Raw genomic sequence first — 54946 nt, 5'->3', positions numbered from 1 at the left:
CGCCCGGTAAAGCTGGTAACCCCTCGTGGGCAGCTCTTCCATATAGCCAACTACCGGCCACGCAGCGTCCATAACATTCACCTTGCCGCTAGCGCGGAAGGGCGGCTGCAGGCCATCATTTACGACGTTGTGCAAGAAAATATCCCGGACGGAGGCTTCCGTTCGACCGGCTACCACGAAGATATTGCGCGTCTGTATGCGATCGAGAATTTTCGGGCGACCGCAGGCGACATTCACATCGACCGCCAGATGCCGCGCCATACGCGAGGCACACATCCCTTTCCTGCAGGCTTTGCGCTGGAGAGCGTGATTGATGAAATGGCTTACAAGCTTGGTAAGGACCCAGTACAGCTCCGGCTGGCTCATGAAGCCAAAAACGACATTGTTGCCGGCCAACCGCTATCGCCACATTTTTTGAACGACTGCCTCAAAGAAGGTGCCAGACGTTTCGGCTGGGAAAGGCGTGTTCCCGAACCAGGAGCCATGCGTTTGGCCGACGGAACACTGGTCGGTTTCGGGGTCGCATGCGGTGTCTTCGGCGCGTCGATGTCGGCGAGCGAGGCGACACTAAGAGTTCAGGCCGATGGCGTGACACGCATAATCAGTTCCGGTCACGAGATGGGCCAGGGAATCCTGACGGCGATCGCCAACGTCGTTATCGAGGGACTGGATATCAACCCTGATCGTTTGGAAGTGCTGCTCGGAGACACAACACTGGGTCCACAGCTCGCCACCGTAGGGGAGCGCGGGACTGCTAGCTGTGTGCCCGCGGCAGCAAAGGCAGTGGAAGCTCTTCGCGCCAGATTTGCAGAGCTCGCCGGCCCCAATCCGCCAGCCGGTAATTTGCACCAGCAGCTAGCGCGCCTGAAGCGACCCTATATCGAAGTGAAGGTTGCAGAGCTGGCGCCAGGTCAAGACGCGTCCGCCATCGATGCCTATCGCATGGGCGGCCGAGCAGGGGCCGGACCTGATTACCCCGGCTTCACATCGATGAGCTACATCGCGCAATTCGTGGAGGTTCATATTGAACCGACGACGCGGCGGATCCGCATGCCCCGTGCGGTCAGCATCGCTGACGTTGGGCGGGTGGTTAGCCCCACAACGGCAAAGGGACAAATGTACGGTGGTATTGTCTGGGGATTCAGCACCGCGCTTCGGGAAGAGTCAGAAGTTGATCCCCGCTTTGCCGGTTACCTCAATGACGACCTCGCCGACTACGTGATGGCAGTGAACGCAGATATCGGTGAGATAGATGTAGGGCTGATCGACAAGCCTGATTCCAGGATCAACTCGGTCGGCGTGAAGGGGATGGGCGAGCTGGTAATGCTCGGCACCGCGCCGGCGATCGCCAATGCAATCTATCACGCGACAGGCAAACGCATTCGAAAGCTCCCCATACGCATAGACGACCTGCTCTAAGACAGAACGAGCCGTTGAACACGTAGTTTCACCCTAGTAGCCACCGATTTAATCACTCCGGAGATGAACATGGCCTCTTGGCAAATTCCCTATATCCGAAACTTCGCTCCTCACCTTCTGAGTGTCTTGCGCATCTTTGCGGCTGGGTCGTTCTTCACCCATGGCACCATGAAGTTGTTCGGCTGGCCTGCACCCTTTGAATATCCTCTCAACACGTTGCTTTACACAGCTGGAGTTCTCGAAGTGGTTGGTGGCCTCCTGTTGGTGGTCGGTCTCTTCGCGCGGCCGGTCGCCTTCCTGCTTTCGGGGCTGATGGCCTTCGCATATTTCTTGGCGCACGGGTCGGACGGTTTTTTCCCGGTACTCAATCACGGCGAAGCCGCGATGCTGTATTGCTTCCTGTTTCTCTATATTTCAGCAGCCGGACCGGGGGTCTGGAGCTTGGATGCCCTTCAAGGACGCGGGGATAGAGCAACTCAACCCGCATAGTCGGTCAGTCGCAAGATAAATAAGATCTCGTTTGCGCGGCAAAGCACGCGTCGTTCTGCCGGTGTCTTCGTCGCGCTTTGCTGTTACCTTCAATTCGGCGGCGTGAGGTGACGATGAGCTTGTGGGCAGCGTACCTCGCGGGATCCGGGACGGTGACCGGGATTCTCCGCCTCTCTTCGAGGGCCGGAGACCTGGCCATTAACTATCGTAGAGTTTGTCCAGAGCAGCAAGCAGGCGCCGCTGGACCGCAGCATCCTCCTGATTGATGATTGAAATGAGGTCCCGCATTGTCCTGCGTATGCCGTAGAGCTGATCGACGAGGTCCATGACAATGTCGATGCCAGCTTCATTGACACCCATGCGGCGCGTCAGGTCGAAAATCAGCGCAGCGCGGGCAAGATCGATATCCCGGAAGCGACGCTGCCCCTTCAGTGAGGCCGGCGATAGCCAACCCTGCTCGATCCAGAAGTCGAGCTCGGCCACCTCGATTTTGAGATGGAGACAGAACTCACGATCGTCCATGTTCATACCTCCATGTCCCTTCTCGGATTTTGCGTACTCCCCGGTGTCCATCCCCTCATGAAATCGGTGAGCTGCTCGTCAGGTTGGTCGGGCAACACGATCTTCAATGTCACATAGACATCACCAGCCGTGCCATTACGCTTTGGCACGCCCTTGCCCTTGAGACGTAGCACCTTGCCGCTGCTGGAATTCGGCGGCAGAGCCAAGTTTACGGGCCCGGAGGGCGTCGGTACGCGCACCTTGCCGCCGAGCACGGCTTCGACCAGCGTGACCGGCAGCTCGAGGCGGATATCGTCGCCGTCGCGGATGAAGAAGCGGTGCGGGCGGACCTTGATATCGATTAGCGCATCGCCGGCCGGGCCGCTGCCGTAGCCGGAACTGCCCTTGCCGCGCAGGCGCAGGGTCTGGCCATCACGTGTGCCAGGCGGAATTCGGATGTCGAGAGGCGGGCCATCGGGCAACTTCACTTGGGTCGTGGTACCGGTGATGGCGTCCAGGAAATCGATCTCCATCACAAAATGGCGGTCACGCCCGGCCGAACCGAACCCCGCGCTGCCACGGCGCGAGAAAAAACTTGCGAAAATGTCGTCGGCATCTCCGAAATCGGCAAAGCCACCTGCGTTGTGGTAAGGGTCCCCGGGACTGCTTGCCGAGGCATAGTCCCGATAGAAGCTGCGTGATGCTTGTTCAGCCCCCGTCATGTCGATCTCGCCACGGTCGAAGCGGTGACGCTTTTCCTCGTCGCTCAGAAGTTCGTAAGCGGCGGAAATCTCCTTGAATTTCGCCTCCGCCTCCTTATCGCCAGGATTGAGGTCGGGGTGCAATTTCTTGGCGGCTTTGCGAAATGCGCTCTGGATTTCCCTCTGCGTCGCACTCCGCTGCACGCCCAAAAGTTCGTATGGATCTTGGCTCATACATGTCTCCGTCGAGGGTACCGAATACCGCGAGTGAGATTTCATACTTATGTAGGTGGTCGGTCTTCGTCTTGGAGAGCGCATGCACGTCTCTAGGACAGCTCCGTCAGCCACAGAGCCCGGATGTTTTTTTCATGCGTAGTGTTCTGTCAACGCGCGGGCTTACCCACGCGTTGACGATGGCTAAGCTCTGATTTCCTGTCGCTGGAATAGCACATAAGCCAGCGTGAACAGGACGAGCATCGCGGCGATGAGGCCGGATATCTGCGGCCAGATGATCAGCAGGCTGTCGATCGTCGGCAAAGGCGCCCCTATCACCGCACCCTGTAGCTGATCCATGAACAGCGGCCCGACGGATCGAGCGGCAGGATCAAGGAGCAAGGCCGATATCTCCCCGTAGAGCGTCTGCGGCGACAGACGGCTGACTGCCTGCTGGGTCTCGAAGTTGGAGAGTAGCGTCATCGGATTGTAGGGATCGATCGGCGAGATGAAACCTGCGATCAGGGGTACGATTATGCTCCAGAAGAGGCTGAGGATCAGCCAGATAGCCAGTGCGACGAGAGCAGACGTGGCCGGGGAACGGATGAACGTCGAGAACGCCATAGCAAGCGCCAGCCAGACTCCCGCATAAAAGAGCGTCGCCGCCAGATAGAAGACACTGCGGACGATTTCTGGTCCAGAGGGCGGCAGGCCGAGCCGCAGCATCCCCATCCCCAGCATCAGCAGCCATAATACCAGCAGCGCAATGCCGATCACCAGGAGCCCGCCTAAGAATTTTCCGAACAGCAGAGCGTCACGGTAGATCGGCTGCGCCAGAAGCCGGCTCATGGTGCGCCGGCCGTATTCCCCGTTCACCGCGTCGAAGCCAAGGGCGATCGCCACGAGCGGCAACAGAAAGCCGAGGAAAGAGGCGAAGGAAGGCACCGGCTCCCTCGCGACCGTGAAAAGCTTCAGGAACAGGAAGGGATCTTCCGCCGTAGTGTCGCGGATGCGGTCGATCGCGCCGTAGACGGCCCCGATCGCGGTCAAAAGCACGAGCAGCATGATGATATGCATGCGCGCACTGGTCATATGATCGGCCGCTTCCTTGAGAGCGACCGTCATGGCACCCTGGAAGGGCGATCCTTCACGTTTCATGGTCATACTCCCTGAAATAGCGATTATAAGCTTCATCCAGCCGAGCCCGCCGCAGATCGAGATTGATGAGGCTGCCGCCAGCCTGGACGATCAGCCGTGCAAGGTCCGGCCGCACGTCACGGTCAGCTTCCACCTGCCAGCTGCTTTCGCCTGTTCTGGCGACATTTCGGATGCCCTGGGCGCTGACTATTGCCTTCTGAAGATCGATCCCAGCGGCTTCCACGTCGACGATAAAGGCACCACCGCCGATTTTGGCGGCAAGCTCTTCGACAGTGCCGATGAAACCGATCCGCCCTTTGTTGAACAGGGCGACGCGATGGCAGACCGACTGCACGACATCCAGCGCATGCGAGGAGATCAGAATAGTCATGTCCTCGCGGCTCAATTGTTGAATCAGTTCCAACAGTTCGTGTGTTGATTGCGGATCAAGGCCTGATGTTGGTTCATCGAGAATGGCGATCCGGCAATCACGCATCAGAAGTTCCGCTATGCCAAGCCTCTGCCGCATCCCGCGGGAGTAGGTGGAAACCCGTCGATCAGCGACGTCTGACAAACGCACCTTCTCGAACGCGGCAGCGATCCTCTCCCGGGCATGATCTCGGGAGAGGCCGGAAAGACGGGCGGTATAGGCCAGGTTTTCGCGACCGGTCATTGTGTCGTAAAAGCCGACGGAGTCGGGGAGATAGCCGACCTCGCGTTTTACCGCCAATGGTTGGCGCAACGGATCCTTCCCGAAAATGCTGACGCGGCCTTCGCTCGCTTCCGTCAGCCCCAGCAGCATCAGGATCGTGGTCGTCTTGCCTGCGCCGTTGGGGCCGAGCAGGCCAATGACCTCGCCCTGCCGAACCGAAAGGTCGATACCGGCGACCGCGACGGCCTCTGCGTATCGTTTCGTGAGGCCATGTGTTTCAATAACTGTCGTGCTCATCGCCGGCCATACCTCGTAACTGCGGTTCCCAGCACGCCGACAGCCACGGCGATCACGCCGAGGCCGGCCATTCCCCACAAGGTGGAGGCGCGCACCGTGGTGCGGAACTGGACAGATTGGGAAACCCCGCCGCCATTGGCGCGCAGGTTGACCATGTAATCACCCGTTACCGCTCGTTCGGAGGGCGTGATGGTGACATTCACGTCTCGGGTGGAATTAGGAGCGAGCATATCGATCTGCTCCGGCTCGAAAGCGACCTTCCATCCGGAAGGGGGCGTGGAGGAGAGTTCGAGTCCCTCGACCGGCGCGGTGCCGCTGTTGGTGAGCGTGAACGTGAAGCTCGATGCCTTGCCGGCCACCGCCTCGCCGCTCAGCCGCTCCTGAGGGCCGATGATGCTGAGCTGCGGTTCGCCGGTGATCTCGAGACTGAGATCGGTGCTGGCGCTCATGGCACCGCTCGAAGCCTGGAAGGTGATCGGATAGCGCCCGGCGGAGGCAGAGCGTGCGGGTACGACTTCCATCGTCACGTTCGCCGTCGACCCGGCCTCGACTGGAACACCGGTAATTTCCTCCGAACCATAGCCCTGCTTGAAACGTGTCTGAAAACCTTCCGGAACGGTCGCGGAAAGATTGAACAAGGCATCTTCCGCGCCTTCGTTTTTCACCTGAATCTTGTAGCTGAACGTTGAGCGGGAGGTGCCTTTGAGGCCGGGAAGTTCGGGATCCAGCGCCACACCTCCTGCGGTTGCCTCCGAGAGGCGAACCGTCATCGGCAGGGTCGTCACCTCGTTGTCATGGCGGGCACGGATTTCGATGGGAAGGCTCTGGCCGGTCGCATTGGCGGGTGGGGTGATTTCAAGCGTCAGCTTCTCGCTTTCATTCGGCGCCACGATTGCTGCAGAAACTTCTCTCGCTCCTCCCTTCAGCGACCAATTCCATTCCTTAGGAATTCCAGAAATCACGATCTCCGCACGCTGCGGCGGCAGATTGTAATTGCGCAGTGTCAGCGGAATACTTTCGGTTTTGCCCGCACCCAGTGACAGTTCGGGATAAGGAGTGGTTAGCCAGAAGCCGGTCGGCTCTGGTGATCGCACCTCCTGCGCCAGCGCGGGTGTTGCGGTAATCAACAGGGCAAGAGCGGATGTAGCTAGGAACATTTCAGGGCGTGTCATGTTTCTTCTCCATCTTCACACGCAAGTTTCGACGGGTTTTGAGCAGTCACGACGAAATCCGCCGGAGCACGCTCCGACGGAAAAGTGCAAGCAGGCATGGTCTCAAGGGAGAGCGTCATGGCCGATCGAGCCGCGTTCTCCGGTCAGGCAGGGGCAGCCGCCGATCGAGGCTTGGATTTCACGCTCTGCCATTTCGCCAGCAACGACAAAGGAGTTTTGGGTGGGGGAGCCCCATCTCCCTTGATCCTGCGGCGTCGCCTGATCTCCACGACAAAGGGTTTGGTCTGCCGACGCATGATCAGGCGGCCTTCTTGTCGGCGTCGATCTGCAGAGGGGCTTCTGGATCGGCCAATCCGGCGCCGATGGGGATGCGGCGGGGCTTTATGGCTTCCGGAAGCTCGCGCTTGAGCGTAATCGTCAGCAGGCCGTTTTTCAGTGCCGCGTTCTCCACCCTGACATGGTCGTCGAGTTCGAACCGGCGTTCGAACGGCTGGGACGCAATCCCGCGATGCAGATACTCGCCGTCCTGCGGCTGGTTTGCCGAGCCCCTCACGACAAGAACGTTACGCTCCTGCGCGATGTCGAGATCCCCCTCGACAAACCCCGCGACGGCCATGCTGATCCGGTAATCATCCTCGCCGGTCTTGACGATGTCATAGGGCGGCCAACTGTCGATCGCATGCATCCGCTGCGCGTTGTTGAGGAGATTGAAGACACGGTCGAAACCGATGCTCGACCGATAGAGCGGTGCGAAGTCGAATTCGTTTCTCATTGCCATATCCTCCGTAAAGCAACATGGAATGGAGACGCAGAGGAAACTTACGTCTCCCGGTCATCGGCTCCCGTCTGGGCCGCCGATATAATTGATCTGGTTTTGGGGATTTTCACTTTCAAGATCCTGGACATAAGTCAAAGGACCATCCCCCTTCAACGCTCCAGGTGCCGTGGTGTATTTTCAACCGAAGCCGCGGCGGCCTCGTTCGAGGGCCGGCATCGCGGGCTTGCCTTCCACCACTTCCCGCAAATCACCTGCCGGGCACGACGCTCTCTACCACAATACCGGCTGTTCCGATTTCCCGCGGGTCCTGATTGGAGCCCTCCTGGATTCCTAACGTTGGGCTAAAGTCCCAATCTGAATTGTGGCATCCAAGATGCTCCATTCCTCGTCCTCCTCGTCGGACGAACGGAGAATGGCGCCGGCGCCGCCGGAAGCGCGACGCCGGCGCTCCATCATCGTCAGCTCCTGATCGCGATGCGCTTGATCTGCGATTGCGCCTTGGCGCTCTTCGGTAGAACGACGGTCAAGACGCCATTCTTGAACCGGGCGTCGATTTTGTCGTCCTCGACTTCATAACCGAGCGGAATGCGCCGTTCGAAGCGGCCGTAGAAGCGTTCGGAGAACTGCTTTTCCTGGTCTTCCGTTTCCGAGCGCTTTTCCCCCCTGAGGGTGAGTACGCCCTGGTCGAATAGCACTTCAATCTCCTTTTCCTCCATGCCGGGGACTTCGGCCGTCACCTTGATTTCCTTGTCGGTCTCGGAGATCTCGATGGTCGGCCAGCCAGCGTTGAGGGAGGAGAGGGAGCCGAAGGCCGGAAGGCGGCTGTCGAAGGAGCGGAAGACGTCGTCGAACAGCCGGTTCACCTCACGGTGCAACGACAGGAACGGATCGCGATTGTCGTCGCGGTAAAGGGTCGGGGCCTGATTGCTGCCATTGCGGCCCCAAGGAATCAAATCACGGACGCTCATGACATTCTCCTTTCTTTGGTTTCTTGGCAAAGCTCGGCCGCAGGTGCCGAGCTTTGCTCGACACCTTGGTCGTGTTCGGCTGTAGCAAGCCTTAGGCGACCGCCTTGCCCGCTTCGATCTGCTTGGTTTCGGCTTTCGGTAGAGCCTGATCACGGGCAATCTCGATCCGGCGCGGCTTCATCGCTTCGGGGATTTCCCGCTTCAGATCGATGGTCATAAGGCCATTGGCGAGATGCGCGCTCAAGACCTTGACATGATCGGCAAGCTCGAACCGACGCTGGAAGGAACGGCCGGCAATACCGCGGTGCAGATACTCGCCGTCTTCGCCGTTCTGTTTCTGGCCCGACACGACGAGCATGTTCTGCTCCTGCGTGATCGTCATCTCGTCCTGCGAGAAGCCGGCAACCGCCATGGCGATGCGATAGTCGTTTTCGCCGGATTTGACGATGTCATAGGGGGGCCAGCTGTCGATCGACTCGACGCGGCTTGCGGCGTCAAGTGCGTTCAGCATTCGGTCGAAACCGATGCTCGATCGGAACAGGGGAGAAAAATCGAAAGTGGTGGTTCTCATAGCCACATCCTCCTTTGAAGCAACATGGGTACAAGACGGCGTCAAGTTCAGACGTCCTCGACGCCGGATTGACGAGCCGGCCCCGTTTCGGCAGCCGGCAACAAATAATTTAGTTTAACAGGATGACCGTTCAATAGGCCGCGCTCACTCGTGCTCTCAAGTGTTGACGATTTGATGACGGCAAGGTGGTGGTGCGATTGGCCTCAAAGGAGGGAGGACACATCGAAACGGTATCACGGGTTGGTCGGTCTTAGAGCTGGCCAGGGTAGCTTGACCTTCCGGCACGCCAATCACGCTTATTGGATCGGGCCGCGCATTCCTTAACGGCTTTGATCAAAACGTCTGGATGAGAGGGCTTGTCGATCCATTTGCATTTGCCGCTCATCAGAGGATGATCGCCATCACCATCCCTTTCCCCGGAATGCACGATGTAGGGAATGTCGCGCTCGGCAAGTAATGTGGCGACATCGTCACAAGCGCCATCCCTCAGCCGCGCTTCGATGATCGCGAGCTCCGGTGTATTTTCCCGAAGCCAACTGGTCGCGGCGACGCGTGATGAAAAGGTCATAACCGTCTCGAATCCGGCCTGAAGAAGAAGCTCTTCTACATAGATCGCGATCAGCGCCTGGTCCTCCAAAAGCAGAACAGGCTTTCCCCCGGGACGTGCCATCGGCCACTACCTTTCCTCCATTTACTGGGAGATTTCAGGATAGCACTTACACGGGAACGCGGGCTGAGCGTCTGCCAGCGTACGCAAAATCAACTCGACAGACACGATGCTATAGAATCGGCAACCGCCCAGAAAGCTTAAGGGCTCGGCGGTAGGGAGCTGAGCGCTCCCGCCCGACAGCGAGAGCCATGCACGTCTTGGAACATTCCTATTCACGAAACCGCCTTCTTGCGCTCTTGCCAGAGACCGAAACTCAAAAGATCAAGCCTGCATTCCAACCGATCGACCTACCGCGCGGAACCGTCATCGTCGGTGCGGATCGTCCAATCGACTATGTCTATTTTCTCTGTAGCGGCATCGGTTCTGTCGTGACTGTCTCGCAGGAGGGGCAAAGGGCAGAGGCGGGAATGTTCGGCCGCGAGGGTTTCTCACCCACGCCAGCTGGCGTCGGCGGCACGGTCAGCATTCATGAGGTGCTCATGCAAGTGGCAGGACACGGGTTCCGGATACCCATAAAGGCAACTCTCGAAGCTCTTCCGCAGAACCCGGTCTTTGCCAACCTGCTCGCAAGATTTATCCAGACCTTTGCGTCGCAGATTTCCTACACCGCCCTTTGCAATGCCAACTATCAGGTAGATGAGCGTTTGGCTCGCTGGCTGCTGATGTGTCATGACCGGGTGGATGGCGACGAGATCGCACTGACGCACGACTTCATTTCCCTGATGCTCGCTGTCCGGCGGCCGAGCGTGACCAATGCACTTCATGTGCTTGAGGGCAGGAAACTCGTCCGCACCGAAAGAGGCCGGATCACTATCCGGGACCGCAAGGGACTGGAGGAGTTTGCAGGCGGCGCCTACGGCAAGCCTGAAGAGGAATACCGCCGTCTCCTCGGCGTGTTCTGAGGCTTATTTCCTAAGTTGCTCCTGAACTACTTCGTGAAAAGAGATGATGAGCTGCAGCTGATCTCCCTTATCGCACACTTCCATATGCTCGTCGGGACGGTCTCGCCGCTCCTGCGGATACTCAAAAAATAGCCGGCTCATCGCGTCAGCGTCGGTTCCTCATAGGCATGTTCGGCACCAATCTAGCCGATATCTCAGAAAAGGTCTTTCATGAGACGTCGGTATTCTTGCTCCGGCTTGCCGTAGGCGTCATGTGCGAACTCTTCCAGAGCCGCTCGGTTCCGGATGGTGATGATGCCGCGCTCTGCCCTGATGAAACCATTGCCCTCCAGGATATGCAGCGATGTCGTGACGCTTGGCCGCCGGACAGCGAGCATCAGGGAAATGAAGTCGTGCGTCAGTGCGATTTCATTGCCGGTCACCCGGTCATGGCACATGAGCAACCATCGAGCTAATCGCTCGTTCACGTCGTGAATTGCGTTTGAGACGGCCGTATACGCCAACTGGACCGAGAAAGCTTCGATGGAGCGGATCATCACCTTTGAGAGATTCCTGTTTTGCTCCATCCAGCCTCGGAACGAAACGTAGTCCATCCGATAGCCATCCCCTTCCAACTGAATGCCGACGTCATGCGAACTTATCTCGGCCCCTGTCACGGCGGTGGTGGGGACGTAGCCATCAAACCCAAACACGCCCGCCTCCGCGCGATGACCTTCGGGCGTGGTGGCGACGATGGAGCCTATGCCTGATGTCAGGAAGTAGACATATTCGATTGGCTTTCCGGCCTCGGCAATAGAGGTGCCGCGTGGAAGGCCAACATACTTTAAATCCGCAGCGACCTGATCATAGTCAGCCGCCGGGAGCAGCGCCAGAAGCTTGTTCTGCATGGAGGATTGTTGAGGAGCAACCATATGTGCTTCCCTCCCAAAACGGGGCAAGAGCACATAAGAACCCTTAGCCGTCTGCGCCCTGTTCAGTCTGCAGACGATCCGCTTATGTTATCCGCAACATGCCCATAGAACAAGCTTGGTACGCTACCGTACAGAGCGCGGAAAATATTGGAAATCCAGGTGAAAAGCGCAGGATGGCACGGTTCGGTCCGGCATCTATGGTCATCAGATTTCAGAAATACGTGAATAGTCGGGTCGCGGATGATCGCGGGGTACAGATGGTGCCCTGGCGTGGAGGCGTGAACCGCAAGGCGGTGATGATATGTGGCGGCACTCTGCCAGTGGCCAGACGCCTATCGGGTTTGACGATCGTCCGTTTCGTCCGTTCGTCCGCAAAACTGCCAACCGAGCCCGACGGCTTAGACCTGGACATTAGAGTTCAATGCATTCAATAGCTGCTTCGCGCCTCCATATCGCCCGACTCTTAAAAGCGAACATCGCCTATGACCTGACTAGGCGCCCCGTCGGTAAACGGTCAAGCTGGTCCATTCCGTCTTCGTTTCGCGGCTGTGTCGCGCTCGGTGCCCATATGCCACAAACCATCGGATCGAACTGAAGCTCAACGCGATCGCCGCAGCATCGGGACGAGCGTCGGCGACGAGCCGACCTGGATCGCGCCGAGCGGTTCGAAGCCGTAGCGTCGGTAGAACGGAATATTGCGCGGGTTCGAGGACTCCAAATAGGCTGGCACGTGATCGCGATTGCACCGCGCGAGTGCGTACGCCATCAAGGCGTCGCCGTGACCTTCGCCTTGATGCGCCGGGTCGACGCCGATCAGGGGCAGGTACCAATGTGGTTCGGTCGGGTGGTACTCGGCCATCTGCTCGAATATTGCCGTTGTTTCGGGGGCAAGACTGCTCGCAACCGTGCTCTCGAGCACCGCACCAAGCCCTTCCTCGTCGGCATGTATTCCGGGCGGTAGCCACAGCGCCGTCCCGGCGTAGCCGTCGGTGCAAAAGGCGCTTCCGTTGGAGAATGCGCTGCTTCCGAACGCCCGGATCATTCGCGGCATCGCCGCAAGGTACTGGTGTGCATGCGGCCAGGTCCATCGCGCCATAGGATCCGCTGCAAACGCCAGCATGACCGTTTCGATCGCCAGATCTTCTTCGGCCGCGGCCATAACTCTCACCGTTGGCGATTTCACACTGCCCTCCTGACGTAGGTGGTCCGACAAGGCGTCCATGGTTCTCAGCTATACATCTTAACCCGAGTGGCGTTGGAGCGATACCGGGTGCTGCTGGCTCAGCGGTTCTGGAGTCGTTTCGGTCCATTCTGGCTTTCGGATAGGGACATCCAAACATATTACTCAGATGCAACTGGCGTCGACCCGCTCGGGAGTGAACTTCTTCCAGAGGCCGAGAGAAGTCACTGAAATACCGGTTCAAGGTCGATACGGAACGGCCGCTTCTCATCGATGTTATCCCCAAGCTGCCCGTCCGCTGCCGGCAGCAATGCCGGATCCGATTCGTCCAGATCACCATGATCACCGCGATGGAGAAGTTGATACCGGTCTTGACCGCATGCATGACGTCACCACACCTCCTTTGTCTCATGCTCCTCTTCGACGAATGCGCCGGATGACGCGAAGGCGATGCCCGCTGCGGCAGCAGCAAGCAGACGGTTGCGGGTAAGAGACAATCTCATCGCGTTCCTGATTGCGAGACCGGAGTGCTATTCGGCGGCCTGCCGAACCGCGCGGCACTTGGCGAAGCCGTCGCTGATGATGTCCTTGGGCAGATCGCGACCAATGAAGACAAGACGCGTGATCCGGTGTGTTTCGGCGTGGAATATTGAATGCCGATCCGTATGTGGCAGGTGAGGGCGGTGTTCCGGCGTATCTCATGGCAGAGCTCGGAATCCGGAATGTCGTTGACAGTAACGAGGAGTGGCCGACCGTCGGCTGGGAAACTATCGCCAAGGCCAACCCGACGATGATTGTCGCGGGCGACATGACGAGACGGCGCTTCGAGGGCGACGATATTGCCTGAAGCTCGATTCCCTCAAGAACGACCCGGTTGCCCGCGTCGCGGAGGCCGCACAGCAGGGACGGATCGTTGAAATGAACGTCCAGGTCATGGATCCAACAGTCAGAACCATCCGTGGACTCGAAGTTCTTGCAGATGCTTGAGAGATTCGAGCTTGTTCGGTAAGCGGCCACCCCATTTTCATGCATTGGTTCATAAGAGTGCTCAGTGATGCGCATGAATAGATGGAGTGTTGCCGCTTTATCCACCGGAAGTCACACGGCGTCGCTCGTTCGATTGGCGGCGGAAATTGTCGAGCGTGTCGTGATTGGTACCTCGCCAGTCTCGCAAAGCGACCGTCTGATGCCGCAGTTCTTCGCAGGAGGGACATTGTCGTCCTCCCGCTTGATATGGGTACGCTAACTGCATACGGGTGGCGTGTCATGTCACCCGATCACGGCAATTACTCAATCAGCTTGCAGCCCCATTCTTGAAGCGTGGTGCTTCTTCTGCCTGATCCTGACCTTGTCGATGTTGCGCCCGTCGAGGCTGACGACCTCATATGTCAAGTCCTGGAACTCGATCGTCTCGCCCTCACGCGGCAGGTGTCCTAGCCTCCAGAGAAGCAGCCCCGCAAGCGTGGAGTAGCGATCGGCGTCATCGACAAGGTCGGTATCGAGAAGCCGTGAGATATGGCGAATGTCAATCCATCCGTCGACTAGCAACGATCCGTCGTCCGCCCGCTCGACGGTGAGCTGGTCGTCGCCATCGTCGGCGAAATCACCGGCGATCGCTTCCAACAGGTCCGTCGGTGTCACCATGCCCTCCACCGACCCGAACTCGTCGAGAATGATGGCGACCTGGAGCGGGGATTTGCGGAGCTGTTCCAGCAGGCGCAATGCACTGACGCTTTCGTGCACCACAAGCGGCTGGCGCAATGATTTCTGGAAGTCGATCTTTCCGTCTTCGAGAAAGTCCCGGAGTAGGTCCTTGGCGAGTGCAACGCCGAGGAACTCGTCAAGGCTGCCGCGGGCGATCGGAAAGCGGGAATGACCGGTTTCGATGATCTTGCGGCGAAGCTCATCGTCGGTGTCCTCGATATCCAGCCATTCGATATCGAGACGGGGCGTCATGACGGATTTCGCCGGGCGATCGGCAAGCGTCAGCACGCTTTCGATCATCTCGTGCTCGACGGGCGTGAACAGTTCGCTCTCCGATGTCCTTTCCGCAATCACGTTGGCCGCCTCTCCAAGGGGGGCTTCGCTTTGCCGCCTGCCGAGCAAAGACAGAACGGCACTCGCCGTCCGTTCGCGTAGGTCACCGGTCGTCATGAAACGCTCGCGATTGCGGCGGCCGATCTGGTTGAAGGCCTCGATCAGCACCGAAAAGCCGATCGCCGCATAGAGGTAGCCCTTAGGTATGTGGAAGCCCAGGCCTTCCACGATGAGCGAAAAGCCGATCATCATCAGGAAGCCGAGGCAGAGGATTACCACCGTCGGATGCTTCGACACGAAGGCCATAAGCGGCTTCGAGGCTAGCAGCATAACTGCGACTGCGATGATCACGGCGATCATCATGACGGAGAGGTGCTGAACCATCCCAACGGCGGTGATGACGCTGTCCAGCGAGAACACTGCGTCAAGGACGACGATTTGCACCAGCACATGCCAGAAGATGGCATGCTCGATCTTGCCCTCCTTAGCGCCGGAGTGTCCTTCGAGCCGCTCGTGAAGCTCCATTGTCCCCTTAAAAAGAAGGAAGAGTCCGCCAAACAGAAGGATGAGATCTCTTCCCGATATCTCAAGACCTGCCACGGTGAACAACGGCGCCGTCAGCGTCACGATCCAAGCGACCGAAGCAAGCAGTATGAGTCGCATGCCGAGCGCAAGACTGAGGCCGATTAGCCGGGCCTTCTCGCGCTGGTGCTCCGGGAGTTTGTCGGCCAGGATCGCGATGAAGACAAGGTTATCGATGCCAAGCACGACCTCCAGCACGATCAAGGTGGCGAGACCCGCCCACGCTGCCGGGTCGGACATCCATTCGAAAATCATTGAGCTTAAAGGCCGCCTTTCGGGCTAGCCAATCCTTCTGTTGTTGAACGGGAAAACGCAAAGAGTGGCCCGGATAACCGGGGCGGCGGACGTGTAGCTGGAGACCGGGATGGGATGACGCAACGCCGGATCAGGACCGTCGCGGTTGTTTCGGCAACTCTCCGAACTCTCATCGGTTTCGGAACCGTCAGGCATCCTGAGGTATCTTCCTCGCCAAAAGCCACGAAAGGCGAGACCACGCCTTTGATCGAGGGCCTTGGCCGTTTCGGCTTAGCGGCAGCTTCGGAGGTATTCGAGTGGTCATGGGTGGGTAAATACCATCTTCCGTTCGATCGACCTACCCAACGAGGCAGCCAAGACAATCTGACAACTTGGTCGATCGGATCCCGCGTTTGTGGTCGCGCTGGATGCTCCGCCGACCGACGAGAAATGGAGGTTCGCCATCTGGATAAGCATGCCGGAAGGCGGGACGCCAAGTCGTCTGGTCCAGCTGGGCCGGAAAAGCAACGACATTTCTGGCAAGGTATTGAGCCGCCGGGGGGCTTGGGAGGATCGGGTGCGCACCCGGCGGCTCAACTGCAGCGGGACGGAACTCAGATGTCCTCGTCGCCGCCGAGGTCCATGTCGTCGGCAGGTGCTTCGTCATTCGGCGCTGTCGCATCCGGTTCCGCGGCCTGCGCCTCGTCTCCCGTGAACATTCCTGCGATCGCGTTTCCTAAAAGGACGCCGCCCGCTACACCCATTGCCGTTTGTGCGGCACCCGCTAGGAAGCCACCACCCGAGCGCTGCTGCGCTGTCTGCTGGCCATAGCCCTGTTGCTGGTTACCCCATGGGGAGGCAGGAGCGGGGCGCCCATAGGCTGCCGGTTGTGGCGACGTGCTTCGGGGAGCTGTGCTGTTCCCGAACATCGATGAAAAGAAGCCACCCCGCTGCTGGCCCTGGGAAGCCTGGTACTCGAGTTCCTCGATGCGGCGCTGCGCGGCTTCGAGAGCCTGTTCCTGCACGACGATCGTCTGCGCCATGTAATACGGCGCGCCCGGATGTTGGTTGATGCGCTGCTGGATGAAACGGTCCGATTCCGCATCGCGCTGTCCGGATTGCTGCTCAACGAGGGCGAGCTTGGAGAACAGGCTCTCGATGGCCTGCTGGTCGTTGCGATCCATGAAATGACTCCTTGGGTGTCTGCTTTTGGCTACTCTTCACGCTGCCCGGTAAAATTCAGCAGAAGCTGGAAGATATTGACGAAGTTCAGGTAGAGAGACAGCGCGCCGAACACGGCGAGCTTCTGTTGGGATTCCTGGTCGTAATTTTCGGCGTAGCGCTCCTTGATGCTCTGCGTGTCCCAGGCCGTCAACCCGACGAAGACGATGATGCCGATCACCGAGATCGCGAACTGCAGCGCGCTCGAACCAAGGAAGATGTTGACGATTGAGGCGATGACCACGCCGATCAGACCCATGATCAGAAAGGAGCCGAACTTCGACAGGTCGCGCTTGGTGACGTAGCCGTAGAGACTGGTCGCGCCGAACATGGTGGCGGCGATGAAGAAGGTCCTGGCGATGCTGGCGCCTGTGAAGACGAGAAAGACCGAGGCGAGCGACAGGCCCATGACGGCACAAAAGGCCCAGAAGGTCAGCTGGGCGGTCGATGCCGACATCGTCTGGATGCGGAACGAAAAGAAAAACACGAAGGCGAGCGGCGCCAGCATCACCACCCATTTCAGTGGGGTGGAGAAGATCGGCACATAAAGCGCCGGCGTCGTGCCGACGATGAAGGCGACGAAACCCGTCACCACTAGACCGAGACCCATGTAATTGTAGACGCGCAGCATGTGCTTGCGCAGGCCTTCGTCGAAGGCGGCAGCAGATGCCTGACTGTAGCCGCCGAAGCGGTTCTGGTTCTGATACATGAAAGTCTCCTTGACGATCAGTAGAGTGAATTCATGAGAAGATCCGCCTCGTCTGAGAGGCCGGTACCGGGCTTGCTTGAGATCACCGCATAAGCGACTTCGCCGAGCTGCCACCATGCGGCCTCGGCCTCGGCGAGAGTGAGGTTCTTTACCTGCTCGACGGCGAAGTGGCCGGGCCTCACCGCGAACAAGGAAATTTGCGTGCCGTCTTTCGTCCGGATACTTACCTCGACACTCGGACCGTAACTGGACGGAAAGACCTGAACATCCGATATCTGCCAATCCGTCGGCAGGTCCGGCATGACGATCGCGGTAGCGGCGCGGATGTCTTCACGGTCGTAGGTATTCACTTCCGGCTGCGAGGGCATGGCTTCCCGCACGAGCGATGTTTGATGGGCGCGCACTGCCTGTTCGATAAAGACCGGCGGAGGAACGGAGGCCACGACCTCGCGGGTTCCCAAAGACGAATTGGCAAACCATCCGGCGGAGACTAAAACCGCCACCGCCGCTACGCGTTGGAGGGCGGCCCACATGCGTCTGCCCGAAAGAACGGATGAAAGGCGGCGTGCTGCCTCGCGCGTGTCTGGACGACACGCCTCAGGCTGCGGGACAAGTATAAGCTTCAGCATCGTTCGCGTTCCGAGATCGGACATGACGCGCGCTGCCGCGGCGGGATGTTGGGCAAGATAGGACTCGACCCGAAGACGACCCGCTGCATCGAGCTGATTGTCGACATAGGCATCGAGATCGGTATCGAGAATGGTTTCGACGTCAGTCATCGCCGCCTCCCACAACTCTCAGGTGACTCGCGTGCTTTCCTTCGGCTTCAAGGGCTCGCAGGGTTGCGCGCGCACGCGAGACACGTGACATCAGGGTGCCGACAGGAACGCCGAGTGCGTCGGCTGCCTCCTGATAGGAGAGATCCTCCACGGCGATAAGATGCAGAGCTTCACGCTGATCCTCCGGCAGGGCCATGAAGGCTTGCTGGACCTGCCGAAGCCTGACCGCGTGCTCCTGGTTCCCCGAATAAGATAGCTCCGCCTCCAGAACGGCTCCGTCATCGCGACGTCGGCGCGCGAGCGCACCTCTGATCCTGTCGATATGGGTGTTGTGAACGATCGAGAGCAACCACGTGCGCAGATTCGCGCCCTTTTTGAATGTGATGCGACGGTCATACGCTCGAACAAGAGCGTCGTGGACAAGATCCTCCGCCTCTGCCGAATCCCGGACGAGGGAACGCGCGTAGCGCCTCAGCGCTCCAAGCTGCCCGATGACGTCGAAAGATCGATTTTCAGGATCCATACCCGCATATACGGATCAGATGTGACTTCTCTTCCCCCGGGTGATTTTTTTATCATCTCTCCCACGATTGTCTCCGGAGCAAAGATCGTGAAAGCGGAGCCGCTTTCGGTCTCTGCGGCAAGGCGAGCCATTCTTAAGCCCCTGCGCTATAGCCTTCGATACGTTCCCGGCGGCACCGCCCCATTGTTGCTCATCGTACCCCGATTTCGAGCAAAGTTTACTTGCGAGGATATGTAAGGGAGGATATTATAATATCCTTAAAAGGATATGCCGCTATGCCGCTCTATATCAAAGATCCCGAGGTGGACAAACTCACCGAAGAGCTGGTCGGACTGACAAAATCCACGAAAGTCGAGGCTGTCAAACTCGCGCTCATTCATGAGATTGCACAGCGCAGAGGCAGTCTGCCAATGCGCCAGAGGCTCGCCAAGTCTCTCGAAATGGCGCGGGTTGTCGGTCCTTTTGCACCGGGAGATCATAAGGTTGAAACCGATGAAATGTGGGGCGAAGACTGATGCTGTTTGTTGATGCGTCAGTCGTCGTCGCCATTCTTGCCCAAGAGCCGGATAGTGCCGAGCTGATGGACCGGCTAGAGCGGGACGGAGGCCCTTTTTATATGTCGGCCATCGTTCGCATGGAGGCTACACTTTCTCTAGCAAGGCGACTGGCCGAGGCCACCGGTAAGGACAAGCCAGCCACGCCGAAAATGTTCGAGCAGGCCCGCCGCTTAGTTGATCAGTTCGCCACTGACCTTGCAGCCCGCGAAGCCATGATCAGCGGTGACGTGGGCAACAAGGCCCTCGATGCCGCGCAGCGATATGGCAAGATCGTCAATCATCCTGCCAAGCTCAACATGGGTGACTGCTTCGCCTATGCCTGTGCCAAGGCTTATCGCTTGCAACTCGCCTATAAGGGAGATGACTTCACCGAGACCGATCTGGCTTGGTAACGACGAAGTCCCCTTTCCCGCGGATCAGCTAACAGTAGAGACAATGAGTTATGTTTCTTCGATAATTCCCATGATCGGCGCATACTCACAAGCTTGGCGGATACGCGCACACCTGTTTCTTTCAACAAGGTGGCGGTGTGTCTCCTCTTCTTTATCTCAAGCCAGCAGCAGGCGGAGCTCTGGAAAGCCGGTGGCCTAGGACTCTTTTCGGCGTACCAGGGCAGGTTCACGAGGGCCGGGCGAGGATCCCGGAGCAATGCTAGCCCCCCCTCGCACTAAATTCATCTTCGAGATTCGATGCCTCCGAAGCCAATTCGTGCCAGAAAGCGGCCCAATTTTCCCCGTGAATAGGCAAGGCCGTGATAGCTTGCCAATACAGCGCGGGCCCAGGCGAGATAGAGTACGGGCTGGTTTAATCGACGCGCCAGCCAGAAGACCCTGTGGCTCCAATGGCTGATCGCATAGCGCATGAGGTAGATCGTCTTGCGTTGCGCGCTCAAGTGATGGCTGCCAGCCGCGACCCGCTTGCGCGGGCGGATGCCCAGTCGAGGCCAGGTGAGCCGGAAGGACAGGCCCTCGCGCCGCTGGCGGAAACCGGCTGCCTGCGTTGCGATGACGAAGTCCGGTTCGACAGGTGACAGCGATAGCCGCTTTTCGGCAATACCGACTTGAATGAGATTAAGAAGGTGAGGGGAGCGGACGATAACCACATTGGTTCCCCTTCCGTCGGAAGAATAGGGTTCATGCCAAGCATCGCCGAATGCTATATCGGCGGTCTCGGCCACCACGTCGTCGCAGAAATTGCAGGCCGAATTCTGAAAGAAACCGGCCCCCCAGTCGCCATCGGCCATATGCCACCAATCGAGCGCGGAGGTGCTTCCATCCATAAGCGTCATCTGCGCCCGATACCAGTTGGCGGGGCGGTCGGGGGACTTCATCCGATAATCGAAGTGTTTCGCCTCACGGAGATCGCGATGCATCTGCCATGCGAAACTTTCGGCCATGCGGGCGCTTTTCATGTGCCCGCAGAAGAGGCCGAGCGTGAAGGGGATCCGCTCCTTCAACAGGGGATCTGCGGCGCAGGAAAGCCGAACGGCCTTGATGAAGCAGGGTACGCCGATGACCGCATATCGGCCGGGAATTTTGCGGATTTCATCGAGCACGCCCGACAGCTCCACGGGATAGTAGCGGGACTTCGCGCCGGCGCGAAGATCCGCAAGCGTCCGCGAAAGCGAGTAGCGGAACAAGGGCTCGTTTCCCTGTGGGTTCGCGTTTTCGGTTACATGCGCCACCCCATCGATCATGCCGCGGGTGAGAAGTTCCTTGGCGACCCAGGTCACGAGCCCGCCCGAACTTCCATTTGCCCGATAGTCCGCTTCCTCGGCATAACCGACGAAGGCTACCTCGAACCGGCCAAGCAGCGGATCCTTATGCGCCGCTGCGGGAAAATGCCGGAGCGCCAGTTCGTCCTCATCGCCGGCGGCCGGAGAGAACGGACAAATAGCAGAAAATTCAGCGCTCGGCTCTCTAAGCCACGCTGCAGCGCCTGTCGGCTTCAATTGGCCGTAGCGGTCGAAGGCCATCTCCCGCTCGGACCCGGCGAGGCAGGCGCCGCAGCCGATGCAGAGCCCGGAGCGCAGGATATCCCGCGGTGCGCATAGGTCTTCCGACGTGGGTTTCCGAAGAGCTCTACCGGACGACATGGCGGAGATAGTCATTCGAATTGCGCCTGAGTGCTGCGATTCGCTCCGAAATCACCAGTTCCGGTGGATGATCGAGCGCCTGGGGCAAATCCATGGAGGCGCTTTCCTCTCCTATGAGACGGCGATCAGCGCCGATAAGGGTGGTCAGGTCGCGAATCTTGTTGGAGCGGTAGTCGGAAAGCACGCAGGCGAAAGGCTTCCCATTCACCAGGGCGAAGATGCAGCCGTGGAAGAAGTTTGTGACGACGGCGCGCGCTCCGGCTATGAAGCCGGCGTAATCCTCCGGTCCGGCATCGATCCATTGGCTATCGGCCCAATCGTTCCTGTAGCCGATGCTGACGAGAGGATATCCCTTCTCTCGTGCCCAAGTCCGCACGGACTTTTGGAACCAGGCCGGAAAACCATGCCCGTAAAGGGCTATATAGTCGTGTCCGGGATCGACTTTTTCGCGCGCGGTGATCACCCGCGGGAACTGGAGGCATGGGTCCAAAACGAGTTCGGGCTCGTAGCCTAAAAGATCGCGGATGAGCCGGGCGGAGTTGAGGTCGCGGACAGATATGTCGGCAAAGTTCAAAAGCTTGTCGGTCCAGAAGCCGTTCATGCCATCGGGAGAGATCTGGTTGCCGAAGCTTGCGGCATAGGAGGCGAGTCGCGAGGAGCGAAAACCGTCGCCGTAAAAGAGCAGAGAGCCTCCATACCAGGGGTGCTTGAGGTTCCAGACTTCGTCGCTGCCGACGATGACGAGATCGAAATCCTCCGTTCGGGCAGGCTCTTCGAGAGGAAAGGGCGCAGACAGCGGCAAGGTCGCGATCGAGTGGAAGAATTTCCGGATCTTGGCCCTATAGAGCGCATGATCGCCATTCTCGTTCGGAACCGGCCGAAGGGCGCATTTCCACTCCGCCCGATCGACGCGGCGGGACCTGTGCTCCAAAAGCACGGCATCGAGGCCCATGGAGCTGAGCCCTTCGACCAGGCAGCGCGCCTGCCAATAGGAGCCGTAGTTTATGCATCGATGAAAGGTAAGAACCCCGACCTTGCGCACGGAAATACCCAGACGACAACGTGTCGAGAAGTAACCGAATAGAAGCGACAGAGTTCCATGGGTTTTTCGCTTGCAGGACTCATGCCGGCTGCCGGCATAGGGTCCGATTCAATGGCTCAGAGCGCTACGCTGTGCAGGTATCGGCGACGTTTGCGCCGCTGACGGCAGCCATCCGGACGCTCCGCCCAACGCCTCGGCGCGGTGAAAGCCTTTCTCCTGCCACGGGAAAGCCCCACGCGCCCTGATCGAATGAATCCGCTCAACCTATCAGGATCAGCACCAGGGTCTTTACATGGGTATCGATGCGTTCCAGCACGGCATCACGCTCCGGCAGCCCCACCCGGGCGTCGATGCCCTGTGCGGTCTCAGCGATAGCGTTCAGAAGAGCCGGCTCCGAGAGCCTGGCCGTTGGCGAATGCCTTCCAGCGAGCGAGCATCGGCGCCTTGAACACCCGCCCGCCCCCTGGCGACAAAGCCAAGTCATCGGCAGCCGTATGGGCGCCAGGGCGGGCGCGTCGCCATCCCCCGGGTAGATCAGCGACCAGTTTTTGAGTGCATATCGCCCTTCCCCTTCCCCTTCCCCTTCCCCATGACCATTGACCGCGCGAGCCGCCCGACGAACTCCAGTGCCGCTGTTGAGGCGAACTGACAACGGAGAACGTGTGGTTTTCATATCAGCTTTGCTTCGGCCAAAAGCTCTTCGATATAGGTGCCCTTGACCTTGGATAGTACCGCTTTTCCGATCAAACGGGTGACAATGGGCATCTCCACCTCATGTAGAGGCTTGCGATCGTTGAGGTGATAGAGTGCACTCAGCAGCACCCGGATGTCGAATGAGGATGCAAAAACCTCCGGCACGCCGCGATCGACGCCCGTCAACGTATAAACCGCCTCCATTGCGGTACGTACCGAATATTCGGTGGTGAATACCGTATCCCGCTCGGTTTCGGCGAAATTGCCGATAAAGGCCAGGTTCTTCGATCTCTCCGGCACGACTAACGGCCGGTCGCCGGCGGCGCGCGGCATGAAGTAGGAAGAAATGTAGGGCATGTTGCAAGGGATCGTGCGCGCCGAATTATGCGCGAAATCGTCGATTTCCTCCTCAGGCACACCCAGATGATAAAGCCACTCAGCACATAGTTCGGCACCGGTGCATTCGCGGATCGGCTTTTTGACGTAATCCCCCGGCTTGTCTGAAAACAGGCCATAGAGCCAAACGACGAGATCCTTCTGCGGATCCTGCGCGGCGAAATGGGGCTGCCGGCTCATCGAAAAACCGTATAGCCAGCTCGAGTCCTTGATGCTGCACGGCCCTCCGGTTACGATCCTTCCCGAGCGCGGATCGCGGCCGGTAATCCGCTCGATGTAAGGGGCGATACGGTCGTCGGTCAGAGTGACAGTCGCCGAGATCGTCCAATTCGCCTCTGGGATGTTCTCGCAGAACTTTTCGGGACGGCCGAATGAGCGGTCGCGCGCCGCCATGTTCTTCCACAGCGACCAAGCGCCGCCGCGGTCTGTGACGATCGGTGCCGGCGTTTCATTGTCACCGTAGGTCGAGCTTTCGGTGATCGAGCCGTTGGTGACGAATACCAGGTCTTTAGGCGCGACGTCGATTTGGCGGGCTTGTCCGCTTACCGTAAGATTGATGGTGGTCGCCACCTTCTCTCCTGCGGCGTCGGTGACCAGGATATCATCGACCTGCGTGTCGTACTGGAATGTTACGCCGTGTCCCTCAAGATAACTAACGAGCGGCCGGATAAGCGATTCATATTGGTTATAATAGGTGAAGCGCAGCGAACTGAGGTCGGCGAGCGTCGACACATGATGAACGAAGCGCAGGATATAGCGCCGCATCTCAAGTGCGCTGGCCCAAGGCTCAAACGCGAACATCGTTGCCCAGTAGAGCCAGAAGTTGGAAGCAAAGAACTCCTCGGTAAAGACCTCGTCGATGCGCTTGTCATCGAGATCCTGCTCCCGCATCAGGGCGAGCGCGACAAGCTCCTCGACCGCTTTCGGCGTCAGCGTCAGGTCCGGCATCTGCTCGATGGGCTCACCCCGCTTGTGGATAGCCCGGCGCGGGTTGGTGGCGGGGTCCGTCTTGTGCAGCCAGTACATCTCGTCCAGAACGGAAGCGTCTGGCGTCCGGAGCGAGGGGATCGAACGGAACAGGTCCCATAGCGTCTCGAAATGCGCCTCCATTTCGCGCCCGCCGCGGATGATGAAGCCTTTATGTTCGTCGAGTATGCCGTCCATGCTACCGCCCGGCAAAGCGAGTTCCTCGAAGATCGTGATGGCAGAACCCGGCATTTGCGCGTCCCGGATCAGGAACGCGGCACCTGACAGCGAGGCAAGCCCCGCACCGACGAAATAAGCGCGGCGACCGTCGATCCCTTCCGGCTTGAGAGGGCGGGCAAACGCCTCGAAGTTACCGTTTGTTCTGTACATCTCGAACTCCATTGGTTGTATCGGACGTGCCTGTGTTTTCCAGGAATGCCATATGGATCTTGGAGTGGCAGTTCGCGAAGCATTCAAGCGTATAGTCACGCCAGGATCAAATGACACTGGCAGCGTAAGGAATGGAACGACTTTGGACGGCTCGAAATCCGACGCAGCAAGGTTGTCGTGCAGATCAGGAAGGACAGGACCATGCGAAAGGGCGACAGTGTTGCCGTTTTCTATACCCCTCAAATCCAGAGGGCAGCGTCACCGTCTCGATCACGAGCGAGACCGACGCGGAGACGGTCAAGGCCAAAGAGATCGCCGCCCAATGGAGTGATAATGATGGCTGAGAAATTCTATGATTTTGACGTAGCAGAAATGCTGACGAGCGACGAGGCTATCGAAGCCTTTCTCGCAGAGGCTATGGAGGCAGGAGATCCCAAACTGATTGCGTCTGCCCTTGGCACGATCGCGCGTGCAAAAGGCATGACTCAAATTTCTCGTGACACTGGGCTGAGCCGTGAACACCTGTATCGCTCCCTGAGCCCAAACGGAAATCCGACGCTTGAAACAACCATCGCGGTTCTGAAGGCCATCGGTTTCCATCTAACGCCGAAGCACAATGCTGCCTGACGGGAGGCGAATGGGCCGGTCATCTCAGGCATGAAACCTTCCATGTCGGATATCGAATCCCGCAATTTCTTGCGGGGCCTTAATCGCGACACCGCCGCACCGGAAGCGGTCGATGCCTTGGCACGGATGAACTCCACTCATCCTTTCCGCGAAGGCAACGGCCGGACCCTGGTTGAATTCTTCGTACCCTGGCCGAAAGGGCTAGGTATTCGTTCGAATTCGGCGTGATTTCCGACGAGAGCATGGCGTTCGTCTCAGTCGCCGCCCACCGGTGCAGCGATCTGGCGTCCATGCGTCGCATGTTCGCGGAAATCCCCCGGCATGGATGGTGCGAAAGGCGCCACCCGTTACCATCGATATTCCATAGCCGAAAGGGAAGCGGTTAGACGACGCTGAGCTCAAGCCAGGAGCAATGGGACGCATGAAGGTGCCGCGCAAGGAAGCTGGTGGCTAGACGGCCCGAACCTGCGCCAGCCGCTTGACGGCGTATTCGTCCCTCCAGCAGACAGCGGCCTCCCAGGCCGCCGATGCCTGTTCGGCGATGTCCCATGCGTGTGCATCGAGATCAGCTGCATTGTGGGGCAGTTCTAGGTCAAGATCAGGAACGTCGACATGTGATTCGTCCCAGTCGATGAGCGCGACCCGGCCGGCACTCAGGAGTATGTTGCGTGGATTAGCGTCACCGTGGACGACGCATGTCTGACGGCCTGCAAGCCGCGCCCAGGCCGCCCGGCATCGAGCAACGCCCTCGGGTGGCATTGCGGTGAGATCGATGCGCGTCCCCCGGTCAACTTGCAGCAGGTCGGTAGAGGATTTCCAGCCCGGACGCTGCGGCCAAACCTGCGTCAGTCGATGCAGTTGACGCAGCGTGTCGGCCACGCGGCGCCAGTCGTCCGCTGTCTCAGGCGGCCCGCCCTCTAGGTATTGCATCACCAACAGGCCATCGACGAACATCCGGCCATCCATCGTCGGGATAGGTAACGGGACCGTCATGCCGTTTCGGTCAAGGTGCTGGAGGAGCTCTGTCTCCCAACCCAGATCAGCGTTGCTGCGAGTGCCAAGGCGGGCGACTGCAAGCTGCCCACCAATTTGCACGCTCCAAACATCATTGGCGACACCGCCAGTCAGTGGTTGCAGGCGGCGAGCGTCTTTCCCCCAATATTCGAGTGCATTCCATCCCATTGGCAACACTTTCAAGGCTTCAGGTCAATTGATGGATATCGCCGACACGCTCGAAACGGTGCCGGCCGTGTCGGTAATGATCCCAACGGATAGGTGTTCGCGGTTATCCTCCCTCGTTCTCCGGACCACTGTGATCGATTGTCTGGAGCGGACGGAACATAACAGCTCTGCAGCCGAGCTGCCCATGCTGCCTTTACAGTCATTCGTCAGCCATTTGAGCGCGTTGCCAATTTGGCAATCGATTGAACTAAAAATTATTCTTTATACGAACGCTCCGTTAGGTGATGATCAATTCAATCAAACGTCTTTTGCAAAAAAGAGGGGAATAAAATGTCAGACCTTAGCATCAACAGACGTGGTTTCATGAAGACGGCAGCGGCCATTGGTGGTCTTGCCGCCGCGCAGACTCTCCTGTCGGTTCGACCCGGTTCCGCCGGTGAACCCGCTAAAATCCGCATGCAGCTCGGCTGGCTCGCCTCCAACGGTCTCCTTGGCGAGATCGTTGCGATCAAGAAAGGCTACTATTCCGAACATGGGCTCGATCTGGAGATCGTCCCTGGCGGACCGAATGTCGACGGCGTTGCCGGCGTCGCGGCCGGTCAAGCGTCGATCGGACAGATCTCTTCGAGCCCCTCCGTCATGCTGGCGCGTGGCGCCGGCGTTCCGATCAAAGCGATTGCAGTCGGCTATCAGCAACACCCCTATGCCTACTTCTCCAGAAAGGCCAAGCCGGTTCGAAGCGCTCAGGATATGATCGGCAAGACGGTTGCAATCCAGCCGACCGGCGCGGTTCTGCTGCGCGCGCTCCTGACCAAGAACGGTGTCCCCGAAGACCAGGTCAACGTCGTCAACATGGGTGCAGACATGAACCAGCTCGTGACCGGCCAGGCCGATGTCGTGGTGGGCTGGATCACCAACACGAATGCACTCAAGGTTCTCGGCGATGACAGAATCGATCTGATGCTGTGGGACGCGGGCATACAGCTTTACGCCAACGTCTATTACACGACCGACCAAGAACTTGCGGATCATTCCGAAGAACTAGCCGGCTTCATTTCGGCGACCGCCAAGGGGTGGGGCTATGCACGCGATAACCAAAGCGAGGCTGTCGATCTCCTGATCGACGCCTATCCCAACCTCGACAAGACAAGCGAACTCGAGACGATCGGACCGCTGATGAAGTTCGCTTTCAACGAGACGACGAAGGTGGATGGTTGGGGAACCATGACTGAGGAAAATTGGGCAGCGCAGATCAAGACCTACGCTGATCTCGACCAGTTCAAAGAGACGGCTCCGACTGTCGAGGATGTCATGACCCTTTCGATCCTCGAGGCGACTGCCGATATCCGCAAGCAGGTCGGGTGATCGCCATGCCGATCACTCTGAAGCAGAATTACGCCGCCCCGCCCACTGACGGGACACCGCCGGCTGTTTCCGTAAGCAACCTTCACATCCGCTTCGGCAATGAAGGCTCCGAATTCACTGCCCTGCAGGATGTTTCCATGCAGATCCAGGAAGGAGCGCTGGTGACGATGCTCGGCCCCTCCGGGTGCGGAAAATCGACTCTGCTCCGGTGCATCGCCGATCTGGTGCACATCAGCGACGGCTCGGTCTCGGTGCTTGGCCAAATGCCGCGCAAGGCGCGGGAAGGGCGCGATTTCGCCTTCGTCTTTCAAGACGCAACCCTATTGCCCTGGCGCTCGGCCATCGAGAATGTGCGCCTGCCAATGGAGGTTGGAAGGCGGGATTCCGACACAACCTTCGCCGATCCGGAGCAGCTTCTGGCTCTTGTCGGATTGAAGGGCCGCGAAAACGCCCTGCCGCACGAGTTGTCGGGTGGGCAGCGCCAGCGGGTGGCGATTGCACGCGCCCTTGTGACGCGACCGCGCATCCTCCTGATGGACGAGCCGTTCGGCGCTCTGGACGAGATCACGCGCGACAAGCTTAACGAGGAGCTCCTGCGGCTCTGGCAGGAAACGGGTACGACGATCCTCTTCGTCACCCACTCGATTCCCGAGGCCGTCTTTCTTGGCCAATACGTTCTCATGCTCGCCTCTCATCCCGGCCGGGTGAAGGAGTTCATGAAGATCGATCTGCCTGGTCCGCGTACTCTGGCCATGCGCGACACGGTGGAGTTCATCCGGATCACCGCGCAGTTACGCGCCCTGCTGGAGCAATGCTGATGACCGACACCATTCATTCGGCAGAAAATACCGTGCCCGTGTCGACCAAGAAGGCCGCCGCAGCCAATAAACTACTCGCTCCGTTGCTCGACAACCTGCCTGCTGCGCTTGCGATCGTCGGCTGTATTTTACTGTGGCAACTAATCGTCTGGGGGTTCTCGGTTCCGACCTTCATGGCGCCGAGCCCGGTTGAGGTGCTCTACGCGTTCAAGGAAAACGCCGGCATCCTTTGGACCAACCTGCTGCCGACCCTGATGGAAGCGGCCTTGGGTTTCGTCTTCGGCAATCTCGTCGCGGTGCTGCTCGCCGTCTGGTTCGTCTATAGCCCGCTCGCCGAGAAGGCCTTCTATCCAATCGCTGTGATCATCAAGTCGATCCCGATCATCGCGCTCGCGCCAATCCTTGTTCTGCTTGTGGGCAACGGGTTCGCGCCGAAGATCATCATCGCCGGCCTGATCTGCTTTTTCCCGACGCTGGTCAACATGGTGCAGGGCCTGAAATCCACCAGCCCGGCAATGCTGGACCTCATGCGAGTGTTGTCGGCGAGCAATTCGGAGATCTTTTGGAAGGTCCGCCTGCCGGCCTCGCTGCCGTTCCTCTTTGCCGCGCTCAAGATCGCCGCGACCAGCAGCGTCATGGGGGCCATTGTCGCGGAGTGGATCGGGTCGAGCTTCGGCCTTGGCGCCCTCATCATCGAGGCGACCTACAATTTCCGCTCGCCGCTGCTTTACGCGACGGTGGTGATCGCGGCAACGCTTGCGGTGGTGCTCTTCTTTGCCGTCTCGATCGTCGAGAAAAAGGTCATTCGCTGGAAGCCGGCTGCGCACGATTGATTTCGATTTCATGTCGTCCGTTCAACCGAGTGCGGCGGTCGCCGCCCGCTGTCGCTATTGCGTCGGTCTGCCCGACAGGAGGAAAACACAATGAACAATACGATCAGAGTACCAGAGGGGGCTGCGGCAGTCGTCGATCGCTCCGATGTCGTTGTCGTCGGCGGGGGGCCGGCGGGAATTTCCGCAGCTGTTTCCGCAGCCCGCAACGGCGCGAGCGTGACACTTGTCGAACGTTATCCCTATGCCGGCGGCCTGGCCGCGGGAGGTATGGTGCTCGTGCTTGACGATATGGTGAACGGGCTCGAAATCACCGTGCAGGGCATCTGCACGGAGATGATCGAACGCATGCGCAAGAAGAACCTTTGCGTCGTGCCCGATGAGAACGATCGCCAGCTCGATGCTCGCGACCTGCCGGAAAGCTGGCGGCGCTGGGCGCGCTGGGGGCTTTTCGACTTCCATACGCCTTCTGCGCCGCATCCGATCTGCTACGCCGCCGCTTTTGACCCGGATGCATTCAAGCAGACAGCTTACGATCTGTTCGCGGAAACGCGCGTCAAGCTGCGCACCCACAGCTGGTTCTCCTCGGCGATTGTCGAGGATGGTGTGATCAAGGGCGTCATTTGCCAGACCAAGGCGGGCCTCGAGGCAATCATGGGCAGCGTCGTGATCGACGCGACCGGCGACCTCGACGTTGCGGCGAACGCGGGCGCCGCCCATGTCGAGGACAGCTTCATCGTCACCACCGTCTCGCGCTGGGGCGGGGTCGACACCGAGGCGGCAGAGCGCTTCGAATTCGAGGAGCCGGCGCGCTTCAAGGTGCTCGATCATGAGGCCAAGCGTTTGATCGGCGGCTGCTGGGCTTATTGGTGGCTGAAGACCCCGCTGCCGGGTGTCGTTTGGCTCAACTGCCCGCACATGCCGAAGCTCTCCGGCCTGAAGGTCGAAGACCTGACGGCGGCTGAACTCGAAGGCCGAGCCCGCATGGGCCGCTTGCTGGAATTTGCTCGCGAGAAGCTTCCCGGTTTCGAGAACGCCTTTGTAGTCGATTTCGCGCCCCAGACGGGCGTGCGCCAGACGCGCATGCTGCAGGGCGAGTATGTAGTGACCAAGGAGGACGTCATAAACCGCCGGCATTTCGCCGACACGGTTTGCCGCGGCCGCGACTACTATACGCCCTATCGCGCGCTGCTTCCGAAGGAGATCGACCAGCTCCTCGTGGCAGGCCGTCACTATTCGGCGACGCCGCAGGCGCAAAAGTCAAGCCGTGAGATCCCGCCCTGCATGGCCATGGGCGAGGCTGCCGGCATCGCCGCGACGGTGGCGCTCAACGCCGGCACGACCGTTCGTAAAGCCGATATCAGAACCATTCAGAAACTGATGCGGGCGCAAGGGGCCGATCCTGGCGACATTCCGTCCGCGAACGCCAGCTACCTGGAGGCAGCGGAATGACAAACCTCCCCCTTTCCGGCATCCGCGTGATCGACTTCACGCAGGTGATGCTCGGTCCGTGCTGCACGCAGATGCTCGCCGACTACGGCGCCGACGTCATCAAGATCGAAAAGGAGAAGATCGGCGACCTGTCGCGCTGGTCGCTCGGTTCCGATCCGGACGGGCTGAACAATCCTGTCTTCTGCTCACTCAACCGCAACAAGCGTAGCCTTGCGCTCGACCTGAAGCGCGAGGACGCGCGCGCAGCGGTGCTCGCGCTCGTCGACGGGGCAGACGTGGTCGTCAACAACTTCCGTCCGGGCGTGATGGAGCGGATGGGCTTCGGCTACGCCGCCTTGAAGGCGCGCAATCCGCGGCTGATCTATGCGGTCGGCACAGGCTACGGCTTGACCGGGCCCTACGAACACAAGGGCGGGCAGGACGTGCTCGCCCAGGCGGTCTCGGGCGTGATGCGCCGAAAGTCCGACCAGAGCCATCCGCTCTCCATCTACGCCACGCCGCTGGCCGATTTCTCGGCTGGCATGCATCTCGTTCAGGGTATCCTGCTGGCGTTGCTTCATCGGGATAAGACTGGAGAGGGCCAGCAGGTCGCCGTCAGCCTCTACTCCTCGATGCTCGCCATGCAAATGCAGGAGGGTACCGTCCATATGATGCGCAACAAGGAACTCAACTGGGGCGCCTTCCCGCTGACCGGCGTGTACGAGACGACTGACGGTGCCATCGTCATGGTCGGCGCCTTCAAGCAGAATCCGCTGCGCGACATCTGCGTGGCGCTGGAGATCGATGATCTGTCGCTTCAGCCCCGCTACGCCGATTTCGACTCCCAGATGGCGCACCGCCCTGAGCTTCAGGCGGTCTTCCGCGAAAACTTCGCGAAAAAGGCGACGGCGCACTGGATCACGCGCCTGGAGGCGGTGGATATCCTTTGCGCACCTGTCCGCTCGATCGGAGAGGCGCTCGAAGACGAGCAGACGCTGATCAACAAGATGATCCTCGAAGCGGGCGAGACGGCCGCCGGTCCCATCCGCCTGATCGGTTCGCCGATCGACATGTCGGCAGCAACCGTTTCCGTCCGCATCGCGCCCCCGCGTCTTGGCGAACATAACGAGGAAATCCTTGGCGCGCTGAATGCCACCCGGCGGGGGAACGCGGCATGAGCGTCGAGTTCGCCGTTGCCGACCGCGTGGCGCGCGTCACGCTCAACCGTCCCGAACGCATGAACGCCGTCGATGCGGCGACGGAACGGGAGCTGGACCGGATCTGGCGCGAGATCGAAGCCCGCGACGACGTCAGTTGCGTTGTGCTGACCGGGGCCGGGCCGAAGGCCTTCTGTGCCGGCGCCGACCTCAAGGGTGTCGGAAAATCTGGTGTCGATTACTGGGTCGAGAGCCGGCCCGACGGATTCGGCGGCCTGGCGTTCCGACGGTCCCTTGACGTGCCGGTGATCGCCCGCGTCAACGGCTTCGCGCTGGGCGGCGGCTTCGAGATGGTGCTCGGCTGCGATATCGTCATCGCCGCCGATACGGCACGCTTCGGCCTGCCGGAAGCGCGCGTCGGCCGCATGCCACTCGATGGCGGCATGGTGCTGCTACAGCGGAAGATCCCCTTCAATCGCGCTATGGCGGTGCTGATGACCGGCAAGCAGTTCAGTGCGGCAGAGATGTTCGAGTTCGGTATCGTCAACCAAGTCGTGCCGGCCGAAGGGCTGGACGAAGCAGTCGACCTCTGGGTTGCTGAGATCGTCGCCTGCGCACCGCTCTCGCTCAAGGCTATCAAGCAGACGGTAAACCGCACCGGGCACCTCTCGCCGGCCGAGGCCCAATCCTTAAGGACACCGGCTCTGATCAAGGCCTTACAGAGCGATGATGCGGCGGAAGGCGTTGCGGCATTCCAGCAAAAGCGTGCGCCGGTCTGGAGAGGCCGATAGACATGCGATAGACAGCAGCGTCGAACCGGGGAAGGGTATGCACGCAAGTATTTTAAAATATTTCGCCGCGGTAGCCCGCTCCGGTTCGATCCGCAAGGCTTCGGAAGAACTGCACGTCGCAACATCCGCGCTCAGCCGTCAGATCAAGAAGCTCGAGGATGAACTTGGGATTACGCTTTTCGAGCGTTTTTCTAACGGATTGCGCCTGACGGCAGCCGGGGAGGAGGTATTGCGGCATGCAAAGGGAACGCTGCGGGAGTTTGAAATCCTGCGCAGCGATCTCGGCGCCATGCAGGGAAAGAAGACCGGCCGCGTGCGTGTGGCCTGCCTGGATAGCCTCACCGTCAAATTCCTGCCCGAGCAGGTGAGCGCGTTCCATGCGCAGCATCCCGCGGTCAGCTTCTACATACAGACAGCCGGTCATGGTAACATTACCAACTATGTCGCAAAGGGCGATGTCGATCTCGGATTGACCTTCGACCTTGCCCGGCCTGACGACACCGAGATGGTCTTTCGCGTCCCGATGCCGCTGGTGGCGTGCGTCGGCAAGAACCATCCTTTGGCGAAACACAAGACGGTTTCCCTTCTCCAGTGCTCGCAGTTCAATCTGCTTCTCCAACTCGACACGCAGCCGATCCGGTCGTTGATCGAGATCGAGCTCTCGGTGTTTGAGCGGACCGGGCGTTCCTTCGTCATCTCCAACAGTCAGATGATGCTCAAGCCCTTCATCATGTCGGGGCAGGGGGTGGCCTTCTTCACGCCGCTCGGCTTCATGGACGAAATCAAATCAGGCGATATCGTCCCGCTGCCGATTTCGGGATCACGGCTGCAGAACCTCCATATCGGCATTCTTGTGCAGAAACGGCGGCAATTGACGCATGCCGCCGAAGCCGTGATCGAGGCCTTCAGCCGTGGGCTCCAGAAATACAGCGACACCATCATTGAGGTTATACAGACTTGACCCAGAGCCCCGGTATACGTTTCCTGCCGCGGCCCGGCCATGAGCCCGCCCTGCACGACCGTCTACCGGCCAGAGTTCCAGCCGAGGCGCTGAGGCCAGGCGCACTCCTCATGCCCGCGCCCGTCAATGCCCATGATCACGGCTACGGTATCCGCACGCTCGATTTTGGCTGCGTCGACGATGCGCTCGAGGTCTGGATCCCGTCGCTACGCTTGCGGCCGCGCACCGATCCCTATCTGGAGGCGCTCGTAGCCTTCTCCCGGCTGGCGCTGACCGGCATCGGCGCGACCATGCATTGCCACAACTCGCTCAACGTCGACCGTCTGGTCGAGGAGGCCGGGGCAGTAATCCGGGCGGCATCCGAAGTCGGCATCCGGCTCGCCCTGTCTTGTCCGCTGCTCGATTTTGACCCTTGGGCCTATGACGGTGGGCCGCAGCGGTTGAGGCGCTTCCTGTCGACAGAGGACTGGTCGGTGCTCGCCCCTTCGGTCCCCCGCTATGCGCCGATCGCCCGCCAGATCGAGGCTGTCCTGCAGGTGGCGGCCGAAAACGACAATCCCATGATCGACGTGCAATTCGGGCCTATCGGCCCGCAATGGTGCTCGAACAGGCTTTTGGAAACCATCGCCGAGGTATCGGCGCTGCACAGCCGTCGTATCCACATGCACCTGCTCGAAAGCCCACGCCAGCGGCGTTGGCTCGACCGGCGCTTTCCACAGGGCGTGGTGCGCTATCTCGACGAGATCGGCTTCCTCTCGCCGCTGCTTGCCGTCGCCCACGGCGTCCAGCTTCACGAGGATGAACTGGATCTGCTTGCCGAGCGTGGCGTGCAGCTTGTATCCAACCCGTCGGCCAATCTCAGGCTGCGTTCGGGCGTCGCGCCCCTACCGACAATGACACGGAAGGGGCCTGAATTCGCCATCGGCCTCGACGGGACCGGATTCGACGACGACCAGGATCTCTGGCGCGAGCTGCGGCTGGCCTATCTGCTGCACGGCGGTCGCGAGGTTACCCGCAGTCTCACTGCGGCCGATCTGTTCGACGCCGCGATTTGGACCGGCGCGAAGGTCCTCAACATGCCGGCGGCTGAGGACTACGTGGTCATCGACTACGCAGCGCTCATTGCCGACAGTCTGTTTGACGACGTTGATGAGACGGAGGTTTTGATGGCCCGCATGAGCGGCGCACATGCCAAGGGATTAATCGTCGCGGGGCGGGAAATCTTGCGTGACGGTCAGTTGATCCATATCGAATTCGAGGCCGCGCGACGGGAATTACTGGAGCAGGCACGCGGCGATTTGCCTCGATTGCAGGCGGAGCGCGCTAGCGCACTAGCGCTCGCACGAGCAACCCGCGACTTCTACACCGAGTGGGAATGACCACCCGCTTCTCGTTGTTCAAAAAATTCCAGCAATGTGCGCAGAGATTTTGTGCCAAGAAGCCGCACGAAGTTGGAGGGTTTCGCCGCGCGCCGCTCTCTTCCGATTATGAGTGCGATGCTGTCATGTTTTTCGGGAAGTCCGCTATGGAAGGATGATCCTTCGCCACGGAACGGCTTCGATCCCACCCGCCCGGGGATCCGATCCCGGTCACGGACGAATCAAAAAACTCGCGGTTAACGTCGAGGAACAGGCGGTTGTCGTCGGTGATCTCCTCATCCCAGACGATCGCATCGACAGGACAGATCGATAGGCAAAGGCCGCAATTGATGCATTCCTCGGGATGGATGTAGAACATCCGTCCGCCTTCATAAATGCTATCGACAGGGCAGGCGACGGTGCATGCGCCATCCTTGACGTCAATGCACGGCGCCGTGATAACGTAGGTCATGATGATCCCCTCCAGGCTTCTGCGAAACCAGAGCAGAAAACCTCCCAGATACTGTTCCAGAAACAGGTATTGTGGGGAAGTTCAGCTTTTTGCTTTAGAGATTGCCGAAAAGGCAACGCTGCAGACGTCCACGATAAACAACATCAAATCATGACGGGCTCGGACCGATGCTTGTGGCCCCGCTCAGGTTCACGGGGGGTGATGCGCGGCGGATGTCGCAATGCCATAAGCCGACGAAAAGTTCTTGATCGCTCTCGTTAGAATGGACTGGCTGAATATCCATAAATGTGATACTCGGATATCCACGAAGGAGATATCCAGATGCCGCTCTATGTTCGTGATGATGACGTGCTGTCCCTCGCCGTCGAATTGCAAAGACTTACTAATGCACCGAGCAAGACTGAGGCGGTTCGGCGCGCCCTGCGCCATGAGATCGAGCGCACCCGGAACGCCATGCCAATTCGCGAAAAGCTTGCCCGCGCGCGCGCCAAGGCGCAAGAGATTGGCCTTGGCGATCCCGATTTCGACATGAAGAAATACACCGACGAAATGTGGGGTGATATATGATGTTCATCGACGCCTCAGCTATCGTCGCTATCCTGAAGCCAGAAGCGGATGCGGATGAGCTGCTGGACAGGCTCGAGAAAAGCGACGGACCCTTTTTCGTTTCGCCGTTGGTTCGCTACGAGGCGACTGTGTCGCTTGCTCGCGCCCGGGCGCAACAAACAAAGAAGCCGACCGCTCCCACCCCGGAGATGCTCGAGATCGCCCGGGAGGCGGTCGACCTATTCGTGCAAGATATTGAAGCGCGCGAGATCGATATCTCCAGCGAGATTGGGAAACGCGCCCTCGATGTGGCCACAATCTACGGAAAGGCAATTGGCCATCCGGCAGATCTGAATTTTGGTGATTGCTTTGCGTACGCCTGCGCCAAAGCGTATCGGCTCAAGCTGCTGTACAAAGGCGACGATTTCGCAAAAACCGACCTCGCGCTCATTTAGCGGATGCGTTCACGCCAGAGCACATAGATGTAGCCGCTTGCCAACATAACGCCTGCAATGCCTTGACGAGCGGCGCCAGAAACCAGATCAGCAGGCCTCCTGAAGAATGCGGTCCAATCGGTCACATCATGGTGGTAAAGAGGGCGACTCAGTTTAGAGCCACCATGCCAAGCGCACCAAATGTCCGTCCACGATGATTAGGCGGTCCATCGCTTTTCCGTCAGTCTGACGGCAGAACAGCACGCGAACGTAGCCATGAATTCTCCCTTGCCTGGGAGCGAGACTCACGGTTCAATTCTCCGGAACGGGTAAGGAATTAACGGCAGATGGCTTACATTGACCAGATCATCATGTTCTGCGCCGGTATGTGGATGACGGCGGCAGGCCTTGGCTATGTGAAGGTCAATACTCAAGTTCCGTGGGTTGTTAAAATCACACGGCATTTTCGATGGATGGGACCGTTGTTGATCGCCCTCTCCATTATACTGTTGTTTGAACCGCGCTAGTTTTCAAGTCGCCATCATCAACGATGATGCGATCGTACTTTGCACGGCAATGCCGACGCCGCTTGGAACAAGCGGCGTCGCTAAAGGGCCATTTAGCGCAGGGCGCCGATCAAGCCAGTGTGACGTTTTCCGCTTTCGACTTTCCGGTCTTGCGGTCCTGACCCAGCTCGTAGCTGACTTTGTCTCCGTCTCGGAGCGATCCACCTTGCACCGCCGACACGTGGACGAACACATCTGCTCCACCATTGTCGGGCGTGATGAACCCAAAACCCTTGTCCTGATTGAAAAACTTAACCGTACCGGTAGCCATAAACATCCTCGTGAGCTGAGCGGCATTCGTGCCGCGGGGGGAGCTTATTCATCGCAGCGCCAGTCTGCAATCCTTTCTTCCTAGATTCGGCAATCTAAGCGGGTTTTGACCCGGTGGGGCTCCATACGACCGCAGCCGTGCAGAGCCCCGTGGGAGGTAGGCAGTGGAAATATCCTTGCCGCGTGGTGACGACAGCTCAGATATTGGCAAGCAAGTCGTTGATCCGGCTTTCCGCACCGGAAAGCGCATCCTCGATCGATTTGTCGCCGTTCACGGCAGCTCCGATTTCGTCACCGATGATGTCTTGGATGGCGAATTGGCGCTGGACGGCGGCGGGCAGCGAGCGGCCGGTCTCGGCAATCTCCGCAATGTTCTCGCGGTGCGGCAGGCTCTTGAACTCCGGCATGTCGAACACGGTCTTCACAGCCGGCAGGTGGCCGGTGCGTGCCCACTGGAAGTCGTTCTCGGCCAGGAACTTGAACAGCTTGGCTATCGCCGCGGTCTGTTCGGGGGAGCGGTCCTTTTTGGGCATGACCCAACTATGGCCATCGGCATAGGTACTGTCTTGCGCAGGGAACAATTGCGGCACCGGATAGACGGTATAGCCGCCGGAAAGCGCCGTACCCGCCTTTTCCGCTTGCGCGACATAGTCGCCGATCAACCAGGTGCCGTTGACCGATATGCCTCCGTCCCCATTGGCAAAAGCGGAAACGGCGGCCGCATAGTCGAGCCCGAGCGTGGTAATTCCCTCGTCCTTGGTGCGCTTGATCAGTTCGACCGCGGCCTTGGCTTCAGGCGTGTTCAACTTGATCTTCGTTGGGTCGGCGAAGAAATCGGCTTTCTGTTGTTGCAACAGGGTGTAGAGAATGCGGGCATAGGACGCCGTCTCGTTTGCAAGGATCTGCACGAGATAGGGCTTGCCGGTCTTTTCCTTGAACTGCTTGCCCTGCGCGATCAGTTCGTCGGCGGAGGTCGGCAGGATCGGCGTGCCATCGGCGTTGAGGAGACCCGCCTCCTTCATCAGATTGAGGTTGACATGGAACAGCATGGTCCAGTTGTCGAAGGGAAGTCCGAATATCTGGCCTTCCTTTGTCACGCCACCGCGAGCCGCATCGGTGAAGCTGTCGGGCGAGATGCCCTGGCTTGCGAGGACCTCGTCGATCGGTTCGATCAGGCCGCGGGACTGATAGTCGGAGATCGCCGAATAGTGCATCGAGACCACGTCGGGGGCCGCCCCCGAGGCAAGCTGTGCGTTCAATTGATCGTAGCCCGGCCATTCGACGGTCGTAACATTCACGTTGATATCCGGATTGTCGGCCTCGAACTTGTTGATCAGCGCGGTAATGATGCCGCACTCACCGACCGCCGAGGATACGTCAGTGACATTGCCGTAATCGGCATCGCATGCGCCGAAGAAGCGCTGGAGTTCGATCGTCGTATTTGCCTGGGCAGCGGAGCCGTATGTGAGGGCAATCAGTGCTGCAGTGCTTAAAAGGATACGTCTCATGGCAGTCTCTCTCCCTTCGGTTTCGGGCGCTCGGGCCCGTTGATTGAAACTGGCGCGACCGAACTCCTCCCGGCCGCACCAGGCTACTTCACAGCGCCGCCTGACACGGCGGTGACGATGTGGCGCTGGAAAATCAGATAGACGACAAGCACCGGCAGACTTGCGAACACGGCCTGCGAGGCCAGAAAGCCCAAGCCCTCGCTCTGCGCGAAATTCGTCTGGGACGACGCGATGCCGACCGTCAGCGTGAACATGTCTTTCTTGGTTGCCGAAATCAGCGGCCACCAATAGTCGTTCCATCCATGCAGAAAGGTGAAAATACCGAGCGTGGCCTGCGCGGGCAGGGTGAGCGGCAGCATGATCTTCCAGAAGATGCGAAACTGGGAAGCGTTGTCGAGCAGCGCCGCTTCGTCGATCTCCTTCGGGATGGCGCGGAAGAACTGCGTCATCAGGAAGACGCCGAAAGCTGAGGACAATCCCGGCAGCATGAGGCCAAGATAGGTGTTGTGCAACCCGAACCAGTTGAACATCTGGTGGCGCGCGATGATCACGGCCTGCTCGGGAACAGCAAGTCCGAACAGCACAATGACGAACAATGTGCGGCGAAACGGGAATTCCAGCCTGGCGAAGGCATAGCCCGCCAGCGAGGAGAGCACCAGGACGCCGAGTGTCTGGCCGCTCGCCACGACCAGGCTGTTGAAGAACCAGCCGAACACCCGCGAGGTTTGCAGGATGTTGAGATAATTGACTGCGGTGTAGGGAAGCCGGAACACCGAATCCGTACCCAGCATCAGTTCCTGGTTGTTCTTGATCGATAGTCCGACCAGCCAGGCAACCGGGGCCATCATGACCACCGAAAGCACGCCGGCAATCCACAGCAGCGTAGGATTGGTCGTCAAGGCGTCGGGTTTGTAAGTCTTGTTGTTCGCAGCCATGCTCAGTTCTCCGTCTTGCGCGTCGAGACGACGTATTGGGCCATGGCCGCGCATAGGATGATGAGGAACAGAATTTGCGAGGCTGCCGCGCCCTTGCCGATATCCCAGCGCACGAACCCGACTTCATAAATGTACATGACAAGCGGACGTGAGGTGCCGTTGGGGCCGCCATTGGTCATCAATTGCGCCTGTCCGAACAGCTGGAACTGCATGACGATCTGGATGATCGTCACCAGCATGATGGTGCGCGCGATGGAGGGCAGGGTGATGCGTGTCAGTACGCGCCAAGGACTGGCATTGTCGAGCGCGGCGGCTTCGTAGAGATCCGCCGGAATTTGCTGGAGCGCGGCAAGGAACAGCATCATCGGCAGGCCGAGGCACCACCAGACGGTCGCCACGCCGATCGAAAATAGCGACCACCCGCTGGTCGACAGGAAGTGGATCGGCTCGGCGCCCAAGTGTTTGAAGATAACCGACATCAGGCCGTCGCCCGGAATGAACACGAAGCGCCAGATCAATGTCACGATGGTGACCGACAGGACGGAAGACGAGAAGAACAGCCCGCGGAAGAAAGAGGTCGCACGGGTCGTCCTGTTGAGCGCGAGCGCGAGGAAAAGCCCAAGCGCCACCAGCGAGGGAACGCTGACGATTACGAAGACGATCGTGTTGCGAAGTGCCTGGAGGAAGACCGGATCGGCAAACACCCGGACATAGTTGGCCAATCCCACGAAACGGCCGGGGCCGAAAAGATCCACCTTGTGCAGGCTGAGCCATATACCCCAGAACAACGGGAAGACGAGCAGCAGAGCAAATGCCGAAAGATAGGGCAGAATGAACAGCCCATGGCTCCACTGGCTGCGACGGTAGGTCTTTGCCATCAATCGCCCCCCGTCCGGTGGGCCTGGCCGCTTTCATCGAAGAGGTGGAGGGTGGCCGGGTCGAAGCTGATATGCAGGCTGTCTCCGATGACAAGCGCGCTGCGGCCATCTACCTCCACAGTCAGCTTCGTGCCGTCTTCGAGCACGCCGTAGACGAGCGATCTGTCCCCCAGCCGCTCGATGACCTCCGCCTTGAGCGGCGTTCCCGTTTGTCCCTGCGGCAGCACGACGATGTCTTCGGCGCGGATGCCGAGAGTGGCACCCCGTGGAGAGAACCCGGCCTGGGGATGGATCGCGGTTTGTAGCGTGCCTATGCCGACAGTCGTGACGGCGAGGCCGCCTGGATTGTTCTGCACGGCGGTGACAGGCAGGAAGTTCATGGCGGGCGAGCCGATGAAACTCGCCACGAAGCGCGTCGCCGGCTTCTGGTAGACCTCCATTGGTGTACCGATCTGCTCGATCCTGCGGTCGTGCATGATGACAATGCGGTCGGCAAGCGTCATTGCCTCGACCTGGTCATGCGTGACGAAGATCATGGTGCTGCCGAGACGGGCATGAAGTTGGGCAAGCTCCAACCGAGTGCGGCCGCGAAGCGCCGCATCGAGATTGGAGAGCGGTTCGTCGAAAAGGAAGGCTTTCGGCTCCTTGACGATGGCGCGGCCGATGGCGACGCGCTGGCGTTGGCCGCCCGACAGTTTCTGCGGCTTGCGCTCCAGAAGGTGGCCGATCTCCAGGGTTTCGGCTGCCGCCTTGACGCGCCGCTTTATCTCCTCCTTCGGCATCTTGATGTTTTCCAGCCCGAAGGACATGTTCTGCGCCACCGTCATATGCGGATAAAGCGCATAGGACTGGAAGACCATGGCAACCCCCCGCTGTCCAGGAGGAAGCGTGTCCACCCGCGCATCCCCGACCGAGATCGTTCCCGCCGAAACGTCTTCCAGCCCGGCGATCATGCGAAGCAAGGTCGACTTGCCGCAGCCGGAAGGCCCAAGGAAGACGACGAATTCTCCCGGCTGGATGGCCAGCGAGATGTCGTCGAGCACGGTCAATGCGCCATAGTGCTTGGTGACATTGCTGATTTTGATCGATGCCGACATGGTTCCTCCTCCCTGTCGTGGCCGCGGTCAGGCGCCGAGCCGGATCATCCGGTAGCTGAGAGGCGAAATCCTCGCCCGCAGCCGTCTGCCCGAAGCGTCGACCCCGGTGCCGTCCTGCGGCACGATCGCTTCGGTTTCAGGACCGTTCGTCGCGCGCAGGCTGTGCCCTTCCATCACCTTGTCCATCACCACCCGTCGCTCGCCGAACCCCTCCAGCGCGAGATCGAGATCGATGCTTTCGCTCTGGTGGCGGTTGACGATGAAGAAGGTCAGTGCGCCATCGCTCTCCGTTTCCACCGCGGAGATGTCGAGATAGGCGACATTGTCGGCGAAATCCGTCGCATAGCCGGGGCAATCCAGTGCCAGCTGCAGCGCCTTGCCGCGTCCGTAACGGGAGGCGAAAAGGTATGGATAATAGGTTGTCTGACGCCAGGCCGGACCACCTGGCACGGTCATGATCGGTGCGATCACATTGACGAGTTGGGCAAGGCAGCCGACCTTCACCACATCCGACCGGCGGATGAAAGTATTGAGGATGCAGCCGACTTGCAGCACGTCCTCGAAATTGTAGATGTCTTCCAAAAGCGCCGGGGCGTGCGGCCAGCCGTCCTTGCCCTCCAGAACCTTCCGGTCCTGCTCGCGCGAATGATACCAGACATTCCACTCGTCGAAGCTGATATAGACATCCTTCTTCGACCGCTTCTTTGCTTTGGTGAAGGCGATGACACCGGCGATGGTGGCGATGTAGTCGTCGAGCTTGGCGTTCTGTGCAAGATAGGCGGCCGTATCGCCGGCGTGATTGTCGAAATACATGTGCAGGCTGATGTAGTCGACGGAATCGTAGGTGTAATCGAGCACGGTCGCTTCCCATGCCGGATATGTTGGCATCTTCGGCGAGGAAGAACCACATACGACAAGCTCGATCGACTTGTCGAAGGCGCGCATGGCTTTCGCGGTTTCAAAGGCCAGCCGTCCATATTCGTCCGCCGTCTTCTGGCCGATCTGCCAGGGGCCGTCCATCTCGTTGCCCAGGCACCACATCTTGACGTTCCAGGGCTCCTCGCGGCCGTTCTTGCGGCGCAGGTCCGACCAGTAGCTGCCGCCGGGATGGTTGACGTATTCGAGGAAGGCACGTGCCTGGTCGAGGCCGCGGGAGCCGAGATTGACCGCCAGCATCATCTCGGTGCCGGCGGCTTTCGCCCAGTCGGCGAATTCATGGATGCCGACGTGATTGCTCTCGGAGCTGTGCCAGGCGAGATCGAGCCGGACGGGACGTTCCTCGCGTGGCCCGATGCCATCCTCCCAGTTATAGGCGGAGACGAAATTGCCACCGGGATAGCGCACGATCGGCACATCCAGCTCACGCACCAGGTCGATGACGTCGCGGCGCATGCCGTTCTCGTCGGCGGTCGGATGGCCGGGCTCATAGATGCCGCTATAGACCGCGCGTCCAAGATGCTCGATGAACGAGCCATAAAGTCGCGCGTCGATCGTGCTGACCACATAACCGCTGTGGACGGTCCCGACTGCCCGCATTCTCTTCCTCCCATGCATATCATATTATCAGATATATATCTGAATTAAGGATAAAATACACGGGTCCGGTCGGCCGTCAAGCCGGTCGCTGGAATTTTGCATTAGGGGTCGCTCAGGCCTTCAGGCGCAGGACGATGTCCTGGTCGTAATTGCCGAAGCCTCGGCCGAAGATGTTGATGCCACCCGGGTGTTTCGCCGTCTCCGGCACTTCTATGCGTAGCCGGATCGAGCGGTGCTCCAGCAAGGCGAGGTCGGCAAGGCAGGTGTCGGAAACGCGCACACCGTCGATGAAGGTGCCGGTCGGTGTGACGCGAAAACTTTTCAGGACGCCGTATTGGCTGCCGCGCAGCTTCCACCAGTCCGGCGTATACTTGCCGCGGCGGTCGCCGAAATCACCAGGTGAAGTCCAGGTGACAATCGGCTTGCCATTAATGGAGATGGTGATGTCCGACGGCCAGTTATCGGACGTTCCGGGCACTTCCGAGGACAGTTCCAGAAGCAGTTCCAGTTCCCGGATTTCTGCTCCCTTTATCCTGGCATTGTTGGGAAACTGGTAGTCCACATAGCCGCGGGTGAACCAGAGGAGGCCCGCCTTCATGCGGTCCGGCGCCAGAAAGGTATCGGGATTGTCGAGATAGCCGATAATGCCTTCCTGCGAGCACATACCGCAGGGCGCAAAGACGTCATATCCGCTGTAAAGGCCGACCGGCATCGCCACCTCGATCGCCTCATCAACCGTTTCCTTCGGGCTGGAAAAGCTTATGACGATCTCGTCGTGGACGGCATGGCAGATCTTTTGACTGCCCTTGCGCGCCTTCTGAACCTCGGTGCGGATCAATCCGGCCTCTTCCATCTGGTTCAGATGCGTCGACGTGGTGGATTGCGGCAGGTCGAGCCTGTCGGCAATGTCGTTGACATTGAGCGGTCCGCTTGCATGGAGCAGTTCCAGTATAGAGAGCCGGGCGGGGGCTGCAAGACACTTGAGTACTTCTTTGCCGTCCTCAGGCGTGATCATCAGAAACCGACTGCTCAAAATGCGCTCCCTCAATGCATTTTTTGATTTGTATCTGGTTTTCTGATCCGATCAAGGCCAAAGAGGAATCCATCTCGCGCACCTCGCCAGTCAGATTTGACATCGGCAAGGCTGTATTTGCGGACCGGCGGAAGGGAACTCTCCTGTTATCTGCGGGTTTGCAGGAACAACCTGCGGAGGTTCACATGGGCAAACGTACCATCCTTCTGGCGAGCATTGTCGTGCTGGTTCTGATCGCCATGCTCGCAGTCAGGCCGTTCATGGCCTCGGTGGACCCGAACAACGGACCATCGTCGCCGCATGCCATAGATCAATAAACACTGGATTCATGGGTTGAGCGGCGGCCATCTTGTTCGGCATCCGATGAAGCCGCGGCGTTAGCGACGGCGGCCCCGCACCGCCCTTGCACGGCCTCTCCGACACCCCAGCGGCGGCTCGCCGGGCCGGGCGATCAGATATATCTCGACCTGCGGCGCCTCTGTAATGCGCAGAATGGGATTTCTATGCGCCCGACATGGAGGCGGATCATGCCGTCCGCATGGATTTCGATCTGCGCGTTGAGCAAGTGTCATGCCCGACCAGGCATGCCTATCGTAAAAACCAACGTGCCGGAACCAAGCACAAGACAGGGCAGGAAAGATCACTCATCGCGCCATCTCACGCGCAGCCCGGCGGAGAGGTCGAAAACGGTCAGCAGGGTCAGAATGCTTCATGGCCGTTTCGGTAGTTGGTAGGTCTAGCGGTAGCTATTCACCCGTTTTGATGGGTTGAATAAATGGAAAAAATGCATTATTCGTACCATTGAAAGGGTCAATTAATGCGCCTAACGCTCCAAACCCATTTTGATGGTGAGTGGCATTACGCTGCGACGGTGGAAATCAAGGACGCCGCCGCCGGCTTCCAGGGCGCGTCTATCGTCGATTACGATCTCGACTATTTCGTCAATGTGGCATCAGCGGAGTTCGCGGCTGGAAAGATGGTCCGCGACCATCGCGCATTGTCAGTACGTCATCCTGTTGACCTCGAAAACCGATACAGCCGCAGCTGGCCGCCCTTCCTTTTGGATCTTATACCCCAGGGGCATGCAAGGCGAAAACTTGCCGAGCACCTCAGCCTTGCTGAAGGCTCACGGGCTTCCGATCTGCCGCTGCTTCTCCGATCCGCGACAGGCGGCATAGGCAATATCCGGATCAAGGAAGCGACCGAGGCTGAAACGGAACGGCTGCGCGGTGTTGAGCGCCAAGGGGTTACAGAAGCGGAAATCCTAGAGCGCTCCGATCGTTTCATGGAAGTCGCGGATCGCTTTGGAATGCTCGCCTCCGGCTCAAGCGGCCTGCAAGGTGAATGGCCGAAGGTCTCGATGACCCAGGCGAATGACGGGCTCTACTATCCCGACAGCTTCGTGACCGATGATGAGGCCGTGCGCCACGTCATCGTCAAGCTAGTACGCAGCAACGAGCCTGTGGACCGCCTGATCCTCGAAGGCGAAGCCCTCTATTCGCGGATCGCTCAAGAGATCGGTCTGAATGTCAGCGAACCATCAACCTATGCCGAAGGCGTCCTGATTATTCCTCGTTTCGACCGGAAGAAAAAAGAAAGCGGCGGAACCGTCCGGCTAGGGCAGGAAAGCCTTGTATCCGCGATCGGCATTGCCGATTTCGGCCATGTCGGCACGCATGAGGCCTATATCGACGTTCTGCGTCAAAATTCGGCCGATCCCTTCGCGGACATTGTAGAATACCTGAAGCGCGACATCGCCAATCTGGCGCTCGGTAATCCCGACAATCACGGTCGGAATTCCGCATTGAGCAAACACCAGGACGGCACGATCCGGCTGTCTCCGCTTTTTGATTTCGCGCCGATGCGGCTTGCCAAGGAGGGTATCGTTCGCTCCACCCGATGGGCGATGATGCGTGACGGCGGTCTTGACCACCTCCCCAATTGGAAACGGATTTCCGCCGAACTGATGCCTGATCCTGCAGAGCAGAAAGCGCTTGCGACCGCTCTTTCCGAGTTTGCCGAACATCTGCGCCGGGCTCCGGCCATGGCGAAAGATTCGAGCGCGTCTCCAGAGATACTGGACCGTGCGATGGGACGCTGCTTCGCGATAACGGACAGCCTTCTAGCGGCGTGCCAATGATGTCGGAGAACCGCTGAATGGCTCGGTGGAAGAAACCCACGAAAGAAGAGGTTCTTGAAAACCGTCGAACGCTGGCCGAGCGTGCTCGTACTGGCGACCTAAGGCTACCCGGTGCTGTGGCAGAAATCCGAAAGGGTTTCGGTATGACCCAAGAAGAGTTTGCCAAGACACTGTCGCTTACCAGACGCCAAGTTGCTGAGATCGAAGCAGGCACCGCGAACCCAACTCTCGAAACATTGGAAAAGATCGGTCGTTTATTCGGATTCGGAATTGGTTTTGTACCCAAAGGCGGTTGAACCAAGCACTCGAGTGAGCACGCCAGGAATGCTTTCTCATCGCATCACCAAGGGAAACCGGGAACTGGCGGCATGGACCCGACAACGCAGGAACCCAGACCAGGGCAGTAGCTGGCAGAATGGAGCCGGAAGAGGGAGCCGGCAGACCCTCTGGTCTTGACCGTTTTCCCCGCGACCGAAGCCAGAGTTATATTGCAAGGTGGTACACATCACCATCCACGATGACACGGGCCGGATCCATACTGAGCGAGGCCCGTATTCCTTATTTCGGGCTGTTAGGTTTTAAGTCGTTGCGCAGGACATGGAGAAGCGGGGGTGTCGTCCTCCGCTTTTGCCGTCACTCCGCTTCGTTCAACCGAAACGCGGTCACCAATCGCGCTCTCCGTCAGGCTAGGCCGGCCAAGAGCTTGTCGAGCGTGATGGGGAATTCCCGCACCCGCACGCCGGTCGCATTGTAGATCGCGTTTGCCACGGCCGCGCCCGTTCCGCAGACGCCGAGCTCACCGATGCCCTTGCTGCCGAGCACATTCGCCTTGTCGTCATGCTCTTCGAGAAAGACGACTTCGAGAAACGGCACGTCCGCATTCACCGGCACGTGATATTCCGCCAAGTCGTGGTTGACGAAGTGCCCGTAGCGCGGGTCGAGGACGCTTTCCTCCATCAAGGCCGCACCGATACCCCAGGTCATTCCACCGATGATCTGCGAGCGGGCAGTCTTCTGATTGAGGATCCGGCCAGCGCCGATCGTGCTCAACATGCGGCGTATTCTGATTTCGCCGGTGTCGATGTCGACGCCGGCTTCCACGAAATGAGCGCCATAGGAGTGCTGGGAGAAGTTGCGGTAATCGTCTCCCCGTTCCACCTGGCCCTCCGCCTCGATGCCGGAAGGCGCGAGCCGGCCGACGAGTTGGCCGAGTGGTTCGCCTCGCCCTGCCCAGCGGATTTCGCCATTGGCAAAGTCCACATCGCCTGCCGCAACGCTCGCAAGGGACGGATCCGCCCGCCGCGCTTCGGCAACAATCCGCTCGCGAAGGGCGAGGCAAGCATTGTGGACCGCTGAGCCGGAACTTGCAGCACCCCAGGAGCCGCCGGAACCGGCGGTGCGGGGAAAATTGCTGTCGCCCAATTCGACGGTGATGGCTGAGGGCGGCAGGCCGGTGGCATCGGCCGCGATCTGCGTCAGGATCGTATAAGTGCCGGTGCCGATATCGGTCATGTCGGCCTGAACGGTGAGGTGTCCGTTTCCGCCAAGGCGCACCCTGGCGCGCGTCGCGCCGATATAGTTCGGCCGCATGGCAGCTGCCATCCCGTAGCCGACCAGAAACCGGCCATCCCGCATGGCGCGCGGCTGAGAATTGCGCCTTTCCCAGCCGAAGCGTTTCGCTCCTTCCTGCATGCAGGCGACGAGGTTGCGGGTGGAGAAGGGCACATCCCGCTCCGGATCGCGCGTGGGCTCGTTGCGGATGCGGAATTCGATCGGATCAAGGCCGAGCTGCTCCGCCATCTCATCGATCGCGCATTCGAAGGCAAGCATGCCCGGCGCCTCGCCCGGCGAACGCATCCATTCGCCCCGATTGGTGTCGAGGCCGATCAAGCGGTGACGCGTGCGCCGGGTTTGGGAGGCGTAGAGCGCGCGTACGAACACGGCGGTCTGTTCGCAGAACTCCTCGAAACCCGAAGTCGCGGAGAAGACGTCGTGCGAGATGGCGACCAGCCTGCCGTTTCTGTCGGCGCCGAGGCGGACGTCGTGCTTCATCTTGGCCCGATGCCCGGCATTGGCGAACATCTGCTGACGCGTCAGGGCAATCTTGACCGGCCGCCCCACCACCCTGGCAGCCAGCGCGGCAAGAACGGTGTCGGCATGGACGATGAGCTTGGCGCCGAACCCGCCGCCGACGAAGGGGCTGACGATACGCACCCTTTCCGGCGGCAGTTGAAGCGTATTGGCGATACCGGCACGGAAATTGGCGATCGTCTGTGCCCCGGTATAGATGGTGAGGTCATCGCCCGACCAGACGGCGGTGGTCGCGTGCGGCTCCATGGGGTTGTGATGCTGGTAAGGCGTCGTATAGGAGACGTCGAGCCTGACTTCCGCGGCGGCGAAGGTGCCTTCGAAATCGCCGACGGCACTGTCGGTCTCGAAACCCGCATTGGTGCGCTGCGGCGCGTAGGCCTCGGCAAGGTGGGCCTCCATGTCGTAACGACCCGGTTCCGTCTCGTAACGGACGCGGATCAGGCTTGCCGCGGCCCTTGCCGCCTCGAAGGTTTCCGCCACGATCAGGGCCACCGGCTCGTCGTAGAACCGCACCCGGTCGTCGGAAAGCATCGGCCGCGCCCGGGTGAACACTTCCGGGACGGTCGGCGTCACCGACGGGCCGAAATCGGGCTGAGACGGAGCATTTCGGTGGGTCATCACATAAAGCACGCCGGGTGCCTTTTCCGCTTCCGCCGTGTCGATCGCGGCAATACGGCCCTTCGCGATTGCGGCGCCGAGGATATAGCCATGAACTGCACCGGCGATTTCGACATGTTCATAGGCATAGGGCGCGCCACCGGTGACCTTCAGCCGTCCGTCCACCCGGTCGAGCGGCCGGCCTATATAGGTTTCGTTTGTGTGCGAAGGGGATGCATTGGTTCGGTTTTCCGACATGGGGGCCCTCATGCAGTTCGGATTGCTGCGGCAAGCGTGGCGCGGAGCGTTCGCCTGGCGAGCATTATCTTGAAGTCATTGTCGCCCGAGCCTCTGGCCTTGGCGAATGCGGCGTCGTCCACCTGCTCGAAGGTCTCCTTGGAAGGTTCCGCTCCGCTCAACAGCCGTTCGGCTTCGGACAGCCGCCAGGGCTTCGGCGCGATGCCTCCCATCGCGATGCGTGCGCTTAAGACCCGACCGGCTCCGGCATCGATCACGGCTGCGACGGAAACGAGCGCGAAGGCATAAGAAGCCCTGTCGCGTACCTTGCGGTAGATCTGCCGACCGGCGGGCGGTGGTGGCAGAACGACTGCTGTTATCATTTCACCGTGCCGCAGCACCGTTTCCACATTCGGCGTCTCGCCCGGCAAACTGTGAAGATCGCCGATCGGAATGGCTCGCGTTTCGCCTTCGGGCGTGACGGTCTCGATTTGCGCATCCAGTGCAGCCATGGCAACGGCCATGTCGGAGGGATGAACCGCGATGCAGGCCGAACTCGTGCCGAGGATGGCGTGCATGCGATTGAAGCCCTCGATCGCCGCGCAGCCGGAACCCGGCTGACGCTTGTTGCAGGGCATGTTGGGGTCGTAAAAGAAATAGCAGCGCGTGCGCTGCAGAAGGTTGCCCGCCGTGGAAGCCTTGTTCCTGATCTGCGCCGACGCGCCGGCAAGCAGTGCCTGGGCCAGTACGGGATAGCGGTTCCGCACCCGAAGGTCGGCGGCGAGATCGCTGTTGCGCACCTCGGCGCCGATCCTTAACCCTCCCTCCGGAGTGTCTTCTATCTCGGCCAGCGGCAGCCGGCTGATGTCTACGAGATGCGACGGCCGCTCGATCCCAAGTTTCATCAGATCGAGGAGGTTGGTTCCGCCGGCGATGAACCTGGCATCCGGGTTGGCGGCGACCGCGGCGACCGCCTCTTGCGAGCTCGTTGCCCGCTGATAGGTGAAAGATCTCATGCCTCAAGCCTCTTTACTGACATCGCGGATCGCGGCGACAATGTTCGGATAGGCAGCGCACCGGCAGATATTGCCGCTCATACGCTCACGGATTTCCGTTTCCGTCAGTTCCACCGTGTCGGCGGCAACGTTGTCAGTGGCATGACTTGGCCAGCCGCTCGCCGCCTCCTGCAGCATGCCGACGGCGGAACAGATCTGGCCAGGCGTGCAATAGCCGCACTGGAAGCCATCCCTCTCGACGAAAGCCGCCTGCATCGGGTGCAGCTCGCCTTCCTGTGCCAATCCCTCGATTGTGGTGATCTCGTCGCCCTCGTGCATGATGGCCAGCGTCAGGCATGAATTGATTCGCCGTCCGTTGACGAGCACCGTGCAGGCGCCGCACTGCCCATGGTCGCAGCCCTTCTTCGAGCCGGTCAGCCCGAGGCTATTGCGGAAGGTGTCGAGCAGCGTCGTCCGGGGGTCTAGATCGACGGCGAAGTCGCGCGCATTGATGCGCAAGGTCAGGGGAACGGTTTCTACCTGCGTTGGGGCGGCGGACGCCATCGCCGCCGGCTGCGGCTGGGCCCTCACCGGCAATCCCGTCACGAGGAAAAAGCCTGCTGCGGTCCCGGTTTCAAGAATTGTTCGCCTGGTGACGCCAGGCTGCCTATCATCTGTCATCGGATCGTCTCCGTCTTCGGCGAAAGGGCATCATCGCCGCGTTCGCCGTCCTTCAGAACGATCCTAGTATGGGAATTCAGGCTGGGCCCTTCTTCCACGATCCCGGCGGAACTGTCACGATCCGGGAAGAAATTCCGCGCGGTAGGCTCTTGGCGTCGTGCCTCTCAGGCGGCGGAAGGTAGAGGTGAAATGGCTCTGGCTGGAAAAGCCGAGCGCAAGGGCGAGATTGCCGATCGGCGAACAGGTCGTCTTCAGCAGCGTCTCGGCGCGGGCGATGCGCCGTTCCAGCACATAGGCATAGGGCGCCATCCCGGTCGCCGTCTTAAAGCGTCGCGCGAACGTATCCGCCGGCATGTTGGCGGCCGCGGCAAGGTCGCGAAGCGAAATGTCGCCTTGAAGATGTGCATCAATGAACTCGCCCACCCGCACCAATGTGGGCCGGCTGAGAGGGGCCGGACGGTTGGTAGAGGGTGCGTTCCCGTCGAGGGCGGCGATGCGCATGGAAAGGAGTGCGGCCAGATGCTCCACATAAGCCGCGTCGGGCCGGATGCCGCCGGCCAGATCCATGCAGAGCGAGGATAGGAGCGCGGCCATGACCGGGTCGCTGCCGTTCACCGTCGTCGGCATCTGCGCCAACCGGTCGATGCCGGGGATTTCCGCCGAAGGGTCTATCCAAAATGCCGAATAATTGAGGTCGGCCTCGCGGTAGATGCCGTAGCGCTCGACGCCGGCGGGAACGAAAGTGACGGCACCTGGCCGGTCCTGTCCGTCATAGACGAGGTCGCTGCCGGATGAGACGCGCGTCCGCGCCGTGCGCCCACGTTCGGTCAACACGATCACATGGCGTGGCGCATTCCAGCGAAGCTCGACGTCCTTGCAGACCCAGTGCCGATGGTCGAAGGTCACCGCGCCATCGAGCCAGGAGGCCTGGTGAAGAGCCTGCGAACGATCCTCACGCGTTTGGATACGGCCTTCGCCGAAAAGCGGCTCGCTCGACATGGAAGAAACCTCGCTGGCACCGTGTTCGTCGCTGACATTCCACACAATATAGGCAGGATCGCTCCGCCGCCTGATAATAACCGCGTGTGATCGCCGTGTGCCGATCAACAGGGCGTGAGGCCATCGCCGCTGATTGAAGGTTTGGGTGACGGCCGGATGACCCCTGTGGGCCGGGCATGGAATCGCGGCGGCGCAACGTTTCTTAACGCGATGACATACCGATAGACGGCGCGATCGCTACGGTCTGGTCCGGATCATCTGGGATGCAATAGCTCCAGATCAAGCGGAAGGTCGTTCTATGGCTGGGATATCCCAATCACCAACATCACACACGCGCCTGGCGTTCGGCGTGATTTTTCTTTGGTTCGGTTTTGTGACTGTAACTCAGGCGCAGGACCAGATGCCGGTCACGGTTGTTGTTGCCAGAGAAACTGGAGTGACGGAACGCGTTCCTGTCGTAGGGTCGCTCACCGCTAAGGAGGAGATACACGTTTACCCATCCGTCCAGGGGGAGGCGATAGAGCAGATATTGGTGGAGGCGGGGCAGTATGTCGAAAAGGGCGAGGCGCTGGCCGTGCTCGACATGACCGCTGCCCGCATGCTGCTCGACAAGAATTCGGTCAGCATCCTGCGGGCCAAGGCCGCCGTCTCAGTGGAAACCAGCAGGCTCGACGTGGCGCTGGTGAGCGAAGCGGAAGCCAGAAAGATATTGGAACGCAGCCGCGCCCTGCAGCCCAAGGGTGCGGTTTCACAACAGGTTCTCGATGAACATCAAAACGCGCATGCCCGTGCGGTGGCGGAACTCGGCCTTGCTCGGCAATCACTTGCTCTTGCTGAGGCGGATGCGGAGCTTATCGCTCGGGAGCGGGAGGAGATCGAGCTGACGATTAAACGCAGCACGATCCGGGCTCCGAGTTCCGGGCTGATCCTCAGCAGAACCGCGCGCATCGGCGCCATGTCGACGAGTTCAGGCGCTCCTCTGTTCGTCATCGCAAAGGATGCAGTGATCGAATTCGTCGCCACAGTCACAGATACCAGTTTCGTGCGGCTTCGTGAGGGCATGCGCGCAGAAATCACTTTGCCCAGGCACGAGGCTCCGCTTGGCGGCACATTGAGATTAAGCGCTGCGCAACTCGATCCGGCGACACGCAGCGGCGAGATACGCATTGAACTTGACGATCACGACGGGCTCACACCCGGCGTTTTCGCCCGCGGCAGCATCAACTCGTCTTCGAGGCGCAACATTCTCCTGCCGGGGAGTGCGGTCAAGACCGCGAGCGGCACGAGCAATGTCTTCGTCGTCGAGGATGGCGTCGTTAACCTACGTCGGGTGACGGTCGGTACGCGGCAAGATGGTTTCGTGGAGATCGTGAGCGGAGTCAGCGATGGAGAAATGGTTGTCCTGAAATCCGGCGCGTTCCTGAAGGCTCAGGAAAAAGTCCAGCCAGTCATCGCAGCCTCAAACCCGCCCTCGGTGGATCGTCTGGCGTCGTCGTTTCTGGCCATGGACGGCGAAAGGGTTGCGCCATGAAAAACGGCAATGTCTCGGCCTGGGCAATCCGAAATCCTCTTCCATCCATCCTGCTTTTCGTCGTTTTGACCGTCGTCGGGCTCTACAGTTTCGCCCAACTGCCCATCACCTATTTCCCGACGATCATCACTCCGGCCGTCAAGATCACCGTCGAGCAATCCGGAGCGACGCCGGTCGAGCTGGAGACCGAGGTGACCCGGCCGATCGAAAACGCGATCGCATCGCTGCCGGCAATCGAGGACCTTGCATCAACGATCCATGAGGGGCGATCCGTGACGACCGTCGAGTTCGAACTGGGGCTCGTCTCCCCGGATCGGGCGATGAACGACGTGCGGGATGCCGTTGCCAGAATTCGAGGCGACCTGCCTGGCACGATCGACGAGCCAGTCATTGAGCGGATCGAGGAGGAGGCACAATCCGTCGTCACCTATGCGGTTCTCAGCCAGGATATGACCGCCGCGGAACTCTCCTGGTTTGTCGACGATGTTGTTACCCGAGATCTGCAGGGACTTGCCGGAGTAGGACGTGTGGAACGGGTCGGCGGCGCCGATCGCGAAATCCATGTGGAGCTGGATGCCGATCGCCTCCAGGCGCTGTCGCTTTCGGCCGCGGCGGTCAACGAAACGCTTTTGCAAACGCAGCTCGATCGCTCCGGCGGGCGAAGCGCGATCGACGGAGGCGAGCAGGTCCTGACGACGGCGGCGGCGGCAAAGACGGTAGCAGAGCTTGCCGAGCAGCGCCTTGACCTTTCCAGAGACAATACCGTGCGACTTGCGGACATTGCGAATGTTCGTGATACGGTGGCCGAGCCTCGAACCTTCGCCACGCTGAACGGCACTGATATTGTCGGCTTTGCCGTCTACCGCTCCCAGGGCGCGAGTGACGTGGCTGTCGCCCGTACGGTCGCCGAAGCCATCGTGAAACTGGGCGATGGCAATCCTGGGATCCGCTTCCGCCTTGTCGATGACAGTGTTTCTTACACAGCCGGAAATTACCATTCCGCGATGGACACGCTACTGGAGGGGGCGGCGCTCTCGATCGTCGTCGTCTTCCTGTTCCTGCGCGACTGGCGCGCGACGATCGTCGCGGCCGTCG

58 protein-coding genes (1 of these 58 only partly in view) are annotated in these 54946 nt (G+C 59.8%); 24 read left to right on the top strand and 34 right to left on the bottom strand.

From position 1 onward, the window contains the following. Positions 1-1419, top strand: the 3' portion of a protein-coding gene (locus ACE04I_RS02680; RefSeq protein ID WP_487206533.1) for a xanthine dehydrogenase family protein molybdopterin-binding subunit. 696 nt of this gene lie to the left of the window's left edge; 1419 of the gene's 2115 nt are visible here — the last part of the coding sequence; its start codon lies off the left edge, out of view; the stop codon is at positions 1417-1419. 69 nt (positions 1420-1488) lie between these two features. Further along, entirely contained in the window at positions 1489-1908 is a 420-nt protein-coding gene (locus tag ACE04I_RS02675; RefSeq protein ID WP_487206532.1) for a DoxX family protein, read from the top strand. A 4-nt stretch (positions 1909-1912) separates the two neighbouring features. Here ACE04I_RS02675 and ACE04I_RS02670 read toward each other — a convergent pair whose 3' ends face one another. The 10 genes from ACE04I_RS02670 to ACE04I_RS02625 form a co-directional block, all read right to left on the bottom strand. Further along, entirely contained in the window at positions 1913-2107 is a 195-nt protein-coding gene (locus ACE04I_RS02670; protein ID WP_487206531.1) for a GSU2403 family nucleotidyltransferase fold protein, read from the bottom strand. After that, entirely contained in the window at positions 2107-2430 is a 324-nt protein-coding gene (locus tag ACE04I_RS02665) for a chaperone modulator CbpM (RefSeq protein ID WP_487206530.1), read from the bottom strand. The genes ACE04I_RS02670 and ACE04I_RS02665 overlap by 1 nt, the downstream gene beginning before the upstream one ends. A gap of 2 nt (positions 2431-2432) precedes the next feature. Next, positions 2433-3344, bottom strand: coding sequence for a DnaJ C-terminal domain-containing protein (locus tag ACE04I_RS02660; protein ID WP_487206529.1), 912 nt, complete (start codon positions 3342-3344; stop codon positions 2433-2435). 183 nt (positions 3345-3527) lie between these two features. After that, entirely contained in the window at positions 3528-4481 is a 954-nt protein-coding gene (locus tag ACE04I_RS02655; protein ID WP_487206528.1) for an ABC transporter permease, read from the bottom strand. Then, positions 4471-5409 carry an ABC transporter ATP-binding protein gene (locus ACE04I_RS02650; protein ID WP_487206527.1) on the bottom strand — a complete coding sequence of 313 codons (939 nt, stop codon included), beginning with the start codon at positions 5407-5409 and terminating at the stop codon, positions 4471-4473. Before ACE04I_RS02650 ends, ACE04I_RS02655 begins: the two co-directional genes overlap by 11 nt. After that, positions 5406-6581 (bottom strand): COG1470 family protein, encoded by a 1176-nt coding sequence (locus ACE04I_RS02645; protein WP_487206526.1) that lies wholly within the window; start codon positions 6579-6581, stop codon positions 5406-5408. Before ACE04I_RS02645 ends, ACE04I_RS02650 begins: the two co-directional genes overlap by 4 nt. A 298-nt stretch (positions 6582-6879) precedes the next feature. Continuing rightward, a complete protein-coding gene (locus ACE04I_RS02640) occupies positions 6880-7353 on the bottom strand; it encodes an Hsp20 family protein (RefSeq protein WP_487206525.1) in 474 nt (157 codons plus the stop codon). A gap of 464 nt (positions 7354-7817) precedes the next feature. Then, a complete protein-coding gene (locus ACE04I_RS02635) occupies positions 7818-8327 on the bottom strand; it encodes an Hsp20/alpha crystallin family protein (protein WP_487206524.1) in 510 nt (169 codons plus the stop codon). A 91-nt stretch (positions 8328-8418) separates the two neighbouring features. Continuing rightward, positions 8419-8898 (bottom strand): Hsp20 family protein, encoded by a 480-nt coding sequence (locus ACE04I_RS02630; RefSeq protein ID WP_487206523.1) that lies wholly within the window; start codon positions 8896-8898, stop codon positions 8419-8421. Between the two features lie 250 nt (positions 8899-9148). Then, complete coding sequence (locus tag ACE04I_RS02625; RefSeq protein WP_487206522.1) at positions 9149-9568, bottom strand: response regulator; 420 nt, start codon at positions 9566-9568, stop codon at positions 9149-9151. Between the two features lie 188 nt (positions 9569-9756). On the opposite strand from ACE04I_RS02625, the gene ACE04I_RS02620 reads away from it, so the two are divergent. Next, positions 9757-10470, top strand: a complete 714-nt coding sequence (locus ACE04I_RS02620) for a Crp/Fnr family transcriptional regulator (RefSeq protein WP_487206521.1) — start codon at positions 9757-9759, stop codon at positions 10468-10470. 194 nt (positions 10471-10664) lie between these two features. Here ACE04I_RS02620 and ACE04I_RS02615 read toward each other — a convergent pair whose 3' ends face one another. The 3 genes from ACE04I_RS02615 to ACE04I_RS02605 all read right to left on the bottom strand — a co-directional run bounded on the left by ACE04I_RS02615 (position 10665) and on the right by ACE04I_RS02605 (position 13169). After that, complete coding sequence (locus ACE04I_RS02615) at positions 10665-11381, bottom strand: Crp/Fnr family transcriptional regulator (RefSeq protein WP_046793087.1); 717 nt, start codon at positions 11379-11381, stop codon at positions 10665-10667. Between the two features lie 598 nt (positions 11382-11979). After that, on the bottom strand, positions 11980-12540 hold the full coding sequence (locus tag ACE04I_RS02610) for a GNAT family N-acetyltransferase (RefSeq protein WP_046793089.1): 561 nt from the start codon (positions 12538-12540) through the stop codon (positions 11980-11982). A 551-nt stretch (positions 12541-13091) separates the two neighbouring features. Then, positions 13092-13169 (bottom strand): hypothetical protein, encoded by a 78-nt coding sequence (locus ACE04I_RS02605; protein ID WP_487206551.1) that lies wholly within the window; start codon positions 13167-13169, stop codon positions 13092-13094. A 92-nt stretch (positions 13170-13261) separates the two neighbouring features. On the opposite strand from ACE04I_RS02605, the gene ACE04I_RS02600 reads away from it, so the two are divergent. After that, a complete protein-coding gene (locus tag ACE04I_RS02600; RefSeq protein ID WP_487206520.1) occupies positions 13262-13408 on the top strand; it encodes a hypothetical protein in 147 nt (48 codons plus the stop codon). A gap of 443 nt (positions 13409-13851) precedes the next feature. Here the strand turns inward: ACE04I_RS02600 and ACE04I_RS02595 are convergent, their stop codons facing one another. The 5 genes from ACE04I_RS02595 to ACE04I_RS02575 all read right to left on the bottom strand — a co-directional run bounded on the left by ACE04I_RS02595 (position 13852) and on the right by ACE04I_RS02575 (position 18646). Continuing rightward, positions 13852-15435: a TerC family protein gene (locus ACE04I_RS02595; protein WP_046793091.1), complete on the bottom strand. Its 1584-nt coding sequence runs from the start codon at positions 15433-15435 to the stop codon at positions 13852-13854. A gap of 593 nt (positions 15436-16028) precedes the next feature. Then, positions 16029-16598: a DUF2076 domain-containing protein gene (locus ACE04I_RS02590; RefSeq protein ID WP_046793092.1), complete on the bottom strand. Its 570-nt coding sequence runs from the start codon at positions 16596-16598 to the stop codon at positions 16029-16031. A 29-nt stretch (positions 16599-16627) separates the two neighbouring features. Continuing rightward, a complete protein-coding gene (locus ACE04I_RS02585) occupies positions 16628-17344 on the bottom strand; it encodes a Bax inhibitor-1/YccA family protein (protein ID WP_046793093.1) in 717 nt (238 codons plus the stop codon). Between the two features lie 17 nt (positions 17345-17361). Then, positions 17362-18123 (bottom strand): anti-sigma factor family protein, encoded by a 762-nt coding sequence (locus ACE04I_RS02580; RefSeq protein ID WP_046793094.1) that lies wholly within the window; start codon positions 18121-18123, stop codon positions 17362-17364. Next, entirely contained in the window at positions 18116-18646 is a 531-nt protein-coding gene (locus tag ACE04I_RS02575) for a sigma-70 family RNA polymerase sigma factor (RefSeq protein ID WP_487206519.1), read from the bottom strand. Before ACE04I_RS02575 ends, ACE04I_RS02580 begins: the two co-directional genes overlap by 8 nt. 275 nt (positions 18647-18921) lie before the next feature. Here ACE04I_RS02575 and ACE04I_RS02570 point away from each other — a divergent pair, with 275 nt between their 5' ends. Together ACE04I_RS02570 and ACE04I_RS02565 are read left to right on the top strand one after the other, a co-directional pair. Further along, a complete protein-coding gene (locus ACE04I_RS02570) occupies positions 18922-19161 on the top strand; it encodes a type II toxin-antitoxin system VapB family antitoxin (protein WP_046793096.1) in 240 nt (79 codons plus the stop codon). After that, entirely contained in the window at positions 19161-19595 is a 435-nt protein-coding gene (locus ACE04I_RS02565; protein WP_046793097.1) for a type II toxin-antitoxin system VapC family toxin, read from the top strand. The genes ACE04I_RS02570 and ACE04I_RS02565 overlap by 1 nt, the downstream gene beginning before the upstream one ends. A gap of 281 nt (positions 19596-19876) precedes the next feature. Here ACE04I_RS02565 and ACE04I_RS02560 read toward each other — a convergent pair whose 3' ends face one another. The 3 genes from ACE04I_RS02560 to ACE04I_RS02550 form a co-directional block, all read right to left on the bottom strand. After that, on the bottom strand, positions 19877-21178 hold the full coding sequence (locus ACE04I_RS02560) for a Coenzyme F420 hydrogenase/dehydrogenase, beta subunit C-terminal domain (RefSeq protein WP_487206550.1): 1302 nt from the start codon (positions 21176-21178) through the stop codon (positions 19877-19879). Positions 21179-21284: 106 nt separating this feature from the next. Continuing rightward, positions 21285-22340: a polysaccharide pyruvyl transferase family protein gene (locus tag ACE04I_RS02555; RefSeq protein ID WP_487206518.1), complete on the bottom strand. Its 1056-nt coding sequence runs from the start codon at positions 22338-22340 to the stop codon at positions 21285-21287. 669 nt (positions 22341-23009) lie between these two features. Beyond that, positions 23010-24797, bottom strand: coding sequence for an oleate hydratase (locus tag ACE04I_RS02550; RefSeq protein ID WP_487206517.1), 1788 nt, complete (start codon positions 24795-24797; stop codon positions 23010-23012). Between the two features lie 324 nt (positions 24798-25121). On the opposite strand from ACE04I_RS02550, the gene ACE04I_RS02545 reads away from it, so the two are divergent. Together ACE04I_RS02545 and ACE04I_RS02540 are read left to right on the top strand one after the other, a co-directional pair. Continuing rightward, on the top strand, positions 25122-25412 hold the full coding sequence (locus ACE04I_RS02545) for an addiction module antidote protein (RefSeq protein WP_046793668.1): 291 nt from the start codon (positions 25122-25124) through the stop codon (positions 25410-25412). A 42-nt stretch (positions 25413-25454) separates the two neighbouring features. Next, entirely contained in the window at positions 25455-25640 is a 186-nt protein-coding gene (locus tag ACE04I_RS02540) for a Fic family protein (RefSeq protein ID WP_487206516.1), read from the top strand. A 222-nt stretch (positions 25641-25862) separates the two neighbouring features. Here ACE04I_RS02540 and ACE04I_RS02535 read toward each other — a convergent pair whose 3' ends face one another. Further along, complete coding sequence (locus tag ACE04I_RS02535; protein ID WP_487206515.1) at positions 25863-26594, bottom strand: phosphotransferase enzyme family protein; 732 nt, start codon at positions 26592-26594, stop codon at positions 25863-25865. Positions 26595-26924: 330 nt separating this feature from the next. Between ACE04I_RS02535 and ACE04I_RS02530 the strand changes: the two genes are divergently transcribed. From ACE04I_RS02530 to ACE04I_RS02495, 8 genes are all read left to right on the top strand, one after another. Then, positions 26925-27959, top strand: a complete 1035-nt coding sequence (locus tag ACE04I_RS02530; RefSeq protein WP_487206514.1) for an ABC transporter substrate-binding protein — start codon at positions 26925-26927, stop codon at positions 27957-27959. A 5-nt stretch (positions 27960-27964) separates the two neighbouring features. Next, positions 27965-28777 (top strand): ABC transporter ATP-binding protein, encoded by an 813-nt coding sequence (locus tag ACE04I_RS02525; protein ID WP_046793669.1) that lies wholly within the window; start codon positions 27965-27967, stop codon positions 28775-28777. Beyond that, on the top strand, positions 28777-29610 hold the full coding sequence (locus ACE04I_RS02520) for an ABC transporter permease (protein WP_046793103.1): 834 nt from the start codon (positions 28777-28779) through the stop codon (positions 29608-29610). Before ACE04I_RS02525 ends, ACE04I_RS02520 begins: the two co-directional genes overlap by 1 nt. A gap of 90 nt (positions 29611-29700) precedes the next feature. Then, a complete protein-coding gene (locus ACE04I_RS02515; protein WP_487206513.1) occupies positions 29701-31059 on the top strand; it encodes an FAD-dependent oxidoreductase in 1359 nt (452 codons plus the stop codon). Beyond that, positions 31056-32216 (top strand): CaiB/BaiF CoA transferase family protein, encoded by a 1161-nt coding sequence (locus ACE04I_RS02510; protein ID WP_487206512.1) that lies wholly within the window; start codon positions 31056-31058, stop codon positions 32214-32216. Before ACE04I_RS02515 ends, ACE04I_RS02510 begins: the two co-directional genes overlap by 4 nt. Then, positions 32213-32986: an enoyl-CoA hydratase-related protein gene (locus ACE04I_RS02505; protein ID WP_487206511.1), complete on the top strand. Its 774-nt coding sequence runs from the start codon at positions 32213-32215 to the stop codon at positions 32984-32986. The genes ACE04I_RS02510 and ACE04I_RS02505 overlap by 4 nt, the downstream gene beginning before the upstream one ends. A gap of 37 nt (positions 32987-33023) precedes the next feature. Continuing rightward, positions 33024-33947, top strand: coding sequence for a LysR family transcriptional regulator (locus ACE04I_RS02500; protein ID WP_046793107.1), 924 nt, complete (start codon positions 33024-33026; stop codon positions 33945-33947). Between the two features lie 110 nt (positions 33948-34057). Next, positions 34058-35326, top strand: a complete 1269-nt coding sequence (locus ACE04I_RS02495; RefSeq protein ID WP_487206510.1) for an amidohydrolase family protein — start codon at positions 34058-34060, stop codon at positions 35324-35326. A gap of 106 nt (positions 35327-35432) precedes the next feature. Here the strand turns inward: ACE04I_RS02495 and fdxA are convergent, their stop codons facing one another. Further along, a complete protein-coding gene (gene fdxA, locus ACE04I_RS02490; protein ID WP_487206509.1) occupies positions 35433-35777 on the bottom strand; it encodes a ferredoxin in 345 nt (114 codons plus the stop codon). A 321-nt stretch (positions 35778-36098) separates the two neighbouring features. Between fdxA and ACE04I_RS02485 the strand changes: the two genes are divergently transcribed. From ACE04I_RS02485 to ACE04I_RS02475, 3 genes are all read left to right on the top strand, one after another. After that, the gene (locus ACE04I_RS02485) at positions 36099-36344 is read left to right on the top strand and encodes a type II toxin-antitoxin system VapB family antitoxin (protein ID WP_046793110.1); all 246 of its coding nucleotides are present in this window, start codon (positions 36099-36101) and stop codon (positions 36342-36344) included. Next, positions 36341-36778 (top strand): type II toxin-antitoxin system VapC family toxin, encoded by a 438-nt coding sequence (locus ACE04I_RS02480; protein ID WP_487206508.1) that lies wholly within the window; start codon positions 36341-36343, stop codon positions 36776-36778. Before ACE04I_RS02485 ends, ACE04I_RS02480 begins: the two co-directional genes overlap by 4 nt. A 326-nt stretch (positions 36779-37104) precedes the next feature. After that, a complete protein-coding gene (locus tag ACE04I_RS02475; RefSeq protein ID WP_046793112.1) occupies positions 37105-37284 on the top strand; it encodes a hypothetical protein in 180 nt (59 codons plus the stop codon). Positions 37285-37393: 109 nt separating this feature from the next. Here ACE04I_RS02475 and ACE04I_RS02470 read toward each other — a convergent pair whose 3' ends face one another. The 7 genes from ACE04I_RS02470 to ACE04I_RS02440 all read right to left on the bottom strand — a co-directional run bounded on the left by ACE04I_RS02470 (position 37394) and on the right by ACE04I_RS02440 (position 44580). After that, complete coding sequence (locus ACE04I_RS02470) at positions 37394-37594, bottom strand: cold-shock protein (protein ID WP_046793113.1); 201 nt, start codon at positions 37592-37594, stop codon at positions 37394-37396. Positions 37595-37790: 196 nt separating this feature from the next. Next, entirely contained in the window at positions 37791-39101 is a 1311-nt protein-coding gene (locus ACE04I_RS02465) for an extracellular solute-binding protein (RefSeq protein ID WP_046793114.1), read from the bottom strand. Positions 39102-39184: 83 nt separating this feature from the next. Next, positions 39185-40036, bottom strand: coding sequence for a carbohydrate ABC transporter permease (locus ACE04I_RS02460; protein WP_046793115.1), 852 nt, complete (start codon positions 40034-40036; stop codon positions 39185-39187). Between the two features lie 2 nt (positions 40037-40038). Continuing rightward, complete coding sequence (locus tag ACE04I_RS02455) at positions 40039-40914, bottom strand: carbohydrate ABC transporter permease (RefSeq protein ID WP_046793116.1); 876 nt, start codon at positions 40912-40914, stop codon at positions 40039-40041. After that, complete coding sequence (locus ACE04I_RS02450; RefSeq protein WP_046793117.1) at positions 40914-42011, bottom strand: ABC transporter ATP-binding protein; 1098 nt, start codon at positions 42009-42011, stop codon at positions 40914-40916. The genes ACE04I_RS02455 and ACE04I_RS02450 overlap by 1 nt, the downstream gene beginning before the upstream one ends. 27 nt (positions 42012-42038) lie before the next feature. Continuing rightward, the gene (arfA, locus tag ACE04I_RS02445) at positions 42039-43547 is read right to left on the bottom strand and encodes an arabinosylfuranosidase ArfA (protein ID WP_487206507.1); all 1509 of its coding nucleotides are present in this window, start codon (positions 43545-43547) and stop codon (positions 42039-42041) included. A gap of 112 nt (positions 43548-43659) precedes the next feature. Continuing rightward, the gene (locus ACE04I_RS02440; RefSeq protein WP_487206506.1) at positions 43660-44580 is read right to left on the bottom strand and encodes an ArsR/SmtB family transcription factor; all 921 of its coding nucleotides are present in this window, start codon (positions 44578-44580) and stop codon (positions 43660-43662) included. A gap of 185 nt (positions 44581-44765) precedes the next feature. Between ACE04I_RS02440 and ACE04I_RS02435 the strand changes: the two genes are divergently transcribed. The 3 genes from ACE04I_RS02435 to ACE04I_RS02425 all read left to right on the top strand — a co-directional run bounded on the left by ACE04I_RS02435 (position 44766) and on the right by ACE04I_RS02425 (position 47016). Next, entirely contained in the window at positions 44766-44897 is a 132-nt protein-coding gene (locus tag ACE04I_RS02435; RefSeq protein ID WP_280950041.1) for a hypothetical protein, read from the top strand. A 500-nt stretch (positions 44898-45397) separates the two neighbouring features. Beyond that, positions 45398-46720 (top strand): type II toxin-antitoxin system HipA family toxin, encoded by a 1323-nt coding sequence (locus ACE04I_RS02430; protein ID WP_487206505.1) that lies wholly within the window; start codon positions 45398-45400, stop codon positions 46718-46720. 17 nt (positions 46721-46737) lie between these two features. After that, on the top strand, positions 46738-47016 hold the full coding sequence (locus ACE04I_RS02425) for a helix-turn-helix transcriptional regulator (protein ID WP_046793121.1): 279 nt from the start codon (positions 46738-46740) through the stop codon (positions 47014-47016). A 385-nt stretch (positions 47017-47401) separates the two neighbouring features. Here the strand turns inward: ACE04I_RS02425 and ACE04I_RS02420 are convergent, their stop codons facing one another. The 4 genes from ACE04I_RS02420 to ACE04I_RS02405 all read right to left on the bottom strand — a co-directional run bounded on the left by ACE04I_RS02420 (position 47402) and on the right by ACE04I_RS02405 (position 52320). Further along, on the bottom strand, positions 47402-49666 hold the full coding sequence (locus tag ACE04I_RS02420; RefSeq protein WP_487206504.1) for a molybdopterin cofactor-binding domain-containing protein: 2265 nt from the start codon (positions 49664-49666) through the stop codon (positions 47402-47404). A gap of 8 nt (positions 49667-49674) precedes the next feature. Beyond that, positions 49675-50661, bottom strand: coding sequence for an FAD binding domain-containing protein (locus tag ACE04I_RS02415; protein ID WP_487206503.1), 987 nt, complete (start codon positions 50659-50661; stop codon positions 49675-49677). A 3-nt stretch (positions 50662-50664) separates the two neighbouring features. Further along, positions 50665-51321, bottom strand: coding sequence for a 2Fe-2S iron-sulfur cluster-binding protein (locus ACE04I_RS02410; protein WP_046793124.1), 657 nt, complete (start codon positions 51319-51321; stop codon positions 50665-50667). Positions 51322-51435: 114 nt separating this feature from the next. After that, positions 51436-52320, bottom strand: a complete 885-nt coding sequence (locus ACE04I_RS02405; RefSeq protein WP_487206502.1) for a helix-turn-helix domain-containing protein — start codon at positions 52318-52320, stop codon at positions 51436-51438. 298 nt (positions 52321-52618) lie between these two features. On the opposite strand from ACE04I_RS02405, the gene ACE04I_RS02400 reads away from it, so the two are divergent. Together ACE04I_RS02400 and ACE04I_RS02395 are read left to right on the top strand one after the other, a co-directional pair. Continuing rightward, complete coding sequence (locus tag ACE04I_RS02400) at positions 52619-53851, top strand: efflux RND transporter periplasmic adaptor subunit (RefSeq protein ID WP_052760342.1); 1233 nt, start codon at positions 52619-52621, stop codon at positions 53849-53851. Continuing rightward, positions 53848-54946, top strand: a 1099-nt coding sequence (locus ACE04I_RS02395; RefSeq protein ID WP_487206501.1) for an efflux RND transporter permease subunit, incomplete at its 3' end; no start/stop codon positions are given. The genes ACE04I_RS02400 and ACE04I_RS02395, both read left to right, overlap by 4 nt.

It is taken from the genome of Rhizobium moroccans (genome assembly GCF_057559155.1).
The sequence above is the reverse complement of the archived record's forward strand: the minus strand, read 5'-3'. Positions and strand labels throughout refer to the sequence as shown.

What these genes read in the sequence shown, in the direction of transcription:
- ACE04I_RS02675 (WP_487206532.1), top strand. Translation starts at nt 1,489, where the DNA reads ATGGCCTCTTGGCAAATTCCCTATATCCGAAACTTCGCTCCTCACCTT.
- ACE04I_RS02670 (WP_487206531.1), bottom strand. Translation starts at nt 2,107, where the DNA reads ATGGCCAGGTCTCCGGCCCTCGAAGAGAGGCGGAGAATCCCGGTCACC.
- ACE04I_RS02665 (WP_487206530.1), bottom strand. Translation starts at nt 2,430, where the DNA reads ATGGACGATCGTGAGTTCTGTCTCCATCTCAAAATCGAGGTGGCCGAG.
- ACE04I_RS02660 (WP_487206529.1), bottom strand. Translation starts at nt 3,344, where the DNA reads ATGAGCCAAGATCCATACGAACTTTTGGGCGTGCAGCGGAGTGCGACG.
- ACE04I_RS02655 (WP_487206528.1), bottom strand. Translation starts at nt 4,481, where the DNA reads ATGAAACGTGAAGGATCGCCCTTCCAGGGTGCCATGACGGTCGCTCTC.
- ACE04I_RS02650 (WP_487206527.1), bottom strand. Translation starts at nt 5,409, where the DNA reads ATGAGCACGACAGTTATTGAAACACATGGCCTCACGAAACGATACGCA.
- ACE04I_RS02645 (WP_487206526.1), bottom strand. Translation starts at nt 6,581, where the DNA reads ATGACACGCCCTGAAATGTTCCTAGCTACATCCGCTCTTGCCCTGTTG.
- ACE04I_RS02640 (WP_487206525.1), bottom strand. Translation starts at nt 7,353, where the DNA reads ATGAGAAACGAATTCGACTTCGCACCGCTCTATCGGTCGAGCATCGGT.
- ACE04I_RS02635 (WP_487206524.1), bottom strand. Translation starts at nt 8,327, where the DNA reads ATGAGCGTCCGTGATTTGATTCCTTGGGGCCGCAATGGCAGCAATCAG.
- ACE04I_RS02630 (WP_487206523.1), bottom strand. Translation starts at nt 8,898, where the DNA reads ATGAGAACCACCACTTTCGATTTTTCTCCCCTGTTCCGATCGAGCATC.
- ACE04I_RS02625 (WP_487206522.1), bottom strand. Translation starts at nt 9,568, where the DNA reads ATGGCACGTCCCGGGGGAAAGCCTGTTCTGCTTTTGGAGGACCAGGCG.
- ACE04I_RS02620 (WP_487206521.1), top strand. Translation starts at nt 9,757, where the DNA reads ATGCACGTCTTGGAACATTCCTATTCACGAAACCGCCTTCTTGCGCTC.
- ACE04I_RS02615 (WP_046793087.1), bottom strand. Translation starts at nt 11,381, where the DNA reads ATGGTTGCTCCTCAACAATCCTCCATGCAGAACAAGCTTCTGGCGCTG.
- ACE04I_RS02610 (WP_046793089.1), bottom strand. Translation starts at nt 12,540, where the DNA reads ATGGCCGCGGCCGAAGAAGATCTGGCGATCGAAACGGTCATGCTGGCG.
- ACE04I_RS02600 (WP_487206520.1), top strand. Translation starts at nt 13,262, where the DNA reads ATGGCAGAGCTCGGAATCCGGAATGTCGTTGACAGTAACGAGGAGTGG.
- ACE04I_RS02595 (WP_046793091.1), bottom strand. Translation starts at nt 15,435, where the DNA reads ATGATTTTCGAATGGATGTCCGACCCGGCAGCGTGGGCGGGTCTCGCC.
- ACE04I_RS02590 (WP_046793092.1), bottom strand. Translation starts at nt 16,598, where the DNA reads ATGGATCGCAACGACCAGCAGGCCATCGAGAGCCTGTTCTCCAAGCTC.
- ACE04I_RS02585 (WP_046793093.1), bottom strand. Translation starts at nt 17,344, where the DNA reads ATGTATCAGAACCAGAACCGCTTCGGCGGCTACAGTCAGGCATCTGCT.
- ACE04I_RS02580 (WP_046793094.1), bottom strand. Translation starts at nt 18,123, where the DNA reads ATGACTGACGTCGAAACCATTCTCGATACCGATCTCGATGCCTATGTC.
- ACE04I_RS02575 (WP_487206519.1), bottom strand. Translation starts at nt 18,646, where the DNA reads ATGGATCCTGAAAATCGATCTTTCGACGTCATCGGGCAGCTTGGAGCG.
- ACE04I_RS02570 (WP_046793096.1), top strand. Translation starts at nt 18,922, where the DNA reads ATGCCGCTCTATATCAAAGATCCCGAGGTGGACAAACTCACCGAAGAG.
- ACE04I_RS02565 (WP_046793097.1), top strand. Translation starts at nt 19,161, where the DNA reads ATGCTGTTTGTTGATGCGTCAGTCGTCGTCGCCATTCTTGCCCAAGAG.
- ACE04I_RS02560 (WP_487206550.1), bottom strand. Translation starts at nt 21,178, where the DNA reads ATGGCCTTCGACCGCTACGGCCAATTGAAGCCGACAGGCGCTGCAGCG.
- ACE04I_RS02550 (WP_487206517.1), bottom strand. Translation starts at nt 24,797, where the DNA reads ATGGAGTTCGAGATGTACAGAACAAACGGTAACTTCGAGGCGTTTGCC.
- ACE04I_RS02545 (WP_046793668.1), top strand. Translation starts at nt 25,122, where the DNA reads ATGGCTGAGAAATTCTATGATTTTGACGTAGCAGAAATGCTGACGAGC.
- ACE04I_RS02540 (WP_487206516.1), top strand. Translation starts at nt 25,455, where the DNA reads ATGTCGGATATCGAATCCCGCAATTTCTTGCGGGGCCTTAATCGCGAC.
- ACE04I_RS02535 (WP_487206515.1), bottom strand. Translation starts at nt 26,594, where the DNA reads ATGGGATGGAATGCACTCGAATATTGGGGGAAAGACGCTCGCCGCCTG.
- ACE04I_RS02530 (WP_487206514.1), top strand. Translation starts at nt 26,925, where the DNA reads ATGTCAGACCTTAGCATCAACAGACGTGGTTTCATGAAGACGGCAGCG.
- ACE04I_RS02525 (WP_046793669.1), top strand. Translation starts at nt 27,965, where the DNA reads ATGCCGATCACTCTGAAGCAGAATTACGCCGCCCCGCCCACTGACGGG.
- ACE04I_RS02520 (WP_046793103.1), top strand. Translation starts at nt 28,777, where the DNA reads ATGACCGACACCATTCATTCGGCAGAAAATACCGTGCCCGTGTCGACC.
- ACE04I_RS02515 (WP_487206513.1), top strand. Translation starts at nt 29,701, where the DNA reads ATGAACAATACGATCAGAGTACCAGAGGGGGCTGCGGCAGTCGTCGAT.
- ACE04I_RS02510 (WP_487206512.1), top strand. Translation starts at nt 31,056, where the DNA reads ATGACAAACCTCCCCCTTTCCGGCATCCGCGTGATCGACTTCACGCAG.
- ACE04I_RS02505 (WP_487206511.1), top strand. Translation starts at nt 32,213, where the DNA reads ATGAGCGTCGAGTTCGCCGTTGCCGACCGCGTGGCGCGCGTCACGCTC.
- ACE04I_RS02500 (WP_046793107.1), top strand. Translation starts at nt 33,024, where the DNA reads ATGCACGCAAGTATTTTAAAATATTTCGCCGCGGTAGCCCGCTCCGGT.
- ACE04I_RS02495 (WP_487206510.1), top strand. Translation starts at nt 34,058, where the DNA reads ATGCCCGCGCCCGTCAATGCCCATGATCACGGCTACGGTATCCGCACG.
- fdxA (WP_487206509.1), bottom strand. Translation starts at nt 35,777, where the DNA reads ATGACCTACGTTATCACGGCGCCGTGCATTGACGTCAAGGATGGCGCA.
- ACE04I_RS02485 (WP_046793110.1), top strand. Translation starts at nt 36,099, where the DNA reads ATGCCGCTCTATGTTCGTGATGATGACGTGCTGTCCCTCGCCGTCGAA.
- ACE04I_RS02480 (WP_487206508.1), top strand. Translation starts at nt 36,341, where the DNA reads ATGATGTTCATCGACGCCTCAGCTATCGTCGCTATCCTGAAGCCAGAA.
- ACE04I_RS02475 (WP_046793112.1), top strand. Translation starts at nt 37,105, where the DNA reads ATGGCTTACATTGACCAGATCATCATGTTCTGCGCCGGTATGTGGATG.
- ACE04I_RS02470 (WP_046793113.1), bottom strand. Translation starts at nt 37,594, where the DNA reads ATGGCTACCGGTACGGTTAAGTTTTTCAATCAGGACAAGGGTTTTGGG.
- ACE04I_RS02465 (WP_046793114.1), bottom strand. Translation starts at nt 39,101, where the DNA reads ATGAGACGTATCCTTTTAAGCACTGCAGCACTGATTGCCCTCACATAC.
- ACE04I_RS02460 (WP_046793115.1), bottom strand. Translation starts at nt 40,036, where the DNA reads ATGGCTGCGAACAACAAGACTTACAAACCCGACGCCTTGACGACCAAT.
- ACE04I_RS02455 (WP_046793116.1), bottom strand. Translation starts at nt 40,914, where the DNA reads ATGGCAAAGACCTACCGTCGCAGCCAGTGGAGCCATGGGCTGTTCATT.
- ACE04I_RS02450 (WP_046793117.1), bottom strand. Translation starts at nt 42,011, where the DNA reads ATGTCGGCATCGATCAAAATCAGCAATGTCACCAAGCACTATGGCGCA.
- arfA (WP_487206507.1), bottom strand. Translation starts at nt 43,547, where the DNA reads ATGCGGGCAGTCGGGACCGTCCACAGCGGTTATGTGGTCAGCACGATC.
- ACE04I_RS02435 (WP_280950041.1), top strand. Translation starts at nt 44,766, where the DNA reads ATGGGCAAACGTACCATCCTTCTGGCGAGCATTGTCGTGCTGGTTCTG.
- ACE04I_RS02430 (WP_487206505.1), top strand. Translation starts at nt 45,398, where the DNA reads ATGCGCCTAACGCTCCAAACCCATTTTGATGGTGAGTGGCATTACGCT.
- ACE04I_RS02425 (WP_046793121.1), top strand. Translation starts at nt 46,738, where the DNA reads ATGGCTCGGTGGAAGAAACCCACGAAAGAAGAGGTTCTTGAAAACCGT.
- ACE04I_RS02420 (WP_487206504.1), bottom strand. Translation starts at nt 49,666, where the DNA reads ATGTCGGAAAACCGAACCAATGCATCCCCTTCGCACACAAACGAAACC.
- ACE04I_RS02415 (WP_487206503.1), bottom strand. Translation starts at nt 50,661, where the DNA reads ATGAGATCTTTCACCTATCAGCGGGCAACGAGCTCGCAAGAGGCGGTC.
- ACE04I_RS02410 (WP_046793124.1), bottom strand. Translation starts at nt 51,321, where the DNA reads ATGACAGATGATAGGCAGCCTGGCGTCACCAGGCGAACAATTCTTGAA.
- ACE04I_RS02405 (WP_487206502.1), bottom strand. Translation starts at nt 52,320, where the DNA reads ATGTCGAGCGAGCCGCTTTTCGGCGAAGGCCGTATCCAAACGCGTGAG.
- ACE04I_RS02400 (WP_052760342.1), top strand. Translation starts at nt 52,619, where the DNA reads ATGGCTGGGATATCCCAATCACCAACATCACACACGCGCCTGGCGTTC.